Origin of the sequence: Pseudomonas sp. 2822-17 (assembly GCF_002742485.1) — a bacterium.
Lineage (GTDB): Bacteria > Pseudomonadota > Gammaproteobacteria > Pseudomonadales > Pseudomonadaceae > Aquipseudomonas > Aquipseudomonas cyclaminis.
Genome location: NZ_LJRZ01000295.1, coordinates 113,909 through 170,603, shown reverse-complemented (window position 1 = coordinate 170,603; position 56,695 = coordinate 113,909). Strand labels below are relative to the sequence as shown.

Sequence of the window (56,695 nt, the reverse complement as noted above, 5' to 3'; positions counted from 1 at the left end):
ACGTGTGGCCCGGCAGGTATTCGCCGCCGGCCGAACCGCTCATGCAACGGCTGGCGCCGGCGAAGAAGCGGAATACATCGGCAATCGCCGGGATCTCGTCGTTCAGCGCCGCGCTGTAGGGCTTGCCGCAGTTGTCCGACTCCAGCTTGGCCAGCTCTTCGCCGTGGGCTTCGATTGCGTCGGCCAGTTTCAGCAGCAGCAGGGAGCGGTCCTTCGGCGCGGTTTGCGACCAGCTTTCAAAAGCCGAGTCGGCAGCACGCACGGCCGCGTCGACCTGGGCTTCGCTGGCTTCGTTGATTTCCACCAGCACCCGGCCCAACGCCGGGTTGAAAATCGCCTGGGCCGGGCCTTCGCCTTCGACCAGGTGGCCGTTGATCAGCAGTTTGGTTTGCATGGTTCAGCTCTCCTCAAACTAATGTTATTTCCCTGAAGAAACCGGCTCTAAATGTGGGAGGGGGCTTGCCCCTTCCCACATTTAGAGCCGCGTTCCTCCAGTCACAGAGTTATTTACCGCCACTTCCCGCCACGCTTTCACCGCCGCGTGTCAGGTAATAGGCACCGAGAATCGGGAACATCGTGACCAGCATCACCAGCATCGCCACCACGTTGGTCACCGGCACATCCCGAGGGCGACTGAGCTGGTTGAGCAACCACAGTGGCAAGGTGCGCTCGTGGCCAGCGGTGAAGGTGGTGACGATGATTTCGTCGAACGACAGCGCAAACGCGAGCATGCCGCCGGCCAGCAGCGCCGAGCCCAGGTTGGGCATGATGATGTAGCGGAAGGTCTGCCAACCGTCGGCGCCCAGGTCCATCGAGGCCTCGATCAGGCTATGGGAGGTGCGGCGCAAGCGGGCGATGACGTTGTTGTAGACGATCACTACGCAGAATGTCGCGTGGCCGACGATGATGGTGAACATCCCAGGCTCAATGCCCAGTGTCTTGAAGGTCGCCAGCAGCGCGATACCGGTGATGATGCCCGGCAGCGCAATCGGCAGGATCAGCATCAGCGACACGCCTTGCTTGCCGAAGAACTCGCGGCGATACAGCGCCGCCGACGCGAGGGTGCCGAGCACCATGGCGATCAGGGTGGCGATGGCGGCGATCTGCAGCGACAGTTTGATCGACTCCAGCACGTCCGGTCGGGCAAACGCCACGCTGAACCACTTCAACGTGAAGCCCTGGGGCGGAAAGCTGAACGCGGCTTCTTCGGTGTTGAAGGCATAGAGGAAGATGATCAGGATCGGAAAGTGCAGAAACACTAACCCGCCCCAGGCCGCGATCTTCAAGCCTATTGATGACTGCATTTGAGGTGAAGAGTCAGAGTGCATCGAAGGCCCCCAGGCGTTTGACGATGGACAGGTACACCGCAATCAGCACGATGGGCACCAGGGTGAACGCCGCGGCCATGGGCATATTGCCGATGGCACCTTGCTGGGCATACACCATGCCACCGACGAAGTAACCCGGCGGGCCCACCAGTTGCGGCACGATGAAATCGCCCAGGGTCAGCGAAAACGTGAAGATCGACCCGGCCGCAATCCCCGGAATCGACAGCGGCAGAATCACCTGCATAAAGGTCTGGCGCGGCTTGGCGCCCAGATCCGCCGAGGCTTGCAGCAACGACGGCGGCAAACGCTCCAGGGATGCCTGGATCGGCAAAATCATGAACGGCAGCCAGATATAGACGAACACCATGAACCGCCCCAAATGCGAGGTGCTCAAGGTGCTGCCGCCCACGCCGGGAATGCCCAGCACGAACTGCAACACCGGCTCCAGCCCCAGGTGCTGCACAAACCACTGCGCCACGCCGCCCTTGGCCAGCAGCAAGGTCCAGGCGTAGGCCTTGACGATATAGCTGGCCCACATCGGCATCATCACCGCGATGTAGAAGAACGCCTTGGTCTTGCCCGTGGTGTAGCGCGCCATGTAGTAGGCAATCGGGAAGGCCACGATGGCGCTGGCGATCGACACCACAATCGCCATGCTCAGGGTGCGCAGGATGATGTCGAAGTTCGACGGCTGGAACAGCGCGGCGAAGTTGGCCAGGGTCAGGTCCGGCGTGACCGCCATGGTGAAGTCGTCGAAGGTGTAGAAGCCTTGCCACAGCAGGGTCAGCAACGAGCCGAGGTAGATCGCGCCGAACCAGATCAGCGGCGGTATCAGCAGCATGGCCAGGTACAGGTTGGGCTTGCGGTACAGCAGGTTGGAGAACCTGCGCATCGGCGGTTGGGAAAGGGCCAGGCTCATGTCACACCTCGCCTGCAGTGTCGGTCAGCGGCGTCATGGCTTCCCGCGCCCAGCGCGCGGTGATCGGCTGGCCGACCTGATGGCCGCTGCTGATGTCCAGCCACTGGTTGTTGGCCTGGCTGATGTTCAACGCCTGGCCGTTCTCCAGTTTCAGCTCATAGCGGGTGGCGCTGCCCTGGTACTGGATATCATGCAGCAGGCCGCTGATTTCAACTTCGTCGGCACCCAGCGGGCCTTCGGCGAACCGCACATGCTCCGGACGGATCGAAAACGGCTGCGCGCTGCCGCTCAGGCGCTGGGCCAGTTCGCCGCGAATCACGTTGGAGGTGCCGACGAATTCGGCGACGAATGCGGTGGCCGGTTTCATATACAGGTTGCGCGGGGTGTCGACCTGTTCGATGCGGCCTTTATTGAAGACCGCCACACGGTCAGACATCGACAAGGCTTCGGTCTGGTCATGGGTGACGAAGATGAAGGTGATGCCCAGCTGGCGTTGCAGCTTTTTCAACTCGCTCTGCATCTGCTCGCGCAGCTTGAGGTCGAGGGCGCCCAGCGGTTCGTCGAGCAGCAACACGCGGGGGCGATTGACCAGGGCGCGGGCCAGGGCCACACGCTGGCGTTGACCGCCCGAAAGTTGCACCGGCTTGCGCTCGCCATAACCGCCGAGGGCGACCATGCCCAAGGCTTCTTCGGCGCGGTTCAGTCGCTCGGTCTTGCCCACGCCTTTGACCTTGAGGCCGTAGGCCACGTTGTCGCGCACGTTCATATGGGGGAACAGCGCGTAATCCTGGAATACCGTGTTTACATCGCGTTGATACGGCGGCAGGCCGGCGGCCTCCTCGCCATGAATCCGGATCGAGCCGGCGCTCGGCTGCTCGAACCCGGCGATCAGGCGCAGGCAGGTGGTCTTGCCCGAGCCGGAAGGGCCGAGCATGGAAAAGAACTCGCCGTCCTGGATATCGATGGAAACCCGGTCAACGGCCTTCACTTCGCCGAACTGACGGGAAACGTGGGTGAATTGGACTGCAAGCGTCATGGTGCGGTGCTCCAAAAAAGCATGGGCCGTCGCAGCGGCCCGGTCTGGGCTTCTGAAAAAACGAGGATGCATGTGTGCTGCGCTGAAACGGTGAAAATCGGGCTTTTGTGGTGAGCGGGCTTGCCCCGCGCAGGGCAAGCCTGCTCACCACAAGAAGCAGTCTCTGGACCCTTAGCGGCCGCCCATGATCGCGATGTAATCCTGGGTCCAGCGGCTGTAGGGCACGAACTTGCCGCCTTCTGCCTGCGGGGTTTTCCAGAAGGCGATCTTGTCGAACTGGTCGAACCCGTTGGTCTTGCACCCTTCGGCACCCAGCAGTTCGCTTTCCTTACAGGCCGCAGGCACCGCCGGCAGCGAGCCGAACCACGCCGCGACATCGCCCTGGACCTTCGGCTGCAGCGACCAGTCCATCCACTTGTAAGCGCAGTTCGGGTGCTTGGCTTCGCTGTGCAACATGGTGGTGTCGGCCCAGCCGGTGGCGCCTTCCTTGGGGATAGTCGAGGCAATCGGCTGTTTCTCGTTGACCAACCCGTTGACTTGATACGGCCAGGCGCTGGAGGCCACCACGCCTTCGTTCTTGAAGTCACTCATTTGCACGGTGGTGTCGTGCCAGTAGCGGTGGATCAACGGTTGCTGGGCGCGCAACAGGTCGAGCACGGCTTTGTACTGGGTTTCGGTCAGCTCATACGGGCTCTGGATGCCCAGTTCCGGCTGGGTAGATTTGAGGTACAGCGCCGCATCGGCAATGTAGATCGGGCCGTCATACGCCTGCACGCGGCCTTTGTTCGGCTTGCCGTCCGGCAGGTTCTGGGCGTTGAACAGCACATTCCAACTGGTGGGCGCGGTCTTGAACACGTTGGTGTTGTACATCAGCACGTTCGGGCCCCACTGGTACGGGGTGCCGTAGGTCTGCTGGCCGACCACGTACCACGGCGCATCCTTGAGGCGTGGGTCGATGTTCTTCCAGTTGGGGATCAGCGCGGTGTTGATCGGCTGCACACGCTTGCCGACGATCAGCCGCAGCGACGCATCGCCCGACGCAGTGACCAGGTCATACCCGCCCTTGGCCATCAGGCTGACCATTTCGTCAGAAGTGGCGGCAGTTTTCACATTGACCTTGCAACCGGTTTCCTTCTCAAAACCAGTGACCCAGTCGTAGGCCTTGTCGCTTTCGCCACGTTCGATATAGCCAGGCCAGGCGACGATATCCAGCTGGCCTTCACCGGCGCCTACCGCCTTGAGCGGTTCGGCGGCCTGAATGCTGGCGCTGGCCAGCAGCGCGGTGGTCAAGGCACTGAGCAGTGCGGTCTTGTGCGCGGACATGGGGGTTCCCTCTTCTTTAATTATGGTCGGGGCAGTTGTGTGCAACCGGTGACGCAGAAGCTTAGTTGTTGTTTTAAAGATGTTGGCCGTGGCGGGCCATGATGTGGCGCACCACGCTGTAGTCCTGTAGCGAATCGCTGGACAGATCTTTCCCATACCCCGAGCGCTTCAAGCCGCCGTGGGGCATTTCGCTGACCAGCATGAAATGGCTGTTGATCCAGGTGCAGCCATATTGCAGGCGCGCTGCCACCTGCATGGCTTTGTCCAGGTTTTGGGTCCATACGGAGGAGGCCAGGCCGTACTCGGAGTCGTTGGCCCAGTCCACCGCCTGTTCCAGCTCGTCGAAGCGGGTCACCGTGACCACCGGACCAAACACTTCGCGCTGCACGATCTCATCATTCTGTTTACAACCGGCGAGCAACGTTGGCTGGTAATAGAAGCCCGCGCCGGAATGCACCGCGGCGCCGGTGACCCGTTCGATATGGGGCTGGCCGAGGGCGCGCTCGACAAAGCTGGCCACGCGGTCGCGCTGGCGTGTGCTGATCAGCGGGCCCAGTTCGTTGTCGGCATCGCGCTTGCCGGCAAAGCGCAGGCTGCTGACCGCCGCACCGAGGTCGGCGACCAGCTTGTCGTGAATCCCCGCCTGGGCGTAGATGCGGCAGGCGGCGGTGCAATCCTGGCCGGCGTTGTAATAACCGTAGGCGCGCACGCCTTCGACCACGGCTTGCAGGTCGGCGTCGTTGCACACGATCACCGGCGCCTTGCCGCCCAGTTCCAGGTGCGTGCGTTTCAGGGTTTTCGACGCGGCCTGCAGGATTTTTTGCCCAGTGACGATATCGCCGGTCAGGGACACCATGCGCACTTTCGGGTGGCTGACCAGATGGCTGCCCACGCTTTCGCCGCCGCCACACAGGATGTTGATGACACCGCGTGGTAACAAGTCCTTCAGCACGGGGGCCAAGGCGAGGATCGACAGCGGTGTGTGTTCCGACGGCTTGAATACCAGGGTATTTCCGGCAGCCAGGGCGGGCGCGATCTTCCACGCGGCCATCATCAATGGGTAGTTCCACGGCGCAATGGAGGCGACGACGCCAATCGGGTCGCGCCGCACCATGCTGGTGTAGCCCGGCAGGTATTCGCCGCTCAGTTGCCCGGTCTGGCAGCGCACGGCCCCGGCGAAGAAGCGGAACACGTCGACGGTGGCGCTCAAGTCATCCTGACGCGCCAGGTGCAGTGGCTTGCCGCAGTTCAGGGATTCCAGGCGGGCCAGGTAGTCGGCTTGTTTTTCGATGGCATCGGCGATGCCCAGCAGAATGTTCGAACGTTGCTGCGGCGTGGTCCGTGACCAGCCGGCAAATGCACGGTGGGCGGCGAGGATGGCCGATTCCACCTGCTCGGTGCTGGCTTCGGCGATCTGGGTGAGCACTTCACCGGTGGCCGGGTTGAGGATCGGCTCGGCAAAACCCTGGCCGTGGACCAGTTCGCCGTCAATCAGCAATGCAGTAAGCAGCGGGGTAGACGCGCCGGACATTTTTCGCGATCTCTTTTCTTGTGTGGCCATGGGCGTTCTCTTACGAGGGCCTGACCTTTCTCTTATGGATGCACAGAGACTAGAGGTCAGGCGCGAGGTCAACAAATACTAAATACTGAATGCAGCATTCGATTAAATAGATGGCTTGCGTGGATGGGGCTGTTCCCGGGCGACGGTGAGGAACGGGTCCACCAGTGCCGGTCGCGCCGTGCCACGGCGCCACGCCAGGCCTACGTCGAGGGTCTGGCTGAGATCCGCAATCGGTCGCGCCTCAATAATGTCGCCCTCCAGGGACCATGGGCGGTAGGTCATGTCCGGCTGGATCGATAGGCCCAGGCCTGCCGCCACCAGGCTTCGGACGGCTTCCGTCGAGGCGGTGCGTAACGTAACGCGCGGTTGTAGTCCGGCGCTGGCCCACATGCGCTGTGCGTTGTGGCCCATTTCATCGACATTCAGCTGAATCAGCGGCTCGCGCGTGACATCGGCAAGGTTGATGCTGTCGTGTTCCAGCAGCGGATGCTGCGCCGGCAGCCACAGGCGGTGGGGCGAGTGAGTAAGCACTTCGGTCTGCAGGGCGTGGCGGTCTTCCAGGTTGGAAAGGATCAGCACGCCGACATCGATCTCGCCGCTGACGAGTAAGTGTTCGATATATGGGCGCTCGTCCTCCATCACACGGATCTCCACGTTGGGGTAGGCGCGCTGGAAACGGGTGAGCAGGTCGGCGAGGTAGTAGCCGGCCACCAGGCTGGTCACGCCGATGATCAATTGGCCGGCGACCTGGTCGGTGCTTTGTTGCAGGCTGCGTTTGGCGTTGTCCACGGTGGCGAGGATCAAGTGCGCCTGGCGCAGGAACTGGTGGCCCTGGTGGGTCAGGGTCATGCCCTTGGCGTGGCGGTTGAACAGGTTGACGCCGATTTCCTGCTCCAATTGCTGGATCGCCAGGGTCAGCGTCGACTGGGAAATAAACGCGGTCTGCGCGGCGGCCGAGATTGAGCCGGTCTCGGCCACGGCGATAAAGTGCCGGATTTGACGCAAGGTCATCATGCTGGAATTACCAGTGGGGTGTTTTTATAGATTTGTCCGAGTGTATATCGGTTTTAGCGAACGGCAGCGGCGTTACATCTGGAAGCACTCTAGATCGGGGCTTTTTGGCACTTAGTTTTACGCTGGTGGCCTATTGGTCCAATGAACCCAAGTGTCTGGAGGCTACGAATGAATACCCGTGGATTGCTCGATCAGTTGCTCAAGTCCGGCCAGGACATGTTGCAAAACAAGGCTGGTGGCCAACGCAAGCAAGACGATAAAGGTGCTTTGGGCGGTCTGCTGGGCGGCGCTGGGTTGGGCAGCCTGCTCGGCGGTGCCGGTGGTGGCGCCCTGGCGGCGGGGGCCATGGGCCTGTTGCTGGGCAATAAAAAGGCGCGCAAATTCGGCGGCAAAGCCCTGACCTATGGCGGGCTGGCCGCATTGGGTGTGATTGCCTACAAGGCCTACGGCAACTGGCAGGCCAACCAAGCCAATGCGCCCAAGGGCGAACCGCAGACCATCGACCGCCTGCCACCGGCCCAGGTCGAGCAACACAGCCAGGGCATTCTCAAGGCGCTGGTCGCAGCGGCCAAGGCGGACGGTCATGTGGACGAACGCGAGCGCGAACTGATCGAAGGCGAGTTCACCAAGCTGGACAACGACCGCGAACTGCACAACTGGCTGCACGCCGAGCTGAACAAACCCCTTGACCCCGCCGATGTCGCTCGTGCCGCCAGCACCCCGGAAATGGCTGCCGAAATGTACATCGCCAGCGTGATGCTGGTAGACGAAGAAAACTTTATGGAAAAAGCGTATCTGGACGAACTGGCCCGCCAACTGAAACTGGAGCCTGGGTTGAAGCTGGAGCTGGAAAAGCAGGTGCGGCTCAACCAATAAGCACGCATGCACACAAATCCAAATGTGGGAGGTGAGCAAGTCACCTCCCACATTTGCTTTGCGAGCGCTATTCCATTCCCGCTCTCCTGTGTCGTCCAAGCAGGTATTGGATCATTGCGGTATCCAGGGTGCGGCCAGCTGTAGTTTGATCAGATAGCGTTCTTGAGTGGGATTTCGAACATCCTTGAAGCGATTAACCACCAGCATTACCTGATATTTGTCTGCGGCCTGCCATATAGACGTACCCCCTTTGTTTACGTTGCGTAGTCGCGCACGCCATTGAGGTGTGTCGGCAAAGGGAGGGTCGTCTTTTACGTGAATGGGGATCCAGCCGCCTTTGCGCCATTGTTCCTGTAGGTCCAGTACGACCTGCAGGGCGTCGTCTATCAACAGCGGTTCGATTTGAGGGGACATGCGAATGCCTTCGACCCGTCCGTTACCGAAGCCTACCGTGAGAAAGCGAGCGAGAGGTGTCACGAATCCATATTCAGCGTCTACGAGTCGCAATCGGGCATTTGACCTGGGAGTCCTGAACCAATGATGCCCGGTAATGGAGGGGCCGATCTTTGCGCTGGAACGTTGTCGCATGTCTTCCCAGGGCTCGCCGGGCGTCAGCGCGATTTCCGGATCATCGGCACCGAAGAATATCGCGAGCCATACGAAAAGGACTACGGCGGCCGACCAGAGGCCGACACGTCGCCAATTCATCTGCGCGATCCACCTCATTGGACGCCACGACCTTCGGCGATATCTTCAAGTGCTTGCTCGATCAGATACCGATCATCAGCGATCAGCGTGCCGCCCGGCGCCACAATTTCTTCTGCCTGCTTCTGGTAGGTGCGCCAACTGCGTTCGCAAGAAGAGTCGAGCACCTCGCTGAATATCGCAGGCGCTGGCTTTGACGCTGAGGCAGGCGTCGTGCGAGGTATTGACGCTGGGGGCGATGTAGGAGCGGCACTGTTTTGTACGGAGGTTTCTTCGCCGCTAAGCGTCTGATAACGCTCTAACTGGTCGGCAATCAGACGAGGGGGCGGATCGCATTTGCACTGACAGATATCGTCCGATAGCGCCACTCTTTGTCCCCGTGCCCACTGCTCACGGCGTGGCCCCACGCAGACAATGGTGCCCGTAGTTTTACACACAGGGCAACGCACTTCGTGGCCTTCAAGGGCAATGTCGACTTGCTTGATGGCGAAGCCAATCAAACCACCGACGACGGTACCGCCTGCAGTCGTTCTGGCCCCTCGGGTAATAAAGTAGCGTCGCATGCCAGATATGTCCTTTTGTTAGCTGGGACAGGCACGCTAGGTGAGGAAAAAAAAGCTTGGTAGTCGGACGATTCTTGGCTTGGCGTAGGCGGGTTCTGTAATCACCATCAGGGTGTTTTTGCATTCTGTGAGCGCTACATCAAAACCCGTTGATTAATGAGGCCTTCTGCTCAGCTATACTCCCCTCCATTTGAATGGCCCTTCGAGGAAATACTGTGAAGAACTGGACCTTGCGCCAACGCATCCTGGCAAGTTTTGCGGTCATTATCGCCATCATGCTGTTAATGGTCGTGGTCTCCTATTCACGGTTGCTGAAGATTGAAGTCAGCCAGGAAGCTGTCCGAGACGATGCGGTGCCAGGGGTTTACCTCAGTTCCATGATCCGCAGTGCGTGGGTCGACAGTTATCTGCAGACCATCGATATCATTGGTCTGCGCGAGGATAAAACCTTCACCAATACCGATAAGAACGACTACAAGGCCTTCGAAGCGCGCATCGAGCAGCAGATGGCCAGCTACGAAAAAACCGTGCACAGCCAGGCTGACCGCATGGAGTTCGACAACTTCAAGGCCGCACACATCAATTACAACAAGGTCCTTGAGCGAGTACTGGACCGCGTCCAGAACAATGACCTGCCCGCTGCGCGTGAAATGCTTGAAGAGCAACTGACGCCGATCTGGACCGAAGGTCGCATGAAGCTCAATGACATTATTACCGAGAACAAAAACGTCGCTGACCGTGCCACCGCGGCCATTGACGACGCCGTGCTGTCGGCCAAGATCAGCATGGGCGTGTCGCTGATCATCGCCATCCTGGCCGCCGGCCTGTGTGGCCTGCTGCTGATGCGCGCAATCATGGCGCCGATGCAGCGTATCGTCGAAATCCTCGACACCATGCGCACGGGCGATCTGAGCAAACGCCTGAACCTTGAGCGCAAGGACGAATTCGGTGCGGTGGAAACCGGCTTCAACGACATGATGACCGAACTCACTGCCCTGGTTTCCCAGGCGCAACGCTCTTCGGTACAGGTCACCACCTCGGTGACCGAGATTGCCGCCACCTCCAAGCAGCAACAGGCCACCGCCACTGAAACAGCGGCAACGACCACCGAGATCGGCGCCACATCGCGGGAAATCGCCGCCACGTCCAAGGATCTGGTGCGCACCATGACCGAAGTCTCCACTGCTGCCGACCAGGCTTCGGTGGCCGCCGGTTCCGGCCAGCAAGGCCTGGCGCGCATGGAAGAGACCATGCACTCGGTGATGGGCGCTGCCGACCTGGTGAACGCCAAGCTGGCGATCCTCAATGAGAAGGCCGGCAACATCAACCAAGTGGTGGTGACCATCGTCAAGGTCGCCGACCAGACCAACCTGCTGTCCCTGAACGCCGCCATCGAAGCTGAAAAGGCCGGTGAATACGGGCGTGGGTTTGCCGTGGTCGCAACCGAGGTGCGTCGCCTGGCCGACCAGACCGCCGTGGCCACCTACGACATCGAGCAGATGGTGCGCGAGATTCAGTCGGCGGTGTCCGCGGGCGTGATGGGCATGGACAAGTTCTCCGAAGAAGTGCGCCGCGGCATGTTCGAAGTGCAGCAAGTGGGCGAGCAACTCTCGCAGATCATCCATCAGGTACAGGCCCTGGCGCCGCGGGTGTTGATGGTCAACGAAGGCATGCAGGCCCAGGCCACCGGCGCCGAGCAGATCAACCACGCGCTGGTGCAACTGGGGGATGCCAGCAGCCAGACCGTGGAATCCCTGCGCCAGGCCAGTTTTGCGATTGATGAACTGAGCCAGGTTGCGGTGGGTCTGCGCAGCGGCGTGTCGCGTTTCAAAGTCTGATGAGCGACCTCGCGGCTAAACGCGGCGCCGTCCCGGCAGCGAAAAAGGCGTTGTTCCTGGTGTTTCACATCGGTAGCGAACGTTATGTCCTCAAGGCCACCGAAGTGGCCGAGGTGCTGCCGCGCCTGCCGCTCAAGCCCATCGCCCATGCGCCTTCCTGGGTGGCTGGCATCTTTGCCCACCGTGGGGCGTTGGTGCCGGTGATCGACCTGAGCGCGCTGACCTTCGGTACGCCGGCGCAGGCTCGCACCAGCACGCGGTTGGTGCTGGTCAATTACCAGCCGCAACCTTGGGTCGAATCCCGCCGGCTGGGGCTGATCCTCGAACAGGCCACCGATACCCTGCGTTGCGACCCCGCCGAATTCCAGCCCTATGGCCTGGATAACCACCAGGCGCGCTACCTGGGGCCTGTGCGGGAGGATGCCTTGGGCTTGATGCAATGGATTGGCGTGAATGACGTGCTCACCGACGACGTGCGCGCCCTGTTGTTTTCTGCCGAGCTGAGCGTATGAGCAACGACCCGCGCTTCTTTGCCTTCCTCAAGGAACGTATCGGCCTGGACGTTGCGTCGGTCGGCGAGGCCATCATCGAACGTGCGGTGCGCCAGCGCAGCCAGGCCGTACAGGCGCGAACGCCAGGTGAATACTGGCAGCACCTGCAAAGCTCCCACGACGAGCAGCAAGCGCTGATCGAAGCGGTGATCGTCCCCGAGACCTGGTTTTTCCGTTACCCCGAATCCTTTGCGACCTTGGCCCGATTGGCGATTGCCCGTCTGGCCGAGATCAAGCAGATGCGTGCACTGCGTATCCTCAGCCTGCCGTGCTCCACTGGCGAAGAGCCCTATTCGATCGCCATGGCCCTGCTTGATGCTGGCCTGGCGCCGCACCAGTTCAAGGTGCTGGGCCTGGACGTCAGCCCGCTGTCGGTGGAGCGTGCGCGGCGCGGCGTGTATGGCAAAAACTCGTTTCGCGGCAGCGATATCGCCTATCGCGACCGCCACTTCATTGAACACGACGACGGGTTCCATATCGCCGACCGCGTGCGCGAGCAGGTGCGTCTGCAAGTCGGCAACCTGCTCGACCCGACGCTGCTGGCGAACGAGGCGAGCTATGACTTCGTGTTTTGCCGCAACCTTTTGATCTATTTCGACCAGCCCACCCAAAAACAAGTGTTCGATGTGCTCAAGGGCCTGACCCACGTGGACGGCGTCCTGTTTATCGGCCCGGCCGAGGGCAGCCTGTTGGGGCGCCACGGCATGCGTTCGATTGGGGTGCCGCAGTCCTTTGCCTTCAGCCGGCACGCCGAGCCGATCCAGCCTGAACCGGTGTTCGTGCCCATGCCGGCGCCTCAGCGCAGCGCGGCACCGATCCCCGTCAAGCCGCGACCGTTCAGCACCGTCAGCGCCCAGGTGGTGCCGATCAAGGCCCCGCCGCCTTCCGACGCAAGCACCTTGCTCAGCCGTATCGCCACCCTGGCCAACGAAGGCAAGAGTGCCGAGGCCCGTGCCGCCTGCGAGCAGTATTTGAACAGCCACCCGCCAGCCGCCCAGGTGTTTTACTGGCTCGGGCTGCTCAGCGATGTGGCCGGCAGCGCCCTGGAAGCCCAGGGTTTTTATCGAAAAGCCTTATACCTGGAACCCCAGCATCCGCAGGCCTTGATGCACCTGGCCGCGTTGCTCGAATCCCAGGGCGACAGTGCGGGGGCGCGCCGTTTGCAGGCGCGGGCCGCCCGTAGCGAGCGAGCAGACAGTGAGTCCAAACGATGAGTAGCCCCGACGCGCTCGACACCGCCGGCCTGGACCTGACCCTGGCCGACACCCAGGCCATCGACGATTGCTGGAACCGCATCGGTATCCACGGCGACAAGTCCTGCCCGCTGCTGGTGGATCATATTCATTGCCGCAACTGCGCCGTGTATTCGGCGGCCGCCACGCGCCTGCTGGATCGCTACGCCTTGCAGCAGGACGACCGTCGTCCGGCCGCTGCGGCTGAAGTCGACGAAGAGATCGTCACCCGCTCGTTGCTGATGTTCCGTCTCGGCGAAGAATGGTTGGGCATTGCTACCCGTTGCCTGGTGGAAGTGGCGCCGTTGCAACCGATTCACTCGCTGCCGCACCAGCGGTCCCGCGCCTTGCTCGGCGTGGCCAATGTGCGGGGGGCGCTGGTGGCGTGCCTGTCATTGGTGGAACTGCTCGGCCTGGACAGCACCGGCAACGGCGCCAGCGGTGGGCGAATCATGCCGCGCATGTTGATCATCGCCGCGCAGGATGGCCCGGTGGTGGTGCCGGTGGACGAAGTGGACGGCATCCATGCTATCGACGAACGCACCTTGCAGGCTGCATCGGCGTCCGGCACCCAGGCCAGCGCACGGTTCACGCAGGGTGTGTTGCAGTGGAAGGGCCGCAGCCTGCGTTGGCTGGACGAGGCGCAATTGTTGTCCGCCGTGACCCGGAGCCTCACATGACCCCCGACCAGATGCGCGATGCCTCGCTGCTGGAACTGTTCAGCCTGGAAGCCGATGCACAGACCCAGGTGCTGAGCGCGGGCCTGCTGGCCCTGGAGCGCAACCCGACCCAGGCCGACCAACTGGAAGCCTGCATGCGCGCGGCCCACTCGCTCAAGGGGGCGGCGCGCATCGTGGGGGTGGACGCTGGGGTCAGCGTGTCCCATGTCATGGAGGACTGCCTGGTCAGCGCCCAGGAAAGTCGTCTGTACCTGCAACCTGAACATATCGACGCCTTGCTGCAAGGCACCGACCTGCTGATGCGCATCGCCACCCCTGGCAACACCGTGGGACCAGCGGACATCGAAGCTTATGTGGCGTTGATGGAGCGTCTGCTGGACCCGTCCCTTCCGACCGCCAAGGTCGCGCCGCCACCCGTTGTGCCGGCGCCGGTGGTTGAAGAGCTCCCGCCGGAACCCGAACCCGCGCCGCCAGTGGCCAGCGATCCGCCGCGCCAGGGCAAACGCATGACCGAAGGCGGCGAGCGTGTACTGCGCGTGACCGCCGAGCGGCTTAACAGCCTGCTGGACCTGTCGAGCAAGTCCCTGGTGGAAACCCAGCGTCTCAAGCCGTACCTGGCGAGCATGCAGCGCCTCAAACGCATTCAAAGCCAGAGCGTGCGCGCCCTGGATGCCCTGGACGGCCAGCTCAAGACCCTGGATCTGAACCTCGAAGCCCAGGAAGCCCTGGCCGATACCCGCCGCCTGCTGAGCGAAGCCCAGGCGCTACTGGCGGAAAAAACCGCCGAGCTGGATGAGTTCGGCTGGCAGGCCGGGCAGCGCGCCCAGGTGCTCTACGACACCGCGCTGGCCTGTCGCATGCGTCCGTTTGCCGATGTGCTGGCCGGGCAGGTGCGCATGGTGCGTGACCTCGGCCGCAGCCTGGGCAAGCAAGTGCGCCTGGAGATCGAGGGCGAAAAGACCCAGGTCGACCGCGACGTATTGGAAAAACTTGAAGCGCCACTCACCCATTTATTGCGCAATGCCGTCGATCACGGCATCGAAATGCCTGACCAGCGCCTGCTCGCCGGTAAACCCGCCGAAGGCTTGATCCGCCTGCGTGCTTCCCATCAGGCCGGTTTACTGGTGCTGGAACTGAGCGACGACGGCAATGGCGTCGACCTGGAGCGCCTGCGCGGCACCATCGTCGACCGGCATTTGTCCACTCTGGAAACGGTGCTGACCCTCAGTGAAGAGGAGTTGCTCACGTTTCTGTTCCTGCCGGGGTTCAGCCTGCGTGACAAGGTCACCGAAGTGTCCGGGCGCGGGGTCGGGCTGGATGCGGTGCAGCATATGGTCCGCCAACTGCGCGGCGCGGTGGTGCTGGAGCAGACGGCGGGGCAGGGCAGCCGTTTCCATCTGGAAGTGCCGCTGACCTTGTCGGTGGTGCGCAGCCTGGTGGTGGAAGTCGGCGAAGAAGCCTACGCATTCCCCCTGGCGCATATCGAACGCATGTGCGACCTGGCCCCCGACGAGATCGTGCAACTGGAAGGCCGCCAGCATTTCTGGCACGAGGGCCGGCATGTCGGCCTGGTCGCCGCCAGCCAGTTGTTGCAGCGCCCGCCGGGGCAGAATAACGACGAGACCCTGAAAGTCGTGGTGATCCGCGAGCGCGATGCGGTGTACGGTATCGCCGTGGAACGCTTCATCGGCGAGCGGACCCTGGTGGTATTGCCGCTGGATGACCGCCTGGGCAAGGTCCAGGACATTTCCGCCGGTGCCTTGCTCGATGATGGCTCGGTGGTGTTGATTGTCGATGTGGAAGACATGCTGCGCTCGGTGGACAAGCTGCTCAACACCGGACGCCTCGAACGCATCGCCCGGCGCAGCCAGCAGGTCACCGAGGCGCCGCGCAAGCGCGTGTTGGTGGTGGATGACTCGCTCACCGTGCGTGAGTTGCAACGTAAATTGCTGCTTAATCGCGGGTACGAAGTGGCCGTTGCAGTCGATGGCATGGACGGCTGGAACGCCTTGCGCTCCGAAGACTTCGACCTGCTGATCACTGACATTGATATGCCTCGCATGGACGGTATTGAATTGGTCACACTCTTGCGCCGGGATACTCGCCTGCAATCGTTGCCGGTGATGGTGGTGTCGTACAAAGACCGTGAAGAGGACCGTCGCCGTGGGCTGGACGCCGGTGCCGATTATTACCTGGCCAAAGCCAGCTTCCACGACGACGCGTTGTTGGACGCCGTGGTGGAGCTGATCGGAGGCGCGCGGGCATGAGGATTGCGATCGTCAATGACATGCCCCTGGCGGTAGAGGCCTTGCGTCGCGCCTTGAGCTTCGAGCCCGCGCACGAGGTGGTGTGGGTGGCCGGCAATGGCCTGGAAGCGGTGCAGCGCTGTACCGAATTGACCCCGGACCTGATCCTGATGGACCTGATCATGCCGGTGATGGACGGCGTGGAGGCCACGCGGCAGATCATGGCCGAGACGCCGTGCGCGATCCTGCTGGTGACTGTCGACCGCCAGGCCAACATGAGCCGGGTGTTCGAAGCCATGGGGCACGGCGCCCTGGATGTGGTGGACACGCCGGCCCTCGGCGTGGGCAACCCCAAGGATGCGGCGGCGCCGCTGTTGCGCAAAATCCTCAACATCGGCTGGCTGATCGGCCAGCGTGGCAGCCGCGTGCGCACCGAAACCCCATCAGCGCGCACCACCGGCAAACGCCAGAGCCTGGTGGCTATCGGCTCGTCGGCGGGTGGCCCGGCTGCCCTGGAAATCCTGCTCAAGGGTTTGCCCCGGGACTTTCCCGCCGCCATTGTGCTGGTGCAGCATGTGGACCAGGTGTTCGCCGCCGGCATGGCCGAGTGGCTCAGCAGTGCTTCCGGACTGCCGGTGCGCCTGGCCCGCGAAGGGGAACCGCCACAAAGCGGCGTGGTGTTGCTGGCCGGTACCAATCATCACATTCGTCTATTGAAGAATGGCACGCTAGCCTATACCGCAGAGCCGGTGAACGAGATTTACCGGCCTTCGATCGACGTGTTCTTTGAAAGCGTGGCCAGCCACTGGAATGGCGATGCCGTTGGCGTACTGCTGACCGGCATGGGTCGCGACGGGGCCCAGGGCCTCAAGTTATTACGTGAAGAAGGTTATTTGACCATCGCCCAGGATCAGCAGAGCTCGGCGGTGTATGGCATGCCCAAAGCGGCGGCGGCAATTGATGCTGCTGTTGAAATTCGCCCACTGGACAGAATTGCGCCCCGATTGCTGGAGGTCTTTGCACAATGAACATGACCTCGCGTGATGTTGGCTTGCAGGTGGTAATTCAGGTGACTGCAGATGAATGATTTACAGATCGACGACGTCAAGACCGACGAAAATGCCGCCATGGTGTTGCTGGTCGACGACCAGGCCATGATCGGCGAAGCGGTGCGACGCGGCCTGGCCCATGAAGAAAACATCGACTTCCACTTCTGCGCCGATCCGCACCAGGCGATTGCCCAGGCTATCCGTATCAAACCGACGGTGATCCTGCAGGATCTGGTGATGCCCGGCCTCGATGGCCTGACCCTGGTGCGCGAGTACCGCAACCATCCGGCCACGGCGAACATCCCGATCATCGTGCTTTCGACCAAGGAAGACCCGCTGATCAAGAGCGCGGCGTTTTCGGCGGGGGCCAATGATTACTTGGTCAAGCTGCCGGATAATATCGAGTTGGTAGCGCGTATCCGCTATCACTCGCGGTCTTACATGACGCTGTTGCAGCGGGACGCGGCCTACCGCGCGTTGCGGGTCAGCCAGCAACAACTGCTGGACACGAATCTTGTGTTGCAGCGGTTGATGAACTCCGATGGGTTGACCGGGTTGTCCAATCGTCGCCACTTCGACGAATACCTGGAACTGGAATGGCGGCGGGCCATGCGTGATCAGACGCAGTTGTCGTTGCTGATGATCGATGTGGATTTCTTCAAGACCTACAACGACAGCTTCGGCCACGTTGAAGGGGATGAAGCCTTGCGCAAAGTTGCCGCTACCATTCGCGACGCCAGCAGCCGCCCTTCGGACCTGCCGGCACGCTACGGCGGCGAAGAATTTTCCCTGGTGCTGCCCAACACGTCACCGGGCGGTGCTCGCATGGTCGCCGAGAAGCTGCGCATGGCCGTGGCGGCGCTGAAAATCCCGCACATTGCGCCGACTGAAGGCTCCAGCCTGACCGTCAGCATTGGCCTGTCGACCATGACGCCGGTGCAGGGTACGGATTGCCGCCAGTTGATCATGGCGGCGGACAAGGGTTTGTATACGGCCAAGCATAATGGGCGTAACCAGGTGGGGATTGAGTAGGCTCAGGCCTTTGCTAATGCTATGTGGGAGGGGGCTGAGTACATATCCGTTGCTGCGGTAACGGCTGCGTATGGTTCCGCCCTTACGGCGGGTCACTTTGGAAAAGCCCCAAAGTAACCAAAGGGCTCTTGCCCCAACACTCGGCACCTCGCTTAGGCTCGGTGTGCCCTCACTCCGGCTTGAATCCGTGGGCCGCCGCGATGGGCCATCCTTGGCCCAGCGCGGCTAACCCGGCGTCCTGCCGGGTTACCCACGGATTCAAGCCTGCGTTCGGCCAGCGTGTTTAACGGGGCGCCTAAGATCAAGATCAAAAGCTCAGATCAAAAGACCGCTGACTTCGTCAGCGAAAAGGATGTAAGGGCCAGAGCAAAAGCAGATCCAAAGCAGATTCAAAGCAGATTCAATGTAGGCTGAGATCTATCTGATATATGGAGATAAAAATGTGGGAGGGGGCTTGCCCCCGATGGGCATGGGTATCTACACAACTCTCAAAGGCTTATACATAACGCTGTGGTGAGCGGGCTTGTCCCGCGCTGGGCTGCGCAGCAGCCCCAAAACCAGGCAACTTGGTTTTTCTGAAAAAACGCGGTGGCTTTGATGGGGCTGCTTCGCAGCCCAGCGCGGGACAAGCCCGCTCACCACAACAGCCCAGTTGCCATAGATTCAGCATCCACGGGAAGTTGTGTAGATACCTATGCCCCGATGAGGGAGTGTCAGCTGATGCAGCTGTGACTGATCCACAGCTATCGAGGCAAGCCCTCTCCCACATTTTTAACCCAGTACATCCGACACAACACCGGTCGGCTCTAAGGCCGCCGCGCTCTTGCTTTTGATCGGGAATCGCCCCGTCAACCACGCTGGCCGGAATTCGATATTGATTTGGGGGCTAAACCGGCAGGGATGCCGGTTTAGCCGCCCTGCGCCATGGATGGCGCGTGGCGGCGGCCCCCCAAATCAATGTCGGATTACGGGCACACCGAGCCTAGGCGAGGTGCCGAGTGGTGGGGCGTGGCTTTTTGGTTACTTTTGTGCCTTTCCAAAAGTGACCCGCCGTAAGGGCGGAACCATACGCAGCCGTTACCGCAGCAACGGATATGCCCCCAACATAATCCAACCCCCCCTTTTCGCCCAGCGGGCTGCCGCTCCCTCCCGTTTGCCGTTATACTCGCCGGCTTTCAAAAGTTCGCCAACGAGTGCTGCCCGCTATGGAAATCAACCCGATCCTGAACACCATCAAGGACCTGTCCGAGCGCTCCGAAACTATTCGGGGGTATCTTTGACTACGATCAAAAGCATGAGCGTCTGACCGAAGTCAATCGCGAGCTTGAAGATCCGGCTGTCTGGAACAAACCCGAATACGCCCAGGAACTGGGCCGCGAGCGCGCCGCGCTGGCGCAGATCGTCGACACCCTCGACGAACTGAACACCGGTCTGGCCGATTGCCGTGACCTGCTGGACATGGCCGTCGAAGAAAACGACGAAGGCGCAGTGGGCGATGTCGTCGCCGAACTGGCCCGTCTAGAGGAAAACCTCGCCAAACTCGAATTCCGCCGCATGTTCAGCCATGAAATGGACCCGAACAACGCTTACCTGGACATCCAGGCCGGTTCCGGCGGCACTGAAGCCCAGGACTGGGCCAACATCCTGCTGCGCATGTACCTGCGCTGGGCCGACAAGCGCGGTTTCGACGCGACGATCATGGAACTGTCGGCCGGTGAAGTGGCGGGTATCAAGGGCGCGACCGTGCACATCAAGGGTGAATACGCCTTTGGCTGGTTGCGTACCGAAATCGGCGTGCACCGCCTGGTGCGCAAGAGCCCGTTCGACTCCGGCAACCGTCGCCACACCTCGTTCTCGGCGGTGTTCGTCTCGCCAGAGATCGACGACAAGGTGGAAATCGAGATCAACCCGGCCGACCTGCGCATCGACACCTACCGTTCATCCGGTGCCGGTGGCCAGCACGTAAACACCACCGACTCGGCCGTACGTATTACCCACGTACCGACCAACACTGTGGTCAGCTGCCAGAACGAACGTTCCCAGCACGCGAACAAGGACACCGCCATGAAAATGCTGCGGGCCAAGTTGTACGAGCAGGAAATGCAGAAGCGCAACGCCGCTTCCCAGGCGCTGGAAGACACCAAGTCGGATATCGGCTGGGGTCACCAGATCCGTTCGTACGTGCTCGATGCGTCGCGGATCAAGGATCTGCGCACCAACATCGAACGCAGCGACTGCGACAAGGTGCTCGACGGCGATATCGACGAATACCTGGAAGCCAGCCTGAAGTCCGGCCTCTAAAGAACCTGTAGGAGCGGGCTTGCCCGCGATCCTCAGCCGTAGGCTGAGGGCAACGAACCTGTGATGGAATTTCAAAAGACATGAGCGACCAACAACTCGACCCGCAAGCCCTGCTACAGGAAGAAAACTCCCTGATCGCCCTGCGCAAGGAAAAGCTTGCTGCCGAGCGCGCCAAGGGCAATGCCTTCCCCAACGACTTCCGCCGCGACAATTACTGCGATGCCTTGCAGAAACAGTACGCGGACAAGACCAAGGAAGAGCTGGCAGAGGCTGCGATCCCGGTCAAGGTGGCAGGTCGCATCATGCTCAACCGTGGCTCGTTCATGGTGATCCAGGACATGACCGGGCGCATCCAGGTTTACGTCAACCGCAAGACGCTGCCTGAAGAAACCCTGGCCTCGGTGAAAACCTGGGACATGGGCGATATCATCGCCGCCGAAGGCACCCTGGCCCGTTCCGGCAAGGGCGACCTGTACGTCGAGATGACCAGCGTGCGCCTGCTGACCAAGTCCCTGCGCCCACTGCCGGACAAGCACCACGGCCTGACCGACACCGAGCAGCGCTACCGCCAGCGCTACGTTGACCTGATCGTCAACGAAGAGGTGCGCCAGACCTTCCGCGTACGTTCCCAAGTCATCGCGCACATCCGCAGTTTCCTGATGCAGCGCGACTTTCTGGAAGTGGAAACGCCGATGCTGCAGACCATCCCCGGTGGTGCCGCAGCCAAGCCGTTCGAAACCCACCACAACGCGCTGGACCTGGAAATGTTCCTGCGCATTGCGCCTGAGCTGTACCTCAAGCGGCTGGTTGTCGGCGGTTTTGAAAAGGTGTTCGAGATCAACCGCAACTTCCGTAACGAAGGCGTCTCGACCCGTCACAACCCAGAATTCACCATGTTGGAGTTCTACCAGGCTTACGCCGACTACGAAGACAACATGGACCTGACCGAAGAACTGTTCCGCGAACTGGCACAGTTGGTCCTGGGCAGCACCGACGTGCCGTACGGCGACAAGGTCTTCCACTTCGGCGAGCCGTTTGTGCGCCTGTCGGTGTTCGACTCGATCCTCAAGTACAACCCTGAGCTGACCGCCGACGACCTCAACGACATCGACAAGGCCCGTGCCATTGCCAAGAAAGCCGGCGCCAAGGTGCTGGGTTTTGAAGGCCTGGGCAAATTGCAGGTGATGATTTTCGAGGAACTGGTCGAACACAAGCTGGAACAGCCACACTTCATTACCCAATACCCGTTCGAAGTGTCGCCGCTGGCCCGTCGCAACGACGACAACCCGAACGTCACCGACCGTTTCGAGCTGTTCATCGGCGGCCGCGAAATCGCCAACGCCTACTCCGAGCTTAACGACGCGCAAGACCAGGCCGAGCGTTTCATGGCCCAGGTGGCCGACAAGGACGCTGGCGACGACGAAGCCATGCACTACGACGCTGACTTCGTGCGCGCCCTGGAATACGGCATGCCGCCAACCGCCGGCGAAGGCATCGGCATCGACCGTCTGGTGATGTTGTTGACCAACTCGCCGTCGATCCGCGACGTGATCCTGTTCCCGCATATGCGGCCAGAAGTGTAAACGTAGCGAAATCCGAAGCCGCCTTTTATAAGGCGGCTTTTTTATGTGGCGTTTTTAAGCGTCAAGCAAACAGCGCCAGGGTTTGATCTATTCAAGGATGTGAGTCGTGAACCGCGTAATCGCACAAGAAGGCGCCGCCGGCATTGCTGCTGCCGTGGCTGAAAGCGTCCAGTACCAGGGCCGTAAGGCCAGTCGTCGGGGCAGCGAGCAACGCAGGCAAGACATTCTCGATGCGGCCATGCGCATCGTGGTGCGCGAAGGCGTGCGTGCCGTGCGCCATCGGGCGGTGGCGGCGGAGGCGGGTGTGCCGCTGTCGGCCACCACCTACTATTTCAAAGACATCGATGACCTGCTCACCGATACCTTCGCCCAGTACGTCGAACGCAGCGCCGCCTTCATGGGCAAGCTGTGGGTGCGTAACGAAGGCCTGTTGCGCGAGATGGTCGCCTACGGGGATGGCAGCCCGGAGTCGCGCTCACAGCTGGCCGATGACATCGCGCGCCTGACCGCCGACTATGTGCAGCGCCAACTGATCAACCGCCGCGAATACCTGATGGCGGAACAGGCGTTCCGCCAGGAGGCGCTGCTGAACCCGCGCCTGGCCGAACTGGTGCGCTCCCACCAGCAGATTTTGTTGCAGGGCACCGGGCAGTTTTTCCAGGTTCTGGGCTCCCGCGAACCGCAGCAGGACGCCAAGGTGTTGACGGCGATTATCAGTCGGATGGAATATCAGGGCCTGTTGGGCGGCGCAGAGCCTCTGACCGGTGAAGAGATGCTTGAGATCCTCAAGCGTTACATGCATTTGGTGTTGGCCTCGGTCTGACACCGGAGGGTGTCTGATGAAAACCTGGCGCAGCGCAGTAATCGCCTTGTCGTTCCTGCTGCTCAGTGGTTGCCTGGTGACCTTCAAGGAGCCGCTGGCAACCCGCGAAGCGGCGCCGGATGAGTTGCTGGGCCAATGGTCCAGCAAAAATGCCTGGGGCGAGCCGCTCAACCTGCACATCACGCGGGCCGGTGAGCACCGTTACAAAGCCGTGAGCTACCCTAAGGCCACGCCGGAGCAGCGCGACGAGTACCTGTTCAGCGTGTCGCGCCATGGCAACCGCTGGTACCTGTCGGCGCCGTTGCCTACAAAGCTCGGTGGGAATTTTATCCTGGCCGGCTTCGAATTCGACGAAAAGCACGAATTGGTGGTCTACAACCTGGATCTGGACCAGATCCACCAGGCCATCGGCCAACAGGCGTTGCGTGGTCATACGGTAGAAACCGTCGAAGGCGACGGCGTGTTGGTGGATAGCCCCATGGACCAGGTGTTTGCCTACCTGGACAACCCGGCCAATGCCGATGTGTTCGTTGAAGCCGTGCGCTACCGGCGTGCGGGCAAATAACGTTTAAAGAAGGAAGCACCCGGTGGACGATTACCAGCAGACGATACGCACCTTGTCCGATCGCATTGTGCTGGCGCAAACACCGATTCGCGTCCTCGACGCCGTGAAGTGGGACGACAACATTCGCCAGGGATTCCTCAAGGCCAAGGGCAAGGCAATGCCTGCCGTGGACCGCGACTATTACCTGAACCGACCGCTGTCGTTCGATTCCAGCGCAGTGAAGCTGGAATTCCAGAACATTGAGCGTGATATCACCCGGCGGCTCGGCCAGTTCAGCCCGGTGGGGCAGATCATGCGTCGCATGTGCCGTGAATACCGCATGGTGGTGCGTATGCTCGAAGCACGCGGCACCGAGGACTTCGGCCTGATTTCCCAGGAATTGTACGGCGCTGCCTCCGATGCGTTTCATGCTGGCGACCCGACTCTGGCCGACCTGGGGCTGATGCTCTCTGACTACCTGAACAATATCGATGGCCGTGGCGACCTCAAGGACGAAGCCAAGACCCTCACCGCCAAGGACGCCGTCGCCCTGCTGCAAACCCGCTTGAACAAGGTGTTCGGCGAGGCGGAAGAGACTATCCGCGTGTTCGAGTCCGACGGCATCGTCGCCGACGCGGCGGCGGGGGCCGACTACATCAAGATCCGCGCCGATGCAATGTTCAACAATCGCGACGTACGCGCCCTGGAAGTGCATGAAGGCTTGGTGCACGTCGGCACCACCCTCAACGGCCAGAACCAGCCGATCTGCACCTTTCTGTCCAAGGGCCCGCCGTCGTCCACTGTGACCCAGGAAGGTCTGGCCATTCTGATGGAGATCATCACGTTTGCCTCATACCCCAGTCGCCTGCGCAAACTGACCAACCGCACCCGCGCCATCCACATGGTGGAAGAGGGCGCCGACTTCCTGCAGGTGTTCGAGTTCTTCCGCGAGCAAGGCTTTGAAATGGCCGAAAGCTATGGCAACGCCAGCCGTGTATTCCGTGGCTCGGTGCCCAATGGCCTGCCGTTTACCAAGGATTTGTCCTACCTCAAGGGCTTTATCATGGTCTACAACTACATCCAGCTGGCCGTGCGCAAAGGCAAGCTGGAGCAAGTGCCGCTGTTGTTCTGCGGCAAGACCACCCTGGAAGACATGCGTACCCTGCGCCAACTGGTGGATGAAGGACTGGTGGTGCCACCCAAGTACCTGCCGGAGCAGTTCCGCGACATGAACGCGCTGGCCGCGTGGATGTGCTTCTCCAACTTCCTCAACCACCTGAGCCTGGATCGGATCGAAGCGGATTACTCCAATATCCTTTAAACACGTTTATTCACGAGGCTTCATCGGATGAGAATCCTCGGCATTCTGTGCCTGCTACTCACCTTCAACGGCTGCAGCTCGCTGCTGTTCTACCCCGAGCCCGGCCTGCCCTTTACCCCGGAAAAGGCCCGTCTGGCGTACCGCGACGTCACCCTCACCACCGCTGATGGCGTGAAGCTGCACGCGTGGTGGCTGCCGGCCAAGGTTGGCGTGCCTGTCAAAGGCACGGTGCTGCACCTGCACGGCAATGGCGGCAATCTGGCCTGGCACCTCGGCGGCAGTTGGTGGTTGCCGGAGCAGGGCTATCAAGTGCTGCTGGTGGACTATCGCGGATATGGTTTGTCCGAAGGCAAACCGTCGTTGCCGGCGATCTATGAGGATGTGGATGCGGCGTTCCGTTGGATCGACACGGCCCCGGAAACCCAAGGCCAGCCGCTGATTGTCCTCGGTCAGAGCCTGGGCGGTGCGCTGGCGGTGCACTATCTGGCGGCGCATCCTGAGCGTCAGGCCAGGCTCAAAGCGCTGGTACTGGATGGCGTGCCCGCCAGTTATCGTGACGTAGGACAATTCGCCCTCAGCACCTCTTGGCTAACATGGCCGTTCCAGGTGCCTTTGTCCTGGCTGGTGCCCGACGCCGACAGCGCAATCAACGCCATGCCGCAACTGACCGGCGTACCCAAACTACTGTTCCACAGCCTGGATGACCCGATCGTGCCGCTGTCCAATGGCATCCGCCTGTACCAGGCCGCGCCAGCGCCGAGGGTGTTGCAGTTGACCCGGGGCGGCCATGTGCAGACCTTTGCCGACAAGACCTGGCAAACCGTGATGCTGCGCTACCTGGACGACCCGCAGCACTTCAACGGCCTGCGCCGCCTGGGCGAAATTGCGAACTACCCCATTCCTAAAGTTGATTCATCAGAGAGCCCGCAATGAGCGAAGAACGCAACATGATCCCGCTGATTCTCACCGGTATCGGCACCATCATCGGCACCGTCGGCTGCCTGTGGTACTACGGCTACCTGCACTTCGCCAAACCGGAAGATGCGTTACTGCTCAGTGACTTCACCATGCTCAAGACCGTACCCGGCGAGGACTACAAAATCTCGCTGACCCCCGCGGCCCAGGTGGCGCAGTGCGTCGATGGCGTGCTGGTGATGTTCGATACCGAGCAAAAAGGCTTGAGCGGCGTGCTGGTGAATAACAAGAAACAGGCCGTGCGCTGCATGGGGCAGGAAACGCCGCAACTGCAGCAGTAGCAGGTTCGTCATTCCAAATAGCCGGACATATCTGGAACCGTTTTTCGTAAGGTGCCACTGACTAGCCTGTCAGTACGACTGGCAAATAACTTATGAATATGGACTCTGGAGTGTAAACGTGAGTGGCATTAGTGCTATAGGCAAGATGTTGGGAATGGCAAGGGGCCAGGAAAGCCTTGGGCGAGATGGTGCTGAAGGCGCTGGTCATCAAAACGATAAAGTAGACCCGGAGCTGCTCAAGAAGCTGCTCGAAATGCTCTCCGGCGGCGCCGGTGGCGCTCAGGGCGGTGGCGGATCAGGTTCATCTGGTGGTTCGGGTGGTCAGCCTGACCCTGATCAGATCAGGAAGATGATGAGTGGGCGCCAAGGGATGGAGGCGATGATGCCGGACAGTGATAACGGTCGTCAGGTCCAGGTCTGACAGGCACAAAAAACCCACCGTCAGGTGGGTTTTTTTTCAGCATCGGTTAATCAGTTCGCCATCGACGAACGTGGTTTGACCGGCTGGTTGTCGTTGGAGATGGTCACTTCAACGCGGCGGTTCATGGCACGGCCCGACACGCTGCCGTTATCGGCAACCGGGTATTCCTTGCCGTAACCGGTGGTCACGATGCGGCGTGGATCAACACCCATCTTGATCAGTGCAACCTGTACCGAAGCAGCACGACGCTCCGACAGGCTCTGGTTGTAGGCATCGGCGCCGGTGCTGTCGGTGTAACCCTCGACGATCACCTGGCGATCCGGGTTTTCCTGGAGGAACTGCGCCAGCTTGTTGATGTTGACCAGACCGCTGGATTTCAGGTCGGCCTTGTTGGTCGCAAACAGCACATCACCGAAGGTCACCAAGGTGCCGCGATCAGTCTGCTTGGCGTTCAGGCTGTCTTGCAGTTGCTTGATCTGTGCATCACGGGCGTCCAGCAGGGCGCGGGCACGTTCGTCGCCGGCATTTTTCAGCTTGGCTTCGGATTCGCGCAGCACGATGGTGTCTTTGGCCACCTCAACGCGCTGGTTGGTCAGGTAAGCCAGCTGGTCGACCTTCTTCTCGTCTTCCTTGTCACGGTAGGCTTTGTCAGCCTTGTCCAGCCAATCTTGCGCGTCCTTGGTTTCCAGGGCCGCTACTTTGGTGGCGTTAGGGTTGGCCTGCAGGGCAGAGAAATTGGTCCGAGCGTTTTCCAGGTTTGCGTTCGGCGGGGTGGAGCAAGCTGCCAGGGCAACGCTCATCGCCAGCAGGGCAGGGATCATCAATTGTTTACGCATAGTCGTGTCGTCCTTTCAATTCGATATCAGGTGCGATGCAGTCAGGGGCGGCGGCTTATTTCTGCTGGATAGCAGCCGGGCGCATGCCTTCCTTACGCAGCTCGTCAACAGCCTTCTGAGAATCCTTCACAGCCTGGTCAGCCTTGGCGGCCTGAGCTTTACGCTCTGCAACGCGAGCGTCCCATTCAGCTTGTTCAGACAGGCGACGGGCTTCGTCGTAGTTTTTGTCGTGCATCGCGATTTCGGCTTGCTTGAGCTTGTCCTGGGCCGACTTCATTTCTACGGCCGCGTACTCGGTCCCGCCGGCGCTGACAGCGCTGTTCACCGCAGATTGTGTAACGGCGTACTGTTCGGTCGGAGGGTTGCCGGCGCAGCCAGCCAGAACGAAGCTGGTGCCGATTGCCAGCGCGGCCAATTTAAGCCCGCGCAGGTGGTTAAACGAGGATTTGGCAGTGCTGGTCTTCATCGTCTTCAACTCCATTGGATAACTCCTGAAAAACTTCAACATCCATCGTAGGTGGTCAGCTGTGGCGGGCTCTGCGGTTAAGCGCGGGGCACCTATTCAAACGGCTGTTCCAAGTGATGGCTTACTGGCTGTGACCGGAGGCTTTTTTGAATAGTTCAGAGAAGATGGCGATTTGCCTAAAAAAATAACTGACTGAATGGTCAGCGTAAAAAATTGGAACTTTTGCTGCGCGCAGAAGTACACCGGGCCTTTGGGAGGCCCGGTGTACAAGGGTTAGCAAGGGGGTGTCAGTGCTTGGGTTCGTCGGCACTGGCCGACAAGTCATGCAGATGGCGCCGAGACAGCGTGAGAAAACGTGGCGTCGGGCCGACGTCTTCATACAGCGGGTCGCCTTCTTCATCAGTGGCGATGACGTGCTGCCCCTTGATGTAGGGAAAGCTGGCTTCCAGCTCCTCAAGGGCGGCGCCGATCAGCTCGCCGAGCAGTTCTTCGGTATTGCGCTTGGGGTACATCTCGGCGATGGCCGCCAACCGAGCCGCGGCCTCGACATCCAGATGGATGGCGTACTCGGTCTTGGTCAAGCGACCCTTGGCGTTCTCTTCCCAATGCTGGGCCAGTTCTCGAATTTTCATGGCAACCTCAATAAAGCCTGGGATGGCAGGCGGTGATGAGTGACCAGTCGCGCGCATGGATAACGCGGCGGCTCACAGTTGAGACTAGCTGCAAGCGGCAAGGTTTAAAGTCTTGTCATAAAACGATGCTGACGGCACTCTGGCAGGCCTGCGCGTCCCGGATTTCTGGCTGGAGATTGGCTGATGAGTGATATCGATGCACGCTTGCGTGAGGATGTTCACCTGCTGGGTGAACTGCTGGGCAACACGATTCGAGAGCAGTACGGCGATGATTTCCTCGACAAGATCGAGCAGATCCGCAAAGGCGCCAAGGCCGATCGTCGCGGCGCTGGCGATGAGCTGAGTACCAGCCTCAACCAATTGCAGGAAGACGAACTGCTGCCCGTAGCCCGGGCCTTCAACCAGTTCCTCAACCTGGCCAATATCGCCGAGCAGTACCAATTGATTCACCGGCGCGATGAGTCGCAGCCGGCGCCTTTCGAATCGCGCGTACTCCCGGAGTTGCTGGCCCGCCTGCAAAGCGAGGGTCACAGGAACGAATCCCTGGCCCGCCAACTGGGGCGCCTGGAGATTGACCTGGTCCTCACGGCCCACCCCACCGAAGTGGCGCGCCGCACCTTGATCCAGAAATACGATGCCATCGCCGCGCAACTGGCGCTGCAGGATCACCGCGACCTCACTACCGCCGAGCGCGAGCAGATCCGCCAACGCTTGCAACGGTTGATTGCCGAAGCCTGGCACACCGAAGAAATCCGCCGCACCCGACCCACGCCGGTGGATGAGGCCAAGTGGGGCTTTGCGGTGATTGAGCATTCGCTGTGGCACGCCATCCCCAATTACTTGCGCAAGGCTGATCAGGCCTTGCACGCTGCCACGGGCCTGCGCCTGCCGCTGGAAGCCGCGCCGATTCGGTTTGCCTCCTGGATGGGCGGCGACCGCGACGGCAACCCGAACGTCACTGCGCCGGTCACCCGCGAAGTGCTATTGCTCGCGCGCTGGATGGCCGCCGATCTGTATTTGCGCGATATCGATCATTTGGCCTCCGAGCTGTCGATGCAACGCGCCAGCCCGGCATTGCAGGCCAAAGTGGGCGACAGTGTCGAACCCTACCGCGCCGTGCTCAAGCAACTGCGCGAACGCCTGCGCGCCACACGCCAGTGGGCGCACACCGCGTTGAGCAGCAACACGCCGGCACCGGCCGAGGTGTTGCAGAACAACCGCGATCTGCTGGAGCCGCTGGAACTGTGCTACCAGTCGCTGCATGAGTGCGGCATGGGCGTGATCGCCGACGGTCCGCTGCTCGATTGCCTACGCCGGGCCGTCACCTTTGGCCTGTTCCTGGTGCGGCTGGATGTGCGCCAGGACTCCAGTCGCCATTCGGCGGCCATGACCGAAATCACCGATTACCTGGGCCTGGGCCGTTACGAAGAGTGGGACGAAGACGCACGCATCAGCTTTCTGATGAAGGAACTGGCCAACCGTCGACCGCTGCTGCCGAGCTATTTCAAACCATCGGCGGACACGGCCGAAGTGCTCAACACCTGTAAGGAAGTGGCCGCCGCGCCCGCTGCATCGCTGGGCTCGTATGTCATCTCCATGGCCGGGTCTGCGTCGGACGTGCTCGCCGTGCAATTGTTGCTCAAAGAGTCGGGCGTTCAGCGGCCGATGCGCGTGGTGCCGCTGTTCGAAACCCTGGCCGACCTGGATAACGCCGGCCCGGTGATCGAGCAACTGTTGCTGCTGCCGGGCTACCGTGCGCGCTTGCAGGGCCCGCAGGAAGTAATGATCGGCTACTCCGACTCGGCCAAGGACGCCGGCACCACCGCAGCCGCCTGGGCGCAATACCGCGCCCAGGAACGGTTGGTCGATATCTGCCGTGAGCAGCAGGTGGAATTGCTGTTGTTCCATGGTCGCGGTGGCACCGTCGGCCGTGGCGGCGGCCCGGCCCACGCGGCGATCCTGTCGCAGCCGCCGGGTTCGGTGGCTGGGCGTTTCCGTACCACTGAACAGGGCGAGATGATCCGCTTCAAGTTCGGCCTGCCGGACATTGCCGAGCAGAACCTCAACCTGTACCTGGCCGCCGTGTTGGAAGCGACGCTGCTGCCACCGCCTCCACCCGAGCCGGCCTGGCGCCACTTGATGGACGAATTGGCCGCCGATGGTGTCAGTGCTTACCGTGCCGTGGTGCGGGAAAATCCGCAATTCGTCGAGTATTTTCGCCAATCTACCCCCGAGCAGGAGCTTGGCCGTTTACCGCTGGGCAGTCGTCCGGCCAAGCGCCGCGCCGGTGGTATAGAAAGCCTGCGCGCCATCCCCTGGATCTTCGGCTGGACCCAGACCCGCCTGATGCTGCCGGCGTGGTTGGGCTGGGAAGCCGCGTTGAGCAAGGCCCTGGAGCGCGGCGAGGGCGAACTGCTGGGACAGATGCGTGAGCAATGGCCGTTCTTCCGTACCCGCATTGATATGCTGGAAATGGTGCTGGCCAAGGCAGATGCCGATATCGCGCGCCTGTATGACGAGCGCCTGGTCCAGCCGGATCTGTTGCCATTGGGTGTGCACTTGCGCGACCTATTGTCGCAGGCCTGTGGCGTGGTGCTTGGCCTGACTGGCCAGTCGCAACTGCTGGCCCATAGCCCTGACACCCTGGAGTTCATCCGCCTGCGCAACACCTACCTCGACCCCTTGCACCTGTTGCAGGCTGAGTTGCTGGCACGCTCGCGCCAGCAGGAAGCGGCGCAGGACAGCCCTCTGGAACAAGCGCTGCTGGTGTCCGTGGCCGGTATTGCCGCCGGTTTACGTAATACCGGCTGAGGTTTTTTGCGTGTTCTCAACGGCTTGCAGATAAACCACAACGACCGCCCGGAACAGGGCGGTCGGCGTTTACAGGGCCGGGTTGCACTCAGGCACACCCTACCTATGACGCATGCCGGGCGCGGTTCCTGCGACTTTTGGCGGCTTGTGTGGTTAAGGCCTGCTGTGTATCTTGATCAGCCTTTGGCCGTTTGGGCGGCCCGAATCCTATTGCTACGAGCCACACTTCTACGAGATTTGCCCCAACGCGGTGAATCCGAGCGTCATCTCTATATAAAAATTGAGGAGCACATCAATGCGCGTCATTCTGCTGGGAGCTCCCGGGGCCGGTAAAGGTACTCAGGCAAAGTTCATCACTGAAAAATTCGGCATTCCACAAATCTCCACCGGCGACATGCTGCGTGCGGCCGTCAAGGCCGGCACCGAGCTGGGCCTGATCGCCAAGAGCGTGATGGACAGCGGCGGCCTGGTTTCCGATGACCTGATCATCAACCTGGTGAAGGAACGTATCAGCCAGGACGACTGCAAGAACGGTTTTCTGTTCGACGGCTTCCCACGCACCATTCCCCAGGCTGAAGCCCTGGTGAAGGCCGGCGTTGAGCTGGACGCAGTGGTCGAAATCGCCGTTGAAGACGAAGAAATCGTCCAGCGTATCGCCGGTCGTCGCGTTCACGAAGGCTCGGGCCGCGTGTACCACGTCGTCTACAACCCGCCGAAGGTTGAAGGCAAGGACGATGTCACCGGTGAAGACCTGGTGCAGCGTAAAGACGACACTGAAGAAACCGTGCGTCATCGCCTGTCGGTCTACCACTCGCAGACCAAGCCGCTGGTGGACTTCTACCAGAAGCTGTCCGCTGCCCAGGGCAAGCCGAAGTACAGCCACATCCCTGGCGTTGGCTCGGTAGAAGCCATCACCGCCAAGGTGCTGCAAGCACTGAGCTGATCCTTCGATCGGCTTGCGACACAACGGCCCGCTTGCGGGCCGTTGTTGTTTATACTGGCGCACTTTTTTTCGACTTGGACACCCACACCGATGAGCACCCTGCTGGCCCTGGACACCGCGACTGAAGCTTGCTCCGTTGCCTTGCTGCACAATGGCACCGTTACGAGCCACTACGAGGTGATCCCGCGCCTGCACGCGCAGAAGCTGTTACCGATGATCAAGCAACTGCTGGACGAGGCGGGCACCACCCTGGCCGCCGTCGATGCCATCGCCTTTGGCCGCGGTCCGGGTGCATTTACTGGTGTGCGGATCGCCATTGGCGTTGTGCAAGGCCTGGCATTTGCGCTGGATCGCCCGGTCCTGCCGGTGTCCAACCTTGCCGTCCTGGCTCAGCGCGCATGGCGTGAACACGGTGCTTCGCAGGTGGCAGCGGCCATTGATGCGCGGATGGATGAGGTGTACTGGGGCTGCTACCGCGAAACGGCTGGCGAAATGCGCCTGGTGGGTGTTGAGGCTGTGCAGCCACCGGAGTCGTCGGTCTTGCCGGACGATGCCAGCGGCGATTGGTTCGGTGCCGGCACTGGCTGGGGTTATGGCGAGCGTATCGGCGTTCGGTTGGTTGGCCAGGACGCCGCCATGTTGCCTCACGCCGAAGACTTGTTGAGCCTTGCGCGTTTTGCTTTCGAGCGCGGTGAGGCAATTGCTGCCGATCTGGCTGCACCGGTTTATCTGCGCGATAAAGTGGCACAAACCAAAGCAGAACGCGGGATCGTGTGACATCAAAAGTGGTGGCAATTTGATGCAATCCGGCGCCAATCGTCAGAATTTGCCCCTGCTTTTAAACCTTTTTCAAATTATGTGTTCTAGTTATCACCAGAGCATTTGCGCGCTACGGATTGCGCCACTAAAATGCCATCACCGATACCGAGTTCGCATCGATGCGTATAGACGGCTTTTCCTCACAGTCCTACCCAATCAAGCGCAAGCCGCGTAAGGCAAACGTCACGGTAGACGAGTCCGTCGAAGACTCACCGGACTTCATCGAAGTCCAGCCCGATGCACAGCCTAACTCCCAGGCACGCATCAGCGGCCTTCCGGCCCGCCAACAAGATATGGTCTTCCCGCGCTCCATGAGCAAAAGCGTTGCCACCGCCCTGGCCAGCTACCTGACCACCGCCGGCTTTGTCGAATGGGATATGGAAGTGCTGGGCCTCGACATCCACATCTGATGCGCCTGCCTTACTACCTCGGTTGCCCGTCCTGGAGTGAAAACGCCTGGCGCGAGTACCTGTATCCCGCCGATGCGCGTTCCAGCGACTATCTGGCCCTCTATTCCCAAGTCTTCAACGCCGTTGAAGGCAACACTACTTTTTATGCCCGACCTTCCGTCGCTACCGTGCAGCGCTGGGCTGAAATCATGCCTGACGATTTTCGCTTCACCGCCAAATTCCCCGGTGATATCAGCCATGGCGGCGACTTGCGTGAGCAATTGCCTGCGGCCGAAAGTTTTGTCAGTTTGATGAGCCCGCTCGGTGAGCGGGTTTCGCCGTTGTGGCTGCAACTGTCGGCGAGTTTCTCGCCACAACGCCTGGCGGAACTGGCCGGTTTTATTGATGGCCTGACGCGCCCGTTGGCCGTTGAAGTGCGTCATCCGGAGTTCTTCGCCAAGGGCGATGCCGAGCGCATGCTCAACCGCCTGTTGCGTGACCGGGGCGTCGAACGTATCTGCCTCGATCCGCGTGCGTTGTTCAGTTGCACGTCCACCTCGGCAGCGGTGCTGCATGCCCAATCCAAAAAGCCCAAGGTACCACCGCGCCCGGCAGCGCTGACCCAGTTTCCCCAGGTGCGCTTTATCGGCCATCCGGAGCTTGAGGCCAACGACCCGTTCCTGGGCCCGTGGGTGGAAAAAGTTGCCGGCTGGATCGAAGAGGGCCGCACGCCCTATGTATTTCTGCACACCTCGGACAACCGCCTCGCCGCACAACTGGCCCTGCGCTTCCACGACCAGTTGATGGCACGCCTGCCCGGCCTGCCTGCGCTGCCAACGCTGGATCGGCAACCCGAAGCCGAACAACTGGGGTTACTCTAGGGCTCCTTTTCCCGCCAGGAGTCAGTCATGGATGCCCAAACCCGACGCGCCGAAACCTTCAAGGCCTTGCACGAGCGTGACCGCGCCTTCGTGATGCCCAACCCTTGGGACGCGGGCTCCGCCGTGATGCTCGCCAGCCTCGGCTTTGAAGCCCTCGCCACCACCAGTGCGGGTTATGCGTTCAGCCTGGGGCGCCCGGATGCGGAAGGCGCGCTGTCCCTGGAAGACACCTTGCTCAATGCCGCCATGATCGCCAAGGCCACCGCACTGCCGGTGGCGGCCGACCTGGAAAACGGCTTCAGCGACACCCCCGAAGGCTGTGCCCAGACCATTCTGCGCGCGGCTGCGAGCGGCATCGTCGGCGGCTCCATCGAAGATGCCACGGGCATCGCGGCTGACCCGATCTATGCCTTCGACCTCTCCGTCGAACGTGTGGGAGCCGCCGTCGCCGCCGCGCGCAGTCTGCCATTCCCTTTCACTCTGACGGCCCGTGCGGAAAACTTCCTGCATGGTCGCCTGGATTTACCTGACACCATTCGCCGCCTGCAAGCCTACGCCGAAGCAGGTGCCGACGTGCTGTATGCGCCGGCCCTGCGCAGCGCCGAGGAGGTGTTGGCGGTGGTCAAGGCCGTGGCGCCAAAACCGGTGAATGTGTTGATGTCCGGTGGGCTGAAACTCAGCGTGGCGCAACTGAGCGCGATGGGGGTCAAGCGCATCAGTGTGGGATCGGCCATGGCGCTGGCGGCCTATGGTGAGTTCTACCGGGCGGCCCAGGAAGTCTATGAACTCGGCACCTTTACCTTCACCGAACGCTCGATGCCCTTCAGCCAAGCCAATCAGTTCTTCAAGGACTAAGCGGTGCGCTTTTTCAAAGTACTGGCCGTGTTACTGCTGCTCGGCGGCGCGATTGGCGTGGGCGTATGGCGAGGCTGGGTACCGCTGCCGGCTGAATGGAACCCCTGGGCGCCGCTGGATGTGCGCGCCAGCCCTAACCTGTTGACCCGCTACAAGCTGGGGCGTTTGCAGGAGGATCCGGCGTTGTGCGACCAGGTGCTGAAAACCTCCGGCCTGCGCGTCAGCCATCAGGCCGACACGCCCGCCGACGCCGCTTGCCCTTTGCGCAATACCTTGCGCGTGCAGGGCGCCGACGTGGCCTTGAGCAGCAGCTTTCTCGCCAGTTGCCCGTTGGCGGTGGCGTTCGCGCTGTTTGAGCGTCACAGCCTGCAACCGGCGGCGCAGGCGGTGTTCGGCCAGGCGGTCACGCGGGTCGATCATCTGGGCAGCTTCGCCTGTCGCAATATCTATGGTCGTGCCGAGGGGCGCCTCAGTCAGCATGCGTCTGCCAATGCTTTGGATATCGCCGGGTTTCGGCTGGCGGATGGGCGCAGTATCAGCGTGCTCAAGGATTGGCCGGGGGAGGGCGACAGCGCACGGTTTTTGCGTCAGGTGCGCGATAGCGCCTGTGATGATTTCAACGTGGTGTTGAGCCCGGACTACAATGCCGCGCACCGCAACCACTTCCATCTGGACATGGGGCGCTGGTGGGTCTGTCGCTGAGGCTCAGGCGGCCAGGCGCAGGTTGTTGGCGATCAATGGGCGTGCCCAGTAGTAGTCGAAGTCCAGGGCCTTTTGCTGGGCCACCAGCTCTTCAGTCGGGTACGGCGTGGCGGGCGGCGGCAGCAGGTCCAGTTCGAACTCGGCAATCGGCAAATGCAGTGGGCGAGGTTGCGGCGCCGGGCTTGGCTCGGGCAGTGGTTGGCCTGCGGTGAGCACGATGGGGCGTACCCAGCCGCTTTCGAAGTTCTGCTGGCGTTGCTGGGCGACGATCTCTGCGTCCGGGAACGGCGTCGCAGCCGGTGGCAGCAACTCGGTTTCGAATTCGGCGATCGGCAGGAACAGTGGCTCAGGCGGAGCGATTTCGGTGTCTTTCACGTCGCACTCACGCTGCGTGAGGATCTGCGACAGCAGGTCGGCGCCTTCGTGAGGTTCTACCGCTGGGTCCACCGGTGCTGGCGCCTGCACGGCGAGCGCGCCCGGCGTATCGCCAAGCTGCTCGGCCAGCGCACGGGCGAAGAAATCCTGCCACACATGACTCACCCCGGCCAGCGCTTGAGTATTGCGCAGGCCGTAGTGGTTGTGGGTCGGCAGTACACCGATGGTTAGGGGGAGAATGTCTGACATTTTTCTCGGTCGACGCTCAGCTCTGGCAAAATACCTGACTGTTATTTTTATCGGCCGTTGTTTGCCGATCCTTAATATTTTTGAGCGTAGTGATTGATGAGCGAACAACCAGCGGCCAGCCGCATTCAGGTCGAGGCCTTGGGCGAAGGTTTCAAGGCCCGCGCCGAGCAATGGGCAGCGCTGCTTGGCTTGCCTTTACAGCTCGCGGAAGCGGACTTTTCCCTGCAAGTTGGCGAGCAGGGCCTACAGCTGCAACAGCTCGGGCCTGACGCGCCAGGGCCGGTGCGGGTGGACTTTGTTGAAGGCGGTGCGGCCCATCGTCGGCTCTACGGTGGCGGCAGCGGGCAGATGATTGCCAAAGCCGTAGGCGTTGCCCAAGGCGTGCGCCCACGGGTGCTGGACGCCACGGCCGGTCTGGGCAAGGACGCGTTTGTGCTGGCCAGCCTGGGTTGCCAGATGAGCCTGATCGAGCGCCAACCGTTGATCGGTGCCTTGCTCGAAGATGGCCTGGCGCGCGGTGCAGAGGATTTTGAGGTGGCGCCGATCGTGGCGCGCATGAAGCTGCTCAAGGGCAACTCCATCGACGTGATGCTCAACTGGGAAGGCGAGCCGCCGCAGGTGATCTACCTCGACCCGATGTTTCCTCACCGTGAGAAAACCGCCTTGGTGAAGAAGGAAATGCGCCTGTTCCGCCCGCTGGTAGGCGATGACCCGGACGCACCGGCCTTGTTGGCCGCCGCCCTGGCCCTGGCCAGCCACCGTGTAGTGGTCAAGCGCCCGCGCAAGGCGCCGTGCATCGAAGGGCCAAAGCCGAGCCATGCGCTGGATGGCAAGTCCAGCCGGTATGACATCTATCCCAAGAAAGCGCTCAAGCCCTGATGTTCAAGGCCTGTAAGCCCGCATAAACAACCCCACCACCTCCTGCACATGGGCTTCGGCGGCGGTTTCACTCAGTTGCCCGCCGCAGCCATACAGCAGGCAAAAATTTGCCGTGCCCTTGAGCAGGCAGAAGAAGTGCTCGGCTGCGGTAAACGGTTTATCGATGCTCAGGGCGCCACTCTGGTCGATTTTGCTGAGCAATCGTTCCATGCCCTGGAGCATGCGCATCGGTCCGGCGTCGAAGAAAATCCGGGAGAGTTTCACGTCCTGATTGCCGGTGGTCATCATCAGGCGGTGCAGGTTTACCGACTCCTCGCTGTTGATCAGCCGATGGAACCCCCGCGCGATATTCAGCAACACAGTCTCGACCGGCATGCCCTCAGGCAGCTCGAAGTACATCACCGGCAACTGCTCCTCGCACGTCGCCACCACGGCGGCGGTGAACAAGGTCTCTTTGTCGGTGAAGTGGCTGTAGACGGTCAGTTTAGACACGCCCGCCTCAAGGGCCACGGCATCCATGCTGGTACTGGCATAACCATTCCCCAAAAACAGGGTTTTCGCTGCCTGGAGAATTGCCTGGCGTTTTGCCATGTCCTTGGGACGCCCGGGGCTATTGGTGTTAACGCGATTGTCGGACATTTTCACCTTTAATACTGGACTGGTGAGTTTGGTATTAATAACATACTGGCCAGTATAATTATTCCTAGCTTCATTTGCGAAAGGTCCTTCAGCATGCGCAGCACTTTCCTGCCCTTTGCGTTGCCTGTCAGTCTGGTCTTCCTGTTGGCCGCCTGCGGCCATGAAGAACCGGCCCAGATCACCGTCCGTCCAGCGATGGTGGTGCAACCGCAACCGTCGGCCCAGTCGATGGACAGCTACCCCGGCGAAGTAAGGGCTCGCTACGAGCCGGACCTGGCCTTTCGCATCGGTGGCAAAGTCAGTAAGCGCCTGGTGGAAGAGGGGGAGCGGATCAAAGCCAACCAACCGTTGGCGGAACTCGACCCTCAGGATGTACGCCTGCAATTGGAGGCCACCCGCGCCCAGGTCGCCGCCGCCGAGGCCAATCTGAGCCTGGTCCGTGCTGAGCGCGACCGTTACAAGACCCTGATGGACCGTCAGATGGTCAGTCGTTCCCAGTACGATAATTCCGAAAACCTCTACCGATCCGGCGAAGCGCGCCTTAAGCAGATCAAGGCCGAATTCGATGTGGCCAGCAACCAAGCCGGTTACGCCGTGCTCCGTGCCCCCCAGGACGGGGTCGTTGCCAAGCGTGCGGTGGAAGTCGGCCAAGTGGTGTCGGCTGGCCAAACCGTGTTCACACTCGCCACCGATGGCGAGCGTGAAGTGCTCATCAGCCTGCCTGAACAGGGCTTTGGTCGCTTCAAGGTCGGCCAGCCGGTAGCTGTGGAATTGTGGAGCCAGCCCGACCAGCGGTTTACCGGACGCATTCGTGAACTGTCCCCGGCGGCCGATCCAAAATCACGCACTTTTGCCGCCCGCGTGGCGTTTACCGCAGGCAAAGTCCCGGCGGAACTTGGCCAGAGTGCCCGCGTATTCATTCAGGCCGATGGCGTTGTTGCGCTGTCGGTGCCGCTGTCTGCCCTCAGTGCAGAGAATGGGGCGTCCTACGTCTGGCGTGTGGAGCCGGACAATACCCTCAAGCGCACGCCGGTGCGCATCGGTGCCTTCGGCGAAAAAACCGTACCGGTGCTGGAAGGCTTGACGCCCACCGATTGGGTGATCGCCGCGGGCGTGCATGTGCTCCACGAAGGCCAGCAAGTGCGCCCTGTGGATCGCTCCAACCGTGTCGTGAATCTGGCGGCCAAGGAGTAGTCCCCGATGGGTTTCAATCTTTCCGAATGGGCGTTGCGTAATCGCCAGATCGTACTGTTCCTGATGATCCTGCTGGCCGTTGTCGGCACGTTGTCCTACACCAAGCTGGGACAAAGTGAAGACCCGCCGTTCACTTTCAAAGCCATGGTGGTCAAGACCAACTGGCCGGGCGCTACCGCCCAGGAAGTCTCGCGCCAGGTCACCGAGCGCATCGAAAAGAAGCTGATGGAAACCGGCGAGTACGAGCGCATTGTCTCGTTCTCGCGCCCTGGTGAGTCCACGGTGACCTTCATCGCCCGCGACTCCATGCACTCGGCGCAGATTCCCGAGCTGTGGTACCAAGTGCGCAAGAAGATCAGCGACATCCGCCAGACCTTGCCGCCAGATATCCAGGGCCCGTTTTTCAATGATGAATTTGGCACCACCTTCGGCAATATCTACGCCCTGACCGGCGACGGTTTCGACTATGCCGTACTCAAGGATTACGCGGACCGCATCCAGATTCAGCTGCAACGGGTGGCGGATGTGGGCAAGGTCGAGTTGCTCGGCCTGCAGGACGAGAAGATCTGGATCGAGCTGTCCAATCTCAAACTCGCCACCCTGGGATTGCCCCTGGCCGCTGTGCAGCAGGCGTTGCAGGAGCAGAACGCGGTGTCCACCGCCGGCTTCTTTGAAACCCCGAGCGAGCGCGTGCAACTGCGCGTGTCGGGCAACTTCAAGACGGTGGAGCAGATCCGCGACTTTCCCATTCGAGTCGCCGACCGAACCTTTCGGATCGGCGACGTAGCCGACATCCACCGTGGCTTCAACGATCCACCGGCACCGCGTATGCGTTACATGGGCGCTGATGCAATCGGCCTGGCCGTGGCGATGCGCGACGGCGGCGATATCCTGGTACTGGGCAAGGCGCTCGAAGGCGAATTCGCACGTTTGCAGAAGAACCTTCCGGCTGGCATGGAGCTGCGCAAGGTGTCGGACCAACCGGCAGCGGTGAAAACCAGTGTCGGAGAATTCGTGCAGGTGTTGGCCGAGGCGCTGGCGATCGTATTGCTGGTGAGCTTCTTTTCCCTCGGCGTACGCACCGGCATGGTGGTGGCCCTGGCGATTCCGTTGGTATTGGCGATGACCTTCGCCACCATGTATTACCTCGGCATTGGTCTGCACAAGATTTCCCTTGGCGCACTGGTACTGGCGCTAGGTTTGCTGGTGGATGACGCGATCATTGCCGTGGAAATGATGGCAATCAAAATGGAGCAGGGCTACGACCGGCTCAAGGCCGCAAGTTTCGCCTGGACCAGCACCGCTTTCCCGATGCTCACCGGCACGCTGATCACGGCGGCTGGCTTCCTGCCGATTGCGACTGCGCAGTCGAGCACCGGCGAATACACCCGTTCGATCTTCCAAGTGGTCACCATCGCGTTGCTGGCCTCCTGGGTCGCCGCCGTGGTGTTCGTGCCCTACCTGGGGGAAAAACTCCTGCCGGACTTGGCGAAGATTCATGCGGCCAAACACGGCGCTGATGGCCCGGATCCCTACGGAACGCCGTTTTACCAGCGTGTAAGACGTTTGGTGGAGTGGTGCGTCAGTCGACGCAAAACGGTGATTGTGCTGACGCTGCTGCTGTTTATCGGCTCGGTGGCGTTGTTCCGCTTTGTGCCGCAGCAGTTCTTCCCGGCTTCTGGCCGTCTGGAACTGATGGTCGACCTGAAACTGGCCGAAGGCGCCTCCCTGAGCAACACCGCCGATCAGGTCAAACGCCTGGAAGCCATGCTCAAAGACCATGCCGGCGTCGAGAACTACGTGGCCTACGTCGGCACCGGTTCGCCGCGTTTCTACCTGCCGCTGGACCAGCAACTGCCGGCCGCCAGCTTCGCGCAATTTGTGGTACTGGCCAACACTATCGAGGAGCGTGAAAGCCTGCGCACCTGGCTGATCGAAACCCTCAACGAACAATTCCCCGACCTGCGTTCGCGCGTCACACGCCTGGAAAACGGACCGCCCGTGGGCTACCCGGTGCAGTTTCGCGTGACCGGCGAGCACATCGAAGAAGTCCGCGCCCTTGCACGTAAAGTCGCGGCCAAGGTTCGCGAAAACACCCATGTGGTCAACGTGCACCTGGACTGGGAAGAGCCGAGCAAAATCGTCTACCTCAATATCGACCAGGATCGCGCACGCGCCCTTGGCGTGAGCACTGCCAACCTGTCGAAATTCCTGCAGAGTTCACTCACCGGCTCCAGCGTCAGCCAATACCGGGAGGACAACGAATTGATCGAGATCCTCCTGCGCGGCACCGTTCACGAGCGCACCGAACTGTCGCTGCTGCCTAGCCTGGCGGTGCCGACCGACAACGGTAAAAGCGTGGCCCTGTCCCAGATCGCCACCCTCGAATACGGATTCGAGGAAGGCATCATCTGGCACCGTAACCGCCTGCCGACAGTCACCGTGCGCGCCGACATCTACGGCAAGGACCAACCGGCGACCCTGGTTCAACAAATTCTGCCGACCCTCGCGGACGTACGCGCCGAGTTGCCGGACGGGTACCTGCTGGAGGTAGGCGGCACCGTCGAAGACTCTGCGCGCGGGCAGAACTCGGTGAAGGCCGGTGTACCGCTGTTTATTGTGGTGGTGCTGACCCTGCTGATGCTGCAACTACGCAGCTTCTCACGCACGGCAATGGTGTTTCTCACGGCGCCGCTGGGCTTGATCGGCGTCACGCTGTTCCTGCTGGCGTTCCGCCAGCCCTTTGGTTTCGTGGCCATGCTGGGGACCATTGCCTTGTCGGGCATGATCATGCGCAACTCGGTGATCCTGGTGGACCAGATCGAACAAGACATCAAGGCCGGCCTGGCGCCGTGGCAGGCGATTATCGAAGCCACCGTCCGACGCTTCCGCCCGATTGTGCTGACGGCACTCGCCGCTGTACTGGCGATGATCCCGCTGTCGCGCAGTGTGTTCTTCGGGCCGATGGCGGTGGCGATCATGGGTGGGTTGATTGTGGCGACGGCGTTGACCCTATTGTTCTTGCCGGCCCTGTATGCTGCGTGGTTCCGAGTGAGGAAGGACGTCGCGTAATCATGTTGGCCACTGTTTCTGCCCTGATGTTGTTGTTGCTTGCCCCTGGTCCGACCAACACCCTGCTATTGCGCGCAGGGGTGTTGTTCGGGTTTCGGGCTTCGTGGAAGTTGGCCTTCATCGAGTGTCTGGCCTACTTGCTACAGGTAACACTGTGGGGCGCGGCCTTGCTCTACATCGCGGTGTATTCGCCGTGGGCGCTTAAACTGACTCAGTTGGCCGCCGGTTGTTACTTGCTTCTGGCGTCCTATCAGTTGTGGCGCCGCAAACAGGCTCCGGATGAGGCTGTCGGGGATCGGTTTTCAGGCATCTATTTTTTTTCGTTGACGGTAATGAACCCCAAAGGGTTGTTGATCGCATCTTTGATCGCCCCCGCCAATACGTTCAGCAACTGGACTGACTATATGGCGTTTATGACCCTCCTGGCCCTGGTGGTAGTGCCGATTGGAATGGCATGGATAGGCTTCGGTGCCGGGGTAGTCGGGCGCCACTCTCGCTGGTTGAGTTCACTTACGATCAATCGCGTCACTGCAATCGCCATTGGTTGTTTCGCTACTGTCCTGCTCGGCCGCGTGGCTGATTCGATCCTCCACTGACGCTATCAATCCGAAGGGGCGTCAGGCTTGCGCATTCCGCTCAGGCCCCAGGCGATGGACGCGCTGACTGGGTAGCGGCTCGTTCCAACGCATAGGCAGGAACTATTTCAACTAACGCACCACACAGAATTACCTGGCCGAAAAGTACTGGCGTTTGGAGTGCAGCGGTCTGGACTATTGTGTGAATTTAATTAGGAAGGAATGTAGATGATTCTGCCAATACTGACGTTACCGCTACAAATGATGGGGGCGATGATGGGCCTTGGTCGGTGTTGTGGAAAGAGCCAGCAGCAACCCGTGAATATCAACATCAATAACGAGAACAACAACGAGAACAACAACGTCAATTCGAACTCGTCCAGCTCGAACGGCAATACCAGTGTTTCGTATGGCTCATCCCGGCCATTGCCGCACTACCGTTTCTAGGCTGTGCATTAGAGCAAGGGGTGTTAAAAAGTACATGCAACAAAAAACGCCCGGACAAAGTCAGGGCGTTTTTTTAATCAGCTTTTATAGCGCCCCAAAGACTTTCTTCGCCAAGCTGGTCGCTGCTGCCGCCGGGTTCTTGCGAATCGTCTCTTCCTGCTGCGCAATCATCTTGAACAAACCATCCAGCGCCTGCTCGGTCACGTAGTTTTCAACGTTGGCGCTCTTGGCATCCACGGCACCGAAGGCTGCCGCCTTGCCGGCCAGCGCGTTGTACTGCTGGGCCACGCCGACCTTATCGGTGGCAGCCTTGACGATTGGCAGGAACTTGGCGCGGATCTGTTCGCGACTGCTCTTGTTCAGGTATTGGGTGGCCGAGTCCTGGCCGCCACTGAGGATGCCCTTGGCGTCGGTCACGCTCATGTTCTTCACGGCGTTGACCAGGATCGGCTGGGCCTGGGTCACGGCGGTTTCGGCCGCTTTGTTCATGCTGTCTTCCAGTTGCGTGACCTGGTCGCCCATGCCGAACATTTTCAGTTTGTCGGCGACTTTGCCGAGCTTGCCTGGCAGGCCGATTTTTACTTCGGGGTTGTTGCTGAAACCACCGGGCACACCCAGTTGTTTCACCGCGATCTGCGCGCCCTGGGTCAGGGCGTCCTTGAGACCGCCGCTGGCATCGCCCTGGGACAGGCTACTCAGGTCCAGGGCCATGGCATTGGCGCCGAACAGCAGGCCGGCGCACAGGGCAGTGAGGCGAAGGGAGTTACGGAGCATGGGCGCTTCCTTATGATCTGGAGAATATCAGTGTGCGACCGCATCAACTCGCAGGCGCAGCGGCTGTGGATCCTGGCCGTTGAGCTGCACAGCGTGCCGTTCAGTGGTGATAAACAGTAGCTTGCCATCCTGTTCGATGCGAGCACTCACCGCATAACTATGGCCCGGCTTGACCTGGGCCGGGTCGTAATTCAAGTGAAACGGCAGCGGCACCTGGCCTTTGATCGGACCTTTCTGTTCGGCAAGGATCACGGCCGGGGCGTCCATCAGGGATACGTCCTGCAGGCTGACGCTCAAGGTTGCTGTCGGCGGCAGGGCGATGCGTTGCAGGTAGAACACTTCGCCATCAAGGCTGGCCTTGGGAGCAGGGGTCATGGATTGGCAGGCTCCGAGCAGGGCGGTCAGGCCCAGGAGGATGATCTTTTTCATGGTGCGGCTCCTTGTCAGCGGCGCCAGCATCCCACTGGCGCCTTATTCAATCTAGCGGGTTTCTTCAGGCTCATCCGGTTGTTCGGCTGCGCCATCGACACGATGCAGGGCGACCTGGCGGATCGACAGGCGAATCTCGGCCGGCAACACACGTTTGGCCGCGCCTTCCGCCAGCTCACCGAGCAGATCGTGATAGCTCAATTTGCCGGCCTCGTCGCGGCGCAGCACATCTTGCTCCAGCAATGTCTGAATAAAATGTCGGAAAAGGCTCTTGTCGAAGAACTCCGGTGCATTGAGACCATGCAGGATCGACAGGCGCTGGGCCATGATCGTGCACAGGTCTTCCAGTTCTTCGGCGCTGATGCTGTTCTGGCCGCTGTTGAGCAGCAGCGAGATCGCCATGTAGAAGCGTTGCAGCGTCTGGGCGATGCTCTTGGACAGCAGCGTCAGCAGCACAAAGTGCCGCGAGCTTGGCGCCGGGCGCAGGTACACGTTGTTTTCGAAGCGCAGCAGGCCTTGTTCGACAAAGGCTTCCAGCCACTGGTCGACAACCGTGTCCAACTCTTCCAGCGACCAGCGGATAAACAGCTCCGATTGCAGGTACGGATACAGCGCGTGGGTGTAGCGCAAAATCTGTTCGCGGCTCATCCGCGAGCTGCTTTGGAAGAAGCTCGCCAGCAGCGCCGGCAGGGCAAAGATGTGCAGCACGTTATTGCGGTAGTAGGTCATCAGGACGGCGTTCTGCTCGTCCAGATACACAATCTTGCCGAGGGCGTCACTCTGTTCCGACAGCAGGTCCATGTCCTTGACGTGCTTGATCAGCGCCAGGCCATCACCCTCGGGCAGGGTGGTGTGGGGCGAGTAAGGCACGCGGCGCAGCAGCGCCAGGTACAGGTCCAACTGGCGGGCCATGGCCTGTTCGTCGAGGGCCAGGCGTGTGGTGGACAGCAGCGCCAGGGCCACCAGGTTCACCGGGTTCACCGCCGCCGCTTCGTTCAAGTGGCGGGCCACCCGTTCGCCGAGGCGGTTGGTGGTTTCGTTGAGCCATGCCGGCTTGTAGTTCGGCCCCAGCTCCTGGGTGCGCCAGTCGGGTTGTTCGCCGTCGAGAAATTCCGCCAGCTTGATCGGCTCGCCGAAGTTGACCGCGACCTGGCCAAACCGCTGCTTGAGCGCGCCGACCACTTTGAAAATATCGAAGATCGACTCTTTCTTCTTGCTCGCGCCGCGCAGTTCGCCCAGGTAGGTGCGGCCTTCGAGCACACGCTCATAGCCGATATACACCGGCACAAACACGATCGGCATGCGCGAAGAGCGCAGGAAGCTGCGCAGGGTAATCGCGAGCATCCCGGTCTTTGGCTGCAACATGCGCCCGGTGCGTGAGCGTCCGCCTTCGACGAAGTACTCCACCGGGAAACCCTTGGTGAACAGGGTATGCAGGTATTCGTTGAACACCGAGGTGTACAGCGGGTTGCCCTTGAAGGTGCGGCGCATGAAAAACGCCCCGCCACGGCGCAGCAAACTGCCGATCACCGGCATGTTCAGGTTGATGCCCGCGGCGATATGCGGCGGGGTCAGGCCGTTCTTGAACAGCAGGTAGGACAGCAGCAGGTAGTCGATATGGCTGCGGTGGCAAGGCACGTAAATCACCTCGTAGCCTTGTGCAACCTTTTGCACACCTTCGACGTTATTGACCTTGATGCCGTCGTAGATCTTGTTCCAGAACCAACTCAGCACCACTTCCAGGAAGCGGATCGCGGTGTAGGTGTAATCCGATGCGATTTCGTTGCCGTAGCGCAGGGCCAGGGCCTTGGCTTTTTCCGGGCTGATTTTTTCCCGTTCGGCTTCATCCAGAATGGCCTGGCGCACCAACGGCATATTCACCAGGCCCTTGACCAGGTTGCGGCGGTGCGACAGGTCGGGGCCGATCACGGCGGTCTTCAGGTTACGAAAGTGCACACGCAGGATGCGCTGGGCCATGCGCACGGTGCGTTCGTGCCCTTTATTGTGCTCGATCAACTCACGCAGGTTGATGGGCGCGGAGAATTGCACACGGGTCTTGCGACCCAGGATCAGGATGCTCAACAACCGACGCAGGCGGCCGGTGACGGCCCAGCTGTCGGCAAACAGCAGTTTCCAAGGGCTCGACTCGCTCGCCGGGGTTTGCCCCCAGAACACGCTGACCGGAATGATTTGTGCATTCTCTTCGGCGTGCTCGCTCAGGGTGTTGACCAGGCGGGTCAGGGTCGGCGGTGCGCCGCGCTTGTCCTGGCGGCCGAGCCAGTCCGGCTCCGGCGTGAGGTAGAAGAACGCCGCCGGCTCCATCAACGGGCCTACGGAGACTGGCAGCACCGGGCGCGGCAGGCCGGCCTTGGTGCACTCGGCATCGACCACGGCCAATTCGGTGAGAGAGGGCGATTGCAGGACGTAAAACACCGGCCGGCTGCGGTCCAGGTTGAGGGTAAGGGACGACTGGTTGATCGTCTCCGAGCGAACCCAGAGGTACAACAGTCGGCGCAAGGTGCCAAACACCAGACGGCGGAACGGGGAGCGGGTCATAGGCGAGCTGCTTGAAGTGGAAAAAACCGAGCAGGCGCTCGGGCGGGTAGTGTGCCGTATTCGCCGAAAATCGGCAAAAAAGCAGCGATGTAAACTTGAGTTGATCGCTTTTGAGCCTGTCTTATACTCGGCAGTTCAACGCAAGCGACTCAACAATAAAAAACGTACGTGGGAGTAATACAAATGGCAACGCGCGAAACCGGCAATGTGAAGTGGTTCAACGATGCAAAGGGCTATGGCTTCATTCAGCGTGAAGATGGCAAGGATGTGTTTGTGCACTACCGCGCCATTCGCGGTGATGGCCACCGTTCCCTGGCCGAGGGCCAGCAGGTGGAATACGCCGTGGTGACCGGCGAGAAGGGGTTGCAGGCAGAGGATGTGGTTGGCCTGTAGGCCCATCGCAGATCAAATGTGGGAGGGGGCTTGCCCCCGATGGCGGTGTATCAGCAACAAATTAGCTGACTGACGCACTGCTATCGGGGGCAAGCCCCCTCCCACATTTTTGACGGCATTTGCAATTCAGGTTACGCAGTTTTCCAAGTGATCTGCTCTTCACCGTCTGCGCTGATGCGAATCCAGGTGTCGGCACTTTCCTCACCTTCTTCCTCGACCCACGTCCCCGGCGCGCAGCGCACCTCGACGTTCAGTGCAGCAAATGCCGCACGGGCGCAGGCGATGTCGTCGTCCCACGGCGTCTGGTCACTTTCCAAGAACAGGCTGTTCCATTTGCCTACCGCTTTGGGCAACCAGGTGACCGGCACATCGCCGGCCTTGCACTTGTAGGTCTGGCCCTTCTGGGCCCAGTCGGTGCACGGGCCCAACGCGGTGCCCAGCCACGCGGCGATGGCCTTGTAGTCGACGTCGGCGTCCTTCAGGTAAATCTCGATATCAGGTTGGCGCATGGATATTCCTCGTTGCGGGATTCGAAAATCCATTCGCGGATGCTTAAAAGTCGGTTATTGAAGCACGAAATAGTCGTAGCGCATCGACACGGTGACCAGCAGCGGCTCAGCGGCTTCGATCACCTCGGCACGGCGCTCGGCGCTGGCGCGCCAGCCGTGGGGTGTCATGGCCAGCAGGTTGGCGCGGTCCTGAGGCTCGGCCAGACTCAAGGTGAACTCCAGCGTCTCGCTGTGGGCCAGGCTCATGCCGTCCGGCACCAGGGCCAGATGTTTGTCGTCGGTGTATTCACGCACTTCGTCATACAGGCGCTCGCGCAGTTCCATCAGATGGCCACGTGTAGGACCGACCTTCATCAAACCGCCGCCGGGGCTGAGCAGGCGCTTGGCTTCTTGCCAATCCAATGGACTGAAAACACTGGCGAGAAACTGGCAACTGCCTGACGCCAATGGAACGCGGGCCATGCTGGCGATCAACCAGGTCAGCGCCGGGTTGCGCTTGCACGCACGCTTGACCGCTTCTCTGGAAATATCCAGCGCATAGCCGTCGGCGTGGGGCAGGGCGTCGGCAATCTGCGCGGTGTAGTAACCCTCGCCACAGCCGATGTCGACCCAGCGCTGCGGCGCGCGTTCAGCGGCCAGCTCGGCCAGGCGCCTGGCCACCGGCGCGTAGTGCCCGGCGTTGAGGAAGTCGCGGCGCGCTTCGACCATCGCCAGGTTATCGCCCGGATCGCGGCTGTTCTTGTGCTGCACCGGCAACAGGTTCAGGTAACCCTGGCGAGCCCGGTCGAAACGGTGCCCGGCCGGGCACGCCACGCCATTGTCTACCGCGTTGAGCGGGGCGCTGCAAATGGGGCAGGCAAGCATCAGGCGAGCAACTTGATCAGGGTCTGGTAGTAGATTTCGGTCAGTACATCGAGGTCGCTGGCGAGGATGCGCTCGTTGACCTGATGGATTGTCGCGTTGACCGGGCCCAGCTCGACCACTTGAGTACCGAGGGTGGCAATGAAACGGCCATCCGACGTCCCGCCGCTGGTGGACGCCTTTGTCTCGCGACCGGTAATCGCCTTGATGCTGGCGGACACCGCATCGAGCAAGGCGCCCGGTTCGGTGAGGAACGGCAGGCCCGACAGCGCCCACTCCACATGCCAGTCCAGGCCATGTTTGTCGAGGATCGCCGCCACGCGCTGCTGCAGGCCTTCGACGGTGGATTCGGTGGAGAAACGGAAGTTGAACACCGCCGTCAGGTCACCAGGAATCACGTTGGTGGCGCCGGTGCCGGAATTGAGGTTGGAAATCTGGAAGCTGGTCGGCGGGAAGAACGTGTTGCCGTCGTCCCAATGCTCGGCGGCCAATTCCGCCAGGGCCGGTGCGGCGAGGTGGATCGGGTTCTTCGCCAGGTGCGGGTAGGCCACATGACCTTGCACGCCGCGCACGGTCAGGGTCGCGCCGAGGGAACCGCGACGGCCGTTCTTGACCACATCACCGACCAGCGTCGTGCTCGACGGTTCGCCGACGATGCACCAGTCCAGGCGCTCTTTGCGCGCGGCCAGGCGCTCGATCACGGCCTTGGTGCCGTGGTGCGCCGGGCCTTCTTCGTCGCTGGTGATCAGGAAGGCCACCGAGCCCTTGTGGTCCGGGTAATCGGTGACGAAACGCTCCGCTGCCACCAGCATTGCGGCCAGGCTGCCTTTCATGTCCGCCGCGCCACGCCCGCAGAGCATGCCGTTTTCGTCGATCAGCGCGTCGAACGGATCGTTCTGCCAGGCTTGCACCGGGCCGGTCGGCACCACATCAGTGTGACCAGCGAAGCACAGCACCGGGCCATCGTGCTTGCCGTGGGTGGCCCAGAAGTTGTCCACGTCTTCAATGCGCATCGGCTCCAGCGCAAAACCGGCGTCGCCCAGACGCTGCATCATCAGCTTCTGGCAATCGGCGTCGATCGGCGTGACCGAGGGGCGACGGATCAGGTCGATGGCAAGTTGAAGGGTCGGCGAAAGGTCGGCATGGGCCGTCATGGGAAAACTCCGGAAGCGTGTATGGGCGCAGATTCAATGTGGGAGGGGGCTTGCCCCCGATGGCGGTGTCTCAGCAACAAATTTAGCTGATTGACACGGCGCTATCGGGGGCAAGCCCCCTCCCACATAAGGCAATCGGTGCTTGCCTGATCCAACAAAACGGCCGTTATCTTATAGCAAAACGGCGACCAGAGGCCGCCGTTTAGTGCATTGCGCAAGTTTTTACGCCGCAGGCGCTGGCTCAGGCGCCGCTACCGGTTTGGGCAGCGACGACAGAAACGCCATGATCAACGCGGCCACATACGGCAGCGACTGCACCAGCAGCATCACCACCCAGAAGCGCATGTCGTTGCTTGGCAGGCCCTGCACCAGGTAGATCCCCAGCGCCGCGCCCCACAACAGCAGCATGATGAACATTTCTTCGCGGGCTTCGGAAATCGCCACCCAGAAGCCGTGGTTATCCGCGTTTTTCGGTGTACGAAAGAACGGAATACTGGTGGTGAAGAAGCCATACAGCACCGCTTTGGCGATGGTGTGGGACAACGCCAGGCCTGCAAGGGCCGCGCAGAATGCGTCCTTGAGGTTCACGCCCACCGCACGGCGGTACAGGAAGATGATCTTGCCGACCTTGAACACGAACAACGCCAACGGAGGGATCGCGAAAATCAGCAGCGGCGGATCGACCCGCGTTGGCACGATGATCATCGCCGCCGACCACAACAGTGCGCCGACGGTGAAGAAGATGTTCATGCCGTCCGCCACCCACGGCAACCAGCCCGCGAGGAAGTGGTAGCGCTGGCCACGGGTCAGCTCGGTGTCCTTGCCGCGCAGCAGGCTGGCGGTGTGGCGCTTGATGATCTGGATCGCACCGTAGGCCCAGCGGAAACGCTGTTTCTTGAAGTCGATAAAGGTATCGGGCATCAGGCCCTTGCCGTAGCTGTCGTGGTAATACGCCGCCGACAAGCCTTTCTCGAACACCCGCAGGCCCAGTTCGGCGTCTTCGCAGATGCACCAGTCGGCCCAGCCGAGTTCTTCGAGCACCGAGCGACGGGTCATGGTCATGGTGCCGTGCTGGATGATCGCATCGCGGTCGTTACGGGTGACCATGCCGATATGAAAGAAGCCTTTGTATTCCGCGTAGCAGAGCTTCTTGAAGGTACTTTCGTTCTGGTCGCGGTAATCCTGGGGCGACTGCACCACGGCGATTTTCGGGTCGGCGAAGTGCGGCACCATGTGCTTGAGCCAGTTCGGCGACACGCAGTAGTCCGAGTCGATCACCGCGATCACTTCGGCATCCTTGGCGGTGTGCGGGATCAGGTAGTTCAGCGCGCCGCCCTTGAAACCGGCCAGGGGCGCGACGTGGAAAAACTTGAAGCGCGGGCCGAGGGTTTCGCAGTAGTCGCGCACCGGTTCCCAAACCGCCGGGTCCTTGGTGTTGTTGTCGATGATCAGGACTTCGTAGTCCGGGTAATCGAGGGCGGCCAGGGCGTCGAGGGTCTGTTTGACCATCTCCGGCGGCTCGTTGTAGCACGGCACATGGATCGAGACTTTCGGGCGGTAGTCCGAATCCCCCTCGACCGGCAGGAATTCACGACGACGCTTGTGGGTCCAGACGGCTTCGGCCAGTTCATGGGCCTCGGTCAGCAACACGATAAACACGCCGAGGGCCCCGAGCGCCAGGAGGATACCCACGGTGACACTGAACCAAGTGCTGTATTGCTGGCTGTAGTCGTAGCCGATCCACACCAGTACCGAGCCGCACAGGAACGCGATAAAGGTCAGGAAGGTCCGGCCACGCTGGCGCAGGGCCGAGCCGTCGATCATCAGCAGGGTCAGGGACAGCAGTGCCAGCACCACCGAACCGATGGCCAGCACGCGCCATTGCGGGATCGCGACGACAGGCCCTTCAAAGTTGAATTTCTGCTGGCGTGCGGCGTTGAACACGCCCCAATAGGCGCCGGCAGATCCTTCGTCGCTGACTTTCCACGGCTGGTCGAACGCTTCGATCACAAAGTAGTTGTAGCCCTGGCGATTGAGCTTGTTCACCAGCGTGCGCAGGTAAATCGCCTGGTCTGCCGGGGATGTTTCGTTACCCCCGCGCATACGTCCGTTGCTCGGCCAGCCAATTTCCGACAGTAGCAGCGGCTTTTTCGGGAAGAGTTTTTTCAGGTCTTTGGCCCGGTCCAGTACGTACTGGCCAGCCTTGTCCATGGGGATGTATTCCCAGAACGGCAGGATGTGCGCGGCGATCAGATCGACGTGCTTGGCCAGTTTCGGGTTCTTTTCCCAGATGTGCCACTGCTCGGAGGTGGTCACCGGTACTTTCACCGCAGCGCGCACCCGGTCGAGCAGCACGATCAGCGCTTCAGGGGTGATTTCTTCGCGGAACAGCGCCTCGTTGCCGACCACCACGCGCACGACACTGCGCGAGCTGTTGGCGATCTCGATGGCACGCTGGATTTCGCGCTCGTTACGCTCCAGGTCCGGGCTGATCCAGATTCCCAGGGTGACGCGCAAGCCGAACTCTTCCGCCAGCTTAGGGATATCCCCCAAGGTGCCGTCGACCGAGTAGGTACGGATGTTGTCCGTCAGCTTGCTCATGATCTCCAGGTCACGACGCATCTGCTCGTCCGTGGGGTACTGGTCTTTTTGCGGGAACTGGCCTTGCTGGAACGGCGAGTAGGAAAAACCGGAGATTTGCTCAGGCCAGTTGGGAGCAGTGACCGGGCGGTTGACCAGCGCCCAGAAGCCGGTGAACAGCGCGGCAATTGCCAGCACGATCACCAGGTTGAGTCCAAATTTACGCGATGCCATGGTTATGTCGGGTTCCAAAGGGTGTGGAACGAAAAGAGGTGTCGGCCTGCACCGAACGGCGCGCATCCTACACCGGCCTTTCCCCGAGCGTACAGCAGACAGAGAAAAGCCGGACGTTAGTCAGCAAAAGGCCATCTAAGTTCTTTACTTGTAGCTTGAAGCTTCGAACTTGTCGCTGCGTAGCCCTATAATGCGCGCCGGTTTTTGGGGTAATGGTCATGAGTACAGAAGATCCGCGGTTTGCAGGCGTCGCCCGCTTGTATGGCATTGAAGGCCTGGAACGCTTGAAAGCGGCCCATGTGGCGATCGTCGGCGTCGGCGGCGTGGGCTCCTGGGCGGCGGAAGCCATGGCCCGTTGTGGGGTCGGCGAGATTTCGCTGTTTGACCTGGACGATGTCTGCGTCAGCAACAGCAACCGCCAGTTGCACGCCCTGGACAGCACCGTGGGCAAGCCCAAGGTCGAGGTAATGGCCGAGCGCCTGCGCGGCATCAACCCGGACTGCACCGTGCACGCGGTGGCGGACTTCGTGACCCGCGACACCATGGCCGAATACATCACGCCGAATATTGATTGCGTGATCGACTGCATCGACGCCGTCAACGCCAAGGCCGCGCTGATTGCCTGGTGCAAGCGTCGCAAGATCCAGATCATCACCACCGGTGGCGCTGGTGGGCAGATTGACCCGACGCTGATCCAGGTGTGCGACCTGAACCGCACCTTCAATGATCCATTGGCGTCGAAAGTGCGCTCCACCCTGCGTCGTGACTACAATTTTTCCCGCACCGTGACCCGCCATTACAGCGTGCCGTGTGTGTTTTCTTCCGAGCAGCTGCGCTATCCCAAGCCGGACGGCAGCATCTGTTTGCAGAAAAGTTTTGTGGGTGATGGGGTGAAGCTGGACTGCGCCGGTGGGTTTGGCGCGGTGATGATGGTCACGGCCACGTTCGGTATGGTGGCGGCGACCAAGGCGGTGGACAAGATTGTGGCTGGGGTGCGTCGGCCTTCGGAGCGGGTCAAGCCCGCCTGAATCTCAGGACTTTACACAGTTCAAAATGTGGGAGGGTGCTTGCCCCCTCCCACATTCAGCTTTGTGTTCGGCTGAGTTCGCGCATCCGCTGCAGAACTGCATTCAAACCGTTGCTGCGTGACGGGGAGAGTTGGCGCGAAAGCCCAAGTTGATTGAACCACTCCGGCAGATCAACTGCCTGCAACTCAGCAGCCGACAACCCATTGACCCGCGCCAGCAGCAACGCCACCAGCCCCCGGATCATTCGCGCATCACTGCTGGCGGAAAACTGCCAATGGCCGTCGTGCAAGCGCCCCAGCAACCACACCTGGCTTTCGCATCCGTGCACAAGATTGGCGTCGACCTTCTCTTCATCGGCCAAGGCGGGAAGGCGCTCGCCCCACTGCATCAGCATCCGCGCGCGTTGTTCCCAACTTCCTACGGCCTGGAAGGCTTCCAAGGCGGCAATCGCATCCACGGGCAAACTCATCGCAACATGTCCAGTGCCTGATCCAGCGCTTCAAAAAAGCGCTCAAGATCGTCGGAATCGTTGTACAGCGCCAGGGAAACGCGGATCGCTCCTGACAGTTGCATCGCCTTGAGCAGCGGCATAGCGCAATGATGGCCGGCGCGTACCGCAATGCCTTGCTCGGTCAGCAGGTGCGCGAGGTCGGCGTTGTGCACGCCCTCGACCACAAAGCTGACCAGCGCCACCTGCGGCGAGCCCAGCACCCGCACGCCGTTGCGCGCCTTCAGGCCGTGCAACAGGTAGTCATGCAAGGCCGCTTCATGGGCGATGACCGCTTGCGGGTCCAGGGAACTCAGGTAATCCAGGCTGGCGCCCAGGCCGATCACGCTGGCAATCGGCGGAGTACCCGCCTCGAAGCCCAGCGGCGCGGGGCGAAAGCTCGCGCTGTGGTAGTCCGCCTGCTGCACCATCTCCCCGCCGAACTGCCAGTGGCGCAGGTGATGCAGGGCTTCGTTGCGGCCATAGAGCACGCCGACGCCGTCCGGGCCGTAGAGTTTGTGGCTGGAGAAAACATAAAAGTCGCATCCCAGCGCTTGCACGTCATGGCGACCGTGGACGATGCCTTGGGCGCCGTCGACCACGGTCAGGGCGCCGTGGGGCTGCGCCAAAGCCAGCAAGGCTTGCAGCGGTTGCCAGGCGCCAAGCACGTTGGACAACTGGCTCACTGCCAGCAGGCGCGTGCGTGGGCCGATCAATTCGGCGGCGGCGTGCAGGTCGATCACGCCGTCATCACCGAGTGGCAATACCACCAGCGTGAGCGCGCGACGTTTGGCCAGTTGCTGCCAGGGCAGCAGGTTGGCGTGGTGTTCCAGGGCGCTGATGACAATCTCATCGCCCGCATTGAATAAGTGCTCAAGGCCGTAGGCCAGGAGGTTCAGCGCAGAGGTAGCACCGTGGGTAAACACGATTTGCCCGGTGTCACCTGCATTCAACCATTGCGCAACTTTGCTGCGACTGTCCTCGAAGGCCTGGGTCGCGTGGGCGCCCGGTAAATGCTGGGCACGGTGCACATTGGCTGCGCCGTTGGCGTAGTAATGGCTGATGGCATCCAATAAGGCTTGGGGTTTTTGCGTCGTAGCGGCGTTGTCCAGATAGGTCTGGTCTTGCCGTTGCAGGGTGGCAATGGCCGGAAAATCGGCGCGCCAGGGGGAGGGCACAAGCATGGTGGTCAAGACTCGTATAAGCGAGCCCCAGGATCGGGGCCCGCTAGTGGCATCGAGTGGCTGCTTAGTTGTGAGCGTGCAGCGCTTCGTTCAGTTCGATGGCCGATTTGTGGGTTTTGCACTCCACGGCACCCGTCTCGGAATTGCGGCGGAACAGCAGGTCCGGTTGACCGGCCAATTCACGTGCCTTGACCACTTTGACCAATTGGTTCTGCTCATCCAGCAGCGCAACCTTGGTCCCGGCAGTCACATACAAGCCCGATTCCACGGTGTTGCGGTCGCCCAACGGGATACCGATACCGGCGTTGGCGCCGATCAGGCAGCCTTCGCCAACCTTGATCACAATATTGCCGCCGCCCGACAGGGTGCCCATGGTGGAGCAGCCGCCGCCCAGGTCCGAGCCCTTGCCGACGAACACGCCTGCCGACACGCGGCCTTCGATCATGCCCGGGCCTTCAGTGCCGGCGTTGAAGTTGACGAAACCTTCGTGCATCACCGTGGTGCCTTCGCCCACGTAGGCGCCCAGGCGGATACGTGCCGCGTCAGCGATACGCACGCCGGCCGGAACCACGTAGTCGGTCATTTTCGGGAACTTGTCCACCGAGAACACTTCCAGCAGCTCGCCACGCAGGCGTGCTTCCAGTTGGCGTTCGGCCAGTTCGCCGATGTCGATCGCGCCCTGGCTGGTCCAGGCCACGTTCGGCAGCTGCGGGAACACGCCAGCCAGGCTCAGGCCGTGGGGCTTGACCAGGCGGTGGGACAGCAAGTGCAGTTTGAGGTAGGCCTCAGGCGTGGAGGTCAGTGCGGCGTCTTCGGCCAGCAGGGTGGCGACCAGCGGCGTGTGGCTTTCCGCCAGGCGGCTCAGCAGAGCGGCTTGGGTGGCGTCGACGCCCTTGAGCGCGTCGGCCAGTTGCAGCGCCTGGGTCACAGTGAAGGTGATCGCCTGGTTACCTTCGGTGTAACCGAGGATCGGCGCGATGGCCGCGACGATTTCAGCCGATGGATTAAGCAGCGGTTGTGCGTAAAACACTTCCAGCCAAGCACCTTGGCGGTTCTGAGTGCCAACGCCGAAGCCCAGGCTGAACAGGGAATGGGACATGCTGTTACCTCTACAAAAATGGAAGGGCTGGCCTACTTGAGGGCCGCCGAATAACTATCTGGCTTGAAGCCAATCAGGGTTCTGTCACCGAGATCAAGCACCGGGCGCTTGATCATCGAAGGTTGCGCGAGCATCAATTCAATGGCTTTCGACTGATCGAGATCGGCTTTGCGTTCGTCTTCGAGTTTGCGAAAGGTGGTGCCCGCACGGTTCAAAACCACCTGCCAACCGTGCTCGTCGCACCATTGGGTCAAGTGTTCGCGGTCGATACCGGCCGTTTTGTAGTCGTGGAACTCATAGCTCACAGCGTGCTCATCGAGCCAGGTGCGCGCCTTTTTCATGGTGTCGCAGGCTTTGATGCCGAAAAGGTGCAACGTTTTGCTTGAAGCGGTCAAGGAATTGCCCCCTTTTAGGATGCTCAAAACGAAAGGTCCGGGATTA

55 protein-coding genes (1 of these 55 only partly in view) are annotated in these 56,695 nt (G+C 61.1%); 30 read left to right on the top strand and 25 right to left on the bottom strand.

The features are described 5' to 3' along the window. The 7 genes from AOA60_RS04800 to AOA60_RS04770 form a co-directional block, all read right to left on the bottom strand. On the bottom strand, window positions 1-394 hold the beginning of the coding sequence (locus tag AOA60_RS04800; RefSeq protein WP_099583410.1) for a gamma-aminobutyraldehyde dehydrogenase. 1,031 nt of this gene lie to the left of the window's left edge; only the first 394 of its 1,425 coding nucleotides appear in the window; it begins with the start codon at window positions 392-394; its stop codon lies beyond the left edge, outside the window. 109 nt (window positions 395-503) lie between these two features. Beyond that, window positions 504-1,328 (bottom strand): ABC transporter permease, encoded by an 825-nt coding sequence (locus tag AOA60_RS04795; protein WP_099583409.1) that lies wholly within the window; start codon window positions 1,326-1,328, stop codon window positions 504-506. Continuing rightward, window positions 1,318-2,247, bottom strand: a complete 930-nt coding sequence (locus AOA60_RS04790; RefSeq protein WP_032891733.1) for an ABC transporter permease — start codon at window positions 2,245-2,247, stop codon at window positions 1,318-1,320. The genes AOA60_RS04795 and AOA60_RS04790 overlap by 11 nt, the downstream gene beginning before the upstream one ends. 1 nt (window position 2,248) lies before the next feature. Then, window positions 2,249-3,283: an ABC transporter ATP-binding protein gene (locus tag AOA60_RS04785; RefSeq protein WP_099583408.1), complete on the bottom strand. Its 1,035-nt coding sequence runs from the start codon at window positions 3,281-3,283 to the stop codon at window positions 2,249-2,251. A 171-nt stretch (window positions 3,284-3,454) separates the two neighbouring features. Next, window positions 3,455-4,606, bottom strand: coding sequence for a putative ABC transporter substrate-binding protein YdcS (gene ydcS, locus AOA60_RS04780; RefSeq protein WP_099583407.1), 1,152 nt, complete (start codon window positions 4,604-4,606; stop codon window positions 3,455-3,457). Between the two features lie 73 nt (window positions 4,607-4,679). Next, complete coding sequence (locus tag AOA60_RS04775; RefSeq protein WP_177411512.1) at window positions 4,680-6,137, bottom strand: gamma-aminobutyraldehyde dehydrogenase; 1,458 nt, start codon at window positions 6,135-6,137, stop codon at window positions 4,680-4,682. A gap of 132 nt (window positions 6,138-6,269) precedes the next feature. Continuing rightward, window positions 6,270-7,181 (bottom strand): LysR family transcriptional regulator, encoded by a 912-nt coding sequence (locus AOA60_RS04770; RefSeq protein ID WP_099583405.1) that lies wholly within the window; start codon window positions 7,179-7,181, stop codon window positions 6,270-6,272. Window positions 7,182-7,349: 168 nt separating this feature from the next. On the opposite strand from AOA60_RS04770, the gene AOA60_RS04765 reads away from it, so the two are divergent. Then, complete coding sequence (locus AOA60_RS04765) at window positions 7,350-8,057, top strand: tellurite resistance TerB family protein (RefSeq protein ID WP_099583404.1); 708 nt, start codon at window positions 7,350-7,352, stop codon at window positions 8,055-8,057. A gap of 111 nt (window positions 8,058-8,168) precedes the next feature. Here the strand turns inward: AOA60_RS04765 and AOA60_RS04760 are convergent, their stop codons facing one another. Continuing rightward, a complete protein-coding gene (locus AOA60_RS04760) occupies window positions 8,169-8,783 on the bottom strand; it encodes a hypothetical protein (protein ID WP_099583403.1) in 615 nt (204 codons plus the stop codon). Then, window positions 8,780-9,325, bottom strand: a complete 546-nt coding sequence (locus AOA60_RS33810; protein WP_256592799.1) for a PAAR domain-containing protein — start codon at window positions 9,323-9,325, stop codon at window positions 8,780-8,782. The genes AOA60_RS04760 and AOA60_RS33810 overlap by 4 nt, the downstream gene beginning before the upstream one ends. Before the next feature lie 215 nt (window positions 9,326-9,540). On the opposite strand from AOA60_RS33810, the gene AOA60_RS04750 reads away from it, so the two are divergent. From AOA60_RS04750 to AOA60_RS04675, 15 genes are all read left to right on the top strand, one after another. Continuing rightward, window positions 9,541-11,163, top strand: coding sequence for a methyl-accepting chemotaxis protein (locus tag AOA60_RS04750; protein WP_099583402.1), 1,623 nt, complete (start codon window positions 9,541-9,543; stop codon window positions 11,161-11,163). Beyond that, on the top strand, window positions 11,163-11,675 hold the full coding sequence (locus AOA60_RS04745) for a chemotaxis protein CheW (RefSeq protein WP_099583401.1): 513 nt from the start codon (window positions 11,163-11,165) through the stop codon (window positions 11,673-11,675). The genes AOA60_RS04750 and AOA60_RS04745 overlap by 1 nt, the downstream gene beginning before the upstream one ends. Further along, a complete protein-coding gene (locus tag AOA60_RS04740) occupies window positions 11,672-12,928 on the top strand; it encodes a protein-glutamate O-methyltransferase CheR (protein ID WP_099583400.1) in 1,257 nt (418 codons plus the stop codon). The genes AOA60_RS04745 and AOA60_RS04740 overlap by 4 nt, the downstream gene beginning before the upstream one ends. Then, window positions 12,925-13,626 carry a chemotaxis protein CheW gene (locus AOA60_RS04735; RefSeq protein ID WP_099583399.1) on the top strand — a complete coding sequence of 234 codons (702 nt, stop codon included), beginning with the start codon at window positions 12,925-12,927 and terminating at the stop codon, window positions 13,624-13,626. Before AOA60_RS04740 ends, AOA60_RS04735 begins: the two co-directional genes overlap by 4 nt. Then, entirely contained in the window at window positions 13,623-15,893 is a 2,271-nt protein-coding gene (locus AOA60_RS04730; RefSeq protein ID WP_099583398.1) for a hybrid sensor histidine kinase/response regulator, read from the top strand. Before AOA60_RS04735 ends, AOA60_RS04730 begins: the two co-directional genes overlap by 4 nt. Beyond that, window positions 15,890-16,900 (top strand): chemotaxis response regulator protein-glutamate methylesterase, encoded by a 1,011-nt coding sequence (locus AOA60_RS04725; protein WP_099583397.1) that lies wholly within the window; start codon window positions 15,890-15,892, stop codon window positions 16,898-16,900. Before AOA60_RS04730 ends, AOA60_RS04725 begins: the two co-directional genes overlap by 4 nt. 51 nt (window positions 16,901-16,951) lie before the next feature. Next, complete coding sequence (locus AOA60_RS04720; protein ID WP_099583396.1) at window positions 16,952-17,953, top strand: diguanylate cyclase; 1,002 nt, start codon at window positions 16,952-16,954, stop codon at window positions 17,951-17,953. 1,205 nt (window positions 17,954-19,158) lie between these two features. Beyond that, a protein-coding gene (gene prfB / locus AOA60_RS04710) for a peptide chain release factor 2 (RefSeq protein ID WP_095943132.1) occupies window positions 19,159-20,254 on the top strand; the annotation gives its coding sequence in 2 pieces (ribosomal slippage) (window positions 19,159-19,230 and window positions 19,232-20,254; 1,095 coding nt in all). Between the two features lie 80 nt (window positions 20,255-20,334). After that, complete coding sequence (lysS, locus tag AOA60_RS04705; protein WP_099583395.1) at window positions 20,335-21,837, top strand: lysine--tRNA ligase; 1,503 nt, start codon at window positions 20,335-20,337, stop codon at window positions 21,835-21,837. Between the two features lie 106 nt (window positions 21,838-21,943). Next, window positions 21,944-22,660, top strand: coding sequence for a TetR/AcrR family transcriptional regulator (locus AOA60_RS04700; RefSeq protein WP_099583394.1), 717 nt, complete (start codon window positions 21,944-21,946; stop codon window positions 22,658-22,660). Window positions 22,661-22,676: 16 nt separating this feature from the next. Next, entirely contained in the window at window positions 22,677-23,225 is a 549-nt protein-coding gene (locus tag AOA60_RS04695) for a hypothetical protein (protein WP_099583393.1), read from the top strand. Between the two features lie 22 nt (window positions 23,226-23,247). Continuing rightward, window positions 23,248-24,525 (top strand): flavohemoglobin expression-modulating QEGLA motif protein, encoded by a 1,278-nt coding sequence (locus AOA60_RS04690; protein WP_099583392.1) that lies wholly within the window; start codon window positions 23,248-23,250, stop codon window positions 24,523-24,525. A gap of 27 nt (window positions 24,526-24,552) precedes the next feature. After that, complete coding sequence (locus AOA60_RS04685) at window positions 24,553-25,458, top strand: alpha/beta hydrolase (RefSeq protein ID WP_099583391.1); 906 nt, start codon at window positions 24,553-24,555, stop codon at window positions 25,456-25,458. Further along, window positions 25,455-25,781, top strand: coding sequence for a hypothetical protein (locus tag AOA60_RS04680; protein ID WP_003172217.1), 327 nt, complete (start codon window positions 25,455-25,457; stop codon window positions 25,779-25,781). The genes AOA60_RS04685 and AOA60_RS04680 overlap by 4 nt, the downstream gene beginning before the upstream one ends. 118 nt (window positions 25,782-25,899) lie before the next feature. Next, a complete protein-coding gene (locus tag AOA60_RS04675) occupies window positions 25,900-26,202 on the top strand; it encodes a hypothetical protein (RefSeq protein ID WP_256592798.1) in 303 nt (100 codons plus the stop codon). A 50-nt stretch (window positions 26,203-26,252) separates the two neighbouring features. Here AOA60_RS04675 and AOA60_RS04670 read toward each other — a convergent pair whose 3' ends face one another. From AOA60_RS04670 to AOA60_RS04660, 3 genes are all read right to left on the bottom strand, one after another. Further along, window positions 26,253-27,038 (bottom strand): OmpA family protein, encoded by a 786-nt coding sequence (locus tag AOA60_RS04670; RefSeq protein ID WP_099583390.1) that lies wholly within the window; start codon window positions 27,036-27,038, stop codon window positions 26,253-26,255. Between the two features lie 55 nt (window positions 27,039-27,093). Next, window positions 27,094-27,519 (bottom strand): DUF4398 domain-containing protein, encoded by a 426-nt coding sequence (locus AOA60_RS04665; RefSeq protein WP_099583389.1) that lies wholly within the window; start codon window positions 27,517-27,519, stop codon window positions 27,094-27,096. 272 nt (window positions 27,520-27,791) lie between these two features. Continuing rightward, on the bottom strand, window positions 27,792-28,136 hold the full coding sequence (locus tag AOA60_RS04660; protein WP_099583388.1) for a pilin assembly protein: 345 nt from the start codon (window positions 28,134-28,136) through the stop codon (window positions 27,792-27,794). 183 nt (window positions 28,137-28,319) lie between these two features. Here AOA60_RS04660 and ppc point away from each other — a divergent pair, with 183 nt between their 5' ends. The 7 genes from ppc to AOA60_RS04625 all read left to right on the top strand — a co-directional run bounded on the left by ppc (window position 28,320) and on the right by AOA60_RS04625 (window position 35,536). Beyond that, the gene (gene ppc, locus AOA60_RS04655; protein ID WP_099583387.1) at window positions 28,320-30,947 is read left to right on the top strand and encodes a phosphoenolpyruvate carboxylase; all 2,628 of its coding nucleotides are present in this window, start codon (window positions 28,320-28,322) and stop codon (window positions 30,945-30,947) included. 295 nt (window positions 30,948-31,242) lie between these two features. Beyond that, on the top strand, window positions 31,243-31,890 hold the full coding sequence (gene adk, locus AOA60_RS04650; protein ID WP_057021888.1) for an adenylate kinase: 648 nt from the start codon (window positions 31,243-31,245) through the stop codon (window positions 31,888-31,890). A 90-nt stretch (window positions 31,891-31,980) separates the two neighbouring features. Continuing rightward, the gene (gene tsaB, locus AOA60_RS04645; RefSeq protein WP_099583386.1) at window positions 31,981-32,667 is read left to right on the top strand and encodes a tRNA (adenosine(37)-N6)-threonylcarbamoyltransferase complex dimerization subunit type 1 TsaB; all 687 of its coding nucleotides are present in this window, start codon (window positions 31,981-31,983) and stop codon (window positions 32,665-32,667) included. Window positions 32,668-32,828: 161 nt separating this feature from the next. Beyond that, window positions 32,829-33,119, top strand: coding sequence for a hypothetical protein (locus tag AOA60_RS04640; RefSeq protein WP_099583385.1), 291 nt, complete (start codon window positions 32,829-32,831; stop codon window positions 33,117-33,119). Beyond that, window positions 33,119-33,979, top strand: a complete 861-nt coding sequence (locus tag AOA60_RS04635; protein WP_099583384.1) for a DUF72 domain-containing protein — start codon at window positions 33,119-33,121, stop codon at window positions 33,977-33,979. Before AOA60_RS04640 ends, AOA60_RS04635 begins: the two co-directional genes overlap by 1 nt. Before the next feature lie 27 nt (window positions 33,980-34,006). Next, window positions 34,007-34,834 (top strand): oxaloacetate decarboxylase, encoded by an 828-nt coding sequence (locus tag AOA60_RS04630; protein WP_099583383.1) that lies wholly within the window; start codon window positions 34,007-34,009, stop codon window positions 34,832-34,834. Between the two features lie 3 nt (window positions 34,835-34,837). Then, complete coding sequence (locus AOA60_RS04625; protein WP_099583382.1) at window positions 34,838-35,536, top strand: extensin family protein; 699 nt, start codon at window positions 34,838-34,840, stop codon at window positions 35,534-35,536. A 3-nt stretch (window positions 35,537-35,539) separates the two neighbouring features. On the opposite strand, the gene AOA60_RS04620 is transcribed toward AOA60_RS04625, so the two are convergent. Then, entirely contained in the window at window positions 35,540-36,160 is a 621-nt protein-coding gene (locus AOA60_RS04620) for an energy transducer TonB (protein ID WP_099583381.1), read from the bottom strand. Between the two features lie 96 nt (window positions 36,161-36,256). On the opposite strand from AOA60_RS04620, the gene AOA60_RS04615 reads away from it, so the two are divergent. Continuing rightward, window positions 36,257-37,039 carry a class I SAM-dependent methyltransferase gene (locus AOA60_RS04615; RefSeq protein WP_099583380.1) on the top strand — a complete coding sequence of 261 codons (783 nt, stop codon included), beginning with the start codon at window positions 36,257-36,259 and terminating at the stop codon, window positions 37,037-37,039. A 3-nt stretch (window positions 37,040-37,042) separates the two neighbouring features. On the opposite strand, the gene AOA60_RS04610 is transcribed toward AOA60_RS04615, so the two are convergent. After that, window positions 37,043-37,678, bottom strand: coding sequence for a TetR/AcrR family transcriptional regulator (locus tag AOA60_RS04610; RefSeq protein ID WP_099583379.1), 636 nt, complete (start codon window positions 37,676-37,678; stop codon window positions 37,043-37,045). Between the two features lie 93 nt (window positions 37,679-37,771). Here AOA60_RS04610 and AOA60_RS04605 point away from each other — a divergent pair, with 93 nt between their 5' ends. The 4 genes from AOA60_RS04605 (at window position 37,772) to AOA60_RS04590 (ending at window position 42,966) form a co-directional block, all read left to right on the top strand. Next, entirely contained in the window at window positions 37,772-38,872 is a 1,101-nt protein-coding gene (locus AOA60_RS04605) for an efflux RND transporter periplasmic adaptor subunit (protein WP_099583378.1), read from the top strand. A gap of 6 nt (window positions 38,873-38,878) precedes the next feature. After that, complete coding sequence (locus tag AOA60_RS04600; protein ID WP_099583377.1) at window positions 38,879-41,944, top strand: efflux RND transporter permease subunit; 3,066 nt, start codon at window positions 38,879-38,881, stop codon at window positions 41,942-41,944. A 2-nt stretch (window positions 41,945-41,946) separates the two neighbouring features. Then, entirely contained in the window at window positions 41,947-42,540 is a 594-nt protein-coding gene (locus AOA60_RS04595; protein ID WP_099583376.1) for a LysE family translocator, read from the top strand. Between the two features lie 207 nt (window positions 42,541-42,747). Continuing rightward, window positions 42,748-42,966 carry a hypothetical protein gene (locus AOA60_RS04590; protein ID WP_099583375.1) on the top strand — a complete coding sequence of 73 codons (219 nt, stop codon included), beginning with the start codon at window positions 42,748-42,750 and terminating at the stop codon, window positions 42,964-42,966. Between the two features lie 84 nt (window positions 42,967-43,050). Here the strand turns inward: AOA60_RS04590 and AOA60_RS04585 are convergent, their stop codons facing one another. From AOA60_RS04585 to plsB, 3 genes are read right to left on the bottom strand one after another with little or no spacing between them, the layout of a single operon-like run. Continuing rightward, window positions 43,051-43,740, bottom strand: a complete 690-nt coding sequence (locus tag AOA60_RS04585; protein WP_099583374.1) for a DUF4197 domain-containing protein — start codon at window positions 43,738-43,740, stop codon at window positions 43,051-43,053. Window positions 43,741-43,767: 27 nt separating this feature from the next. After that, on the bottom strand, window positions 43,768-44,169 hold the full coding sequence (locus tag AOA60_RS04580; RefSeq protein ID WP_099583373.1) for a YbaY family lipoprotein: 402 nt from the start codon (window positions 44,167-44,169) through the stop codon (window positions 43,768-43,770). Window positions 44,170-44,220: 51 nt separating this feature from the next. Continuing rightward, window positions 44,221-46,725, bottom strand: coding sequence for a glycerol-3-phosphate 1-O-acyltransferase PlsB (gene plsB / locus AOA60_RS04575; protein WP_099583372.1), 2,505 nt, complete (start codon window positions 46,723-46,725; stop codon window positions 44,221-44,223). 183 nt (window positions 46,726-46,908) lie between these two features. On the opposite strand from plsB, the gene AOA60_RS04570 reads away from it, so the two are divergent. Beyond that, the gene (locus AOA60_RS04570) at window positions 46,909-47,118 is read left to right on the top strand and encodes a cold-shock protein (protein WP_032891681.1); all 210 of its coding nucleotides are present in this window, start codon (window positions 46,909-46,911) and stop codon (window positions 47,116-47,118) included. 131 nt (window positions 47,119-47,249) lie between these two features. Here the strand turns inward: AOA60_RS04570 and AOA60_RS04565 are convergent, their stop codons facing one another. The 4 genes from AOA60_RS04565 to AOA60_RS04550 form a co-directional block, all read right to left on the bottom strand. Further along, window positions 47,250-47,627, bottom strand: coding sequence for a hypothetical protein (locus AOA60_RS04565; RefSeq protein WP_099583371.1), 378 nt, complete (start codon window positions 47,625-47,627; stop codon window positions 47,250-47,252). 54 nt (window positions 47,628-47,681) lie between these two features. Then, window positions 47,682-48,491 (bottom strand): putative RNA methyltransferase, encoded by an 810-nt coding sequence (locus AOA60_RS04560; protein ID WP_099583370.1) that lies wholly within the window; start codon window positions 48,489-48,491, stop codon window positions 47,682-47,684. Next, complete coding sequence (gene dapE / locus AOA60_RS04555) at window positions 48,491-49,642, bottom strand: succinyl-diaminopimelate desuccinylase (protein ID WP_049709680.1); 1,152 nt, start codon at window positions 49,640-49,642, stop codon at window positions 48,491-48,493. Before dapE ends, AOA60_RS04560 begins: the two co-directional genes overlap by 1 nt. 222 nt (window positions 49,643-49,864) lie before the next feature. Further along, on the bottom strand, window positions 49,865-52,456 hold the full coding sequence (locus AOA60_RS04550; protein ID WP_099583369.1) for a glycosyltransferase: 2,592 nt from the start codon (window positions 52,454-52,456) through the stop codon (window positions 49,865-49,867). Between the two features lie 218 nt (window positions 52,457-52,674). On the opposite strand from AOA60_RS04550, the gene tcdA reads away from it, so the two are divergent. After that, window positions 52,675-53,484 carry a tRNA cyclic N6-threonylcarbamoyladenosine(37) synthase TcdA gene (gene tcdA, locus AOA60_RS04545; RefSeq protein ID WP_160384998.1) on the top strand — a complete coding sequence of 270 codons (810 nt, stop codon included), beginning with the start codon at window positions 52,675-52,677 and terminating at the stop codon, window positions 53,482-53,484. 55 nt (window positions 53,485-53,539) lie between these two features. Here the strand turns inward: tcdA and AOA60_RS04540 are convergent, their stop codons facing one another. The 4 genes from AOA60_RS04540 to AOA60_RS04525 form a co-directional block, all read right to left on the bottom strand. Beyond that, window positions 53,540-53,953 carry a SufE family protein gene (locus tag AOA60_RS04540; RefSeq protein WP_099583367.1) on the bottom strand — a complete coding sequence of 138 codons (414 nt, stop codon included), beginning with the start codon at window positions 53,951-53,953 and terminating at the stop codon, window positions 53,540-53,542. Beyond that, entirely contained in the window at window positions 53,950-55,155 is a 1,206-nt protein-coding gene (locus AOA60_RS04535) for an aminotransferase class V-fold PLP-dependent enzyme (protein WP_099583366.1), read from the bottom strand. The genes AOA60_RS04540 and AOA60_RS04535 overlap by 4 nt, the downstream gene beginning before the upstream one ends. A gap of 64 nt (window positions 55,156-55,219) precedes the next feature. Then, window positions 55,220-56,254: a 2,3,4,5-tetrahydropyridine-2,6-dicarboxylate N-succinyltransferase gene (gene dapD, locus AOA60_RS04530; RefSeq protein ID WP_099583365.1), complete on the bottom strand. Its 1,035-nt coding sequence runs from the start codon at window positions 56,252-56,254 to the stop codon at window positions 55,220-55,222. Window positions 56,255-56,286: 32 nt separating this feature from the next. After that, window positions 56,287-56,649 (bottom strand): ArsC family reductase, encoded by a 363-nt coding sequence (locus AOA60_RS04525; protein WP_099583364.1) that lies wholly within the window; start codon window positions 56,647-56,649, stop codon window positions 56,287-56,289. Window positions 56,650-56,695: the final 46 nt, after the last annotated feature.

Coding starts and splice junctions, on each gene's coding strand:
- AOA60_RS04730 (WP_099583398.1), top strand. CDS start 13,623: ATGACCCCCGACCAGATGCGCGATGCCTCGCTGCTGGAACTGTTCAGC.
- AOA60_RS04565 (WP_099583371.1), bottom strand. CDS start 47,627: ATGCGCCAACCTGATATCGAGATTTACCTGAAGGACGCCGACGTCGAC.
- plsB (WP_099583372.1), bottom strand. CDS start 46,725: ATGACCCGCTCCCCGTTCCGCCGTCTGGTGTTTGGCACCTTGCGCCGA.
- AOA60_RS04735 (WP_099583399.1), top strand. CDS start 12,925: ATGAGTAGCCCCGACGCGCTCGACACCGCCGGCCTGGACCTGACCCTG.
- AOA60_RS04660 (WP_099583388.1), bottom strand. CDS start 28,136: ATGAAAATTCGAGAACTGGCCCAGCATTGGGAAGAGAACGCCAAGGGT.
- AOA60_RS04745 (WP_099583401.1), top strand. CDS start 11,163: ATGAGCGACCTCGCGGCTAAACGCGGCGCCGTCCCGGCAGCGAAAAAG.
- AOA60_RS33810 (WP_256592799.1), bottom strand. CDS start 9,325: ATGCGACGCTACTTTATTACCCGAGGGGCCAGAACGACTGCAGGCGGT.
- AOA60_RS04600 (WP_099583377.1), top strand. CDS start 38,879: ATGGGTTTCAATCTTTCCGAATGGGCGTTGCGTAATCGCCAGATCGTA.
- AOA60_RS04685 (WP_099583391.1), top strand. CDS start 24,553: ATGAGAATCCTCGGCATTCTGTGCCTGCTACTCACCTTCAACGGCTGC.
- adk (WP_057021888.1), top strand. CDS start 31,243: ATGCGCGTCATTCTGCTGGGAGCTCCCGGGGCCGGTAAAGGTACTCAG.
- dapD (WP_099583365.1), bottom strand. CDS start 56,254: ATGTCCCATTCCCTGTTCAGCCTGGGCTTCGGCGTTGGCACTCAGAAC.
- AOA60_RS04635 (WP_099583384.1), top strand. CDS start 33,119: ATGCGCCTGCCTTACTACCTCGGTTGCCCGTCCTGGAGTGAAAACGCC.
- AOA60_RS04695 (WP_099583393.1), top strand. CDS start 22,677: ATGAAAACCTGGCGCAGCGCAGTAATCGCCTTGTCGTTCCTGCTGCTC.
- AOA60_RS04630 (WP_099583383.1), top strand. CDS start 34,007: ATGGATGCCCAAACCCGACGCGCCGAAACCTTCAAGGCCTTGCACGAG.
- AOA60_RS04765 (WP_099583404.1), top strand. CDS start 7,350: ATGAATACCCGTGGATTGCTCGATCAGTTGCTCAAGTCCGGCCAGGAC.
- AOA60_RS04605 (WP_099583378.1), top strand. CDS start 37,772: ATGCGCAGCACTTTCCTGCCCTTTGCGTTGCCTGTCAGTCTGGTCTTC.
- AOA60_RS04535 (WP_099583366.1), bottom strand. CDS start 55,155: ATGCTTGTGCCCTCCCCCTGGCGCGCCGATTTTCCGGCCATTGCCACC.
- AOA60_RS04615 (WP_099583380.1), top strand. CDS start 36,257: ATGAGCGAACAACCAGCGGCCAGCCGCATTCAGGTCGAGGCCTTGGGC.
- AOA60_RS04670 (WP_099583390.1), bottom strand. CDS start 27,038: ATGCGTAAACAATTGATGATCCCTGCCCTGCTGGCGATGAGCGTTGCC.
- AOA60_RS04720 (WP_099583396.1), top strand. CDS start 16,952: ATGAATGATTTACAGATCGACGACGTCAAGACCGACGAAAATGCCGCC.
- AOA60_RS04620 (WP_099583381.1), bottom strand. CDS start 36,160: ATGTCAGACATTCTCCCCCTAACCATCGGTGTACTGCCGACCCACAAC.
- AOA60_RS04580 (WP_099583373.1), bottom strand. CDS start 44,169: ATGAAAAAGATCATCCTCCTGGGCCTGACCGCCCTGCTCGGAGCCTGC.
- AOA60_RS04595 (WP_099583376.1), top strand. CDS start 41,947: ATGTTGGCCACTGTTTCTGCCCTGATGTTGTTGTTGCTTGCCCCTGGT.
- AOA60_RS04570 (WP_032891681.1), top strand. CDS start 46,909: ATGGCAACGCGCGAAACCGGCAATGTGAAGTGGTTCAACGATGCAAAG.
- AOA60_RS04770 (WP_099583405.1), bottom strand. CDS start 7,181: ATGATGACCTTGCGTCAAATCCGGCACTTTATCGCCGTGGCCGAGACC.
- AOA60_RS04760 (WP_099583403.1), bottom strand. CDS start 8,783: ATGAGGTGGATCGCGCAGATGAATTGGCGACGTGTCGGCCTCTGGTCG.
- AOA60_RS04725 (WP_099583397.1), top strand. CDS start 15,890: ATGAGGATTGCGATCGTCAATGACATGCCCCTGGCGGTAGAGGCCTTG.
- ydcS (WP_099583407.1), bottom strand. CDS start 4,606: ATGTCCGCGCACAAGACCGCACTGCTCAGTGCCTTGACCACCGCGCTG.
- AOA60_RS04540 (WP_099583367.1), bottom strand. CDS start 53,953: ATGAGTTTGCCCGTGGATGCGATTGCCGCCTTGGAAGCCTTCCAGGCC.
- AOA60_RS04740 (WP_099583400.1), top strand. CDS start 11,672: ATGAGCAACGACCCGCGCTTCTTTGCCTTCCTCAAGGAACGTATCGGC.
- tsaB (WP_099583386.1), top strand. CDS start 31,981: ATGAGCACCCTGCTGGCCCTGGACACCGCGACTGAAGCTTGCTCCGTT.
- AOA60_RS04585 (WP_099583374.1), bottom strand. CDS start 43,740: ATGCTCCGTAACTCCCTTCGCCTCACTGCCCTGTGCGCCGGCCTGCTG.
- ppc (WP_099583387.1), top strand. CDS start 28,320: ATGAGTGATATCGATGCACGCTTGCGTGAGGATGTTCACCTGCTGGGT.
- AOA60_RS04560 (WP_099583370.1), bottom strand. CDS start 48,491: ATGCTTGCCTGCCCCATTTGCAGCGCCCCGCTCAACGCGGTAGACAAT.
- lysS (WP_099583395.1), top strand. CDS start 20,335: ATGAGCGACCAACAACTCGACCCGCAAGCCCTGCTACAGGAAGAAAAC.
- AOA60_RS04590 (WP_099583375.1), top strand. CDS start 42,748: ATGATTCTGCCAATACTGACGTTACCGCTACAAATGATGGGGGCGATG.
- AOA60_RS04775 (WP_177411512.1), bottom strand. CDS start 6,137: ATGTCCGGCGCGTCTACCCCGCTGCTTACTGCATTGCTGATTGACGGC.
- AOA60_RS04665 (WP_099583389.1), bottom strand. CDS start 27,519: ATGGAGTTGAAGACGATGAAGACCAGCACTGCCAAATCCTCGTTTAAC.
- AOA60_RS04785 (WP_099583408.1), bottom strand. CDS start 3,283: ATGACGCTTGCAGTCCAATTCACCCACGTTTCCCGTCAGTTCGGCGAA.
- AOA60_RS04680 (WP_003172217.1), top strand. CDS start 25,455: ATGAGCGAAGAACGCAACATGATCCCGCTGATTCTCACCGGTATCGGC.
- dapE (WP_049709680.1), bottom strand. CDS start 49,642: ATGACGGCCCATGCCGACCTTTCGCCGACCCTTCAACTTGCCATCGAC.
- tcdA (WP_160384998.1), top strand. CDS start 52,675: ATGAGTACAGAAGATCCGCGGTTTGCAGGCGTCGCCCGCTTGTATGGC.
- AOA60_RS04610 (WP_099583379.1), bottom strand. CDS start 37,678: ATGTCCGACAATCGCGTTAACACCAATAGCCCCGGGCGTCCCAAGGAC.
- AOA60_RS04795 (WP_099583409.1), bottom strand. CDS start 1,328: ATGCACTCTGACTCTTCACCTCAAATGCAGTCATCAATAGGCTTGAAG.
- AOA60_RS04550 (WP_099583369.1), bottom strand. CDS start 52,456: ATGGCATCGCGTAAATTTGGACTCAACCTGGTGATCGTGCTGGCAATT.
- AOA60_RS04790 (WP_032891733.1), bottom strand. CDS start 2,247: ATGAGCCTGGCCCTTTCCCAACCGCCGATGCGCAGGTTCTCCAACCTG.
- AOA60_RS04640 (WP_099583385.1), top strand. CDS start 32,829: ATGCGTATAGACGGCTTTTCCTCACAGTCCTACCCAATCAAGCGCAAG.